This is a genomic window from Pedobacter sp. (genome assembly GCF_040513095.1).
Taxonomy (GTDB): Bacteria; Bacteroidota; Bacteroidia; order Sphingobacteriales; family Sphingobacteriaceae; genus Pedobacter.
In genome coordinates this window covers 1-57,671 of sequence record NZ_JBEVDX010000005.1, presented here as the reverse complement: position 1 = coordinate 57,671, position 57,671 = coordinate 1, and the positions used below count along the sequence as shown (strand labels likewise).

Annotated in this window: 55 protein-coding genes and 1 tRNA gene (1 of these 56 running past the window's edge); 34 read left to right on the top strand and 22 right to left on the bottom strand. The window is 42.7% G+C overall.

All coding sequences use genetic code 11. The features are described from left to right. The 4 genes from ABWY16_RS00700 to ABWY16_RS00685 form a co-directional block, all read left to right on the top strand. A protein-coding gene (locus ABWY16_RS00700; RefSeq protein ID WP_353902729.1) for a SusC/RagA family TonB-linked outer membrane protein crosses the window boundary here: on the top strand, positions 1-2,119 show its 3' portion. It extends 1,109 nt beyond the left edge of the window; 2,119 of the gene's 3,228 nt are visible here — the last part of the coding sequence; the start codon falls outside the window, past its left edge; the stop codon is at positions 2,117-2,119. A 15-nt stretch (positions 2,120-2,134) separates the two neighbouring features. Continuing rightward, positions 2,135-3,601, top strand: a complete 1,467-nt coding sequence (locus tag ABWY16_RS00695) for a SusD/RagB family nutrient-binding outer membrane lipoprotein (protein WP_353902728.1) — start codon at positions 2,135-2,137, stop codon at positions 3,599-3,601. A 181-nt stretch (positions 3,602-3,782) separates the two neighbouring features. Then, on the top strand, positions 3,783-7,034 hold the full coding sequence (locus ABWY16_RS00690) for a SusC/RagA family TonB-linked outer membrane protein (protein WP_353902727.1): 3,252 nt from the start codon (positions 3,783-3,785) through the stop codon (positions 7,032-7,034). Positions 7,035-7,057: 23 nt separating this feature from the next. After that, positions 7,058-8,380, top strand: coding sequence for a SusD/RagB family nutrient-binding outer membrane lipoprotein (locus tag ABWY16_RS00685; RefSeq protein WP_353902726.1), 1,323 nt, complete (start codon positions 7,058-7,060; stop codon positions 8,378-8,380). Positions 8,381-8,482: 102 nt separating this feature from the next. On the opposite strand, the gene ABWY16_RS00680 is transcribed toward ABWY16_RS00685, so the two are convergent. Continuing rightward, the gene (locus ABWY16_RS00680) at positions 8,483-9,385 is read right to left on the bottom strand and encodes a S66 peptidase family protein (protein WP_353902725.1); all 903 of its coding nucleotides are present in this window, start codon (positions 9,383-9,385) and stop codon (positions 8,483-8,485) included. A gap of 40 nt (positions 9,386-9,425) precedes the next feature. Here ABWY16_RS00680 and metG point away from each other — a divergent pair, with 40 nt between their 5' ends. The 4 genes from metG (at position 9,426) to ABWY16_RS00660 (ending at position 13,195) form a co-directional block, all read left to right on the top strand. Next, on the top strand, positions 9,426-11,534 hold the full coding sequence (metG, locus tag ABWY16_RS00675; protein ID WP_353902724.1) for a methionine--tRNA ligase: 2,109 nt from the start codon (positions 9,426-9,428) through the stop codon (positions 11,532-11,534). Positions 11,535-11,540: 6 nt separating this feature from the next. After that, a tRNA-Arg gene (locus ABWY16_RS00670) sits at positions 11,541-11,612 on the top strand. Between the two features lie 230 nt (positions 11,613-11,842). After that, positions 11,843-12,769, top strand: coding sequence for a hypothetical protein (locus ABWY16_RS00665; RefSeq protein ID WP_353902723.1), 927 nt, complete (start codon positions 11,843-11,845; stop codon positions 12,767-12,769). 69 nt (positions 12,770-12,838) lie between these two features. Beyond that, a complete protein-coding gene (locus tag ABWY16_RS00660) occupies positions 12,839-13,195 on the top strand; it encodes a hypothetical protein (protein WP_353902722.1) in 357 nt (118 codons plus the stop codon). An 858-nt stretch (positions 13,196-14,053) separates the two neighbouring features. On the opposite strand, the gene ABWY16_RS00655 is transcribed toward ABWY16_RS00660, so the two are convergent. After that, a complete protein-coding gene (locus ABWY16_RS00655; RefSeq protein WP_353902721.1) occupies positions 14,054-14,839 on the bottom strand; it encodes a hypothetical protein in 786 nt (261 codons plus the stop codon). Between the two features lie 486 nt (positions 14,840-15,325). Next, entirely contained in the window at positions 15,326-16,363 is a 1,038-nt protein-coding gene (locus ABWY16_RS00650; RefSeq protein WP_353902720.1) for a helix-turn-helix domain-containing protein, read from the bottom strand. Between the two features lie 103 nt (positions 16,364-16,466). Between ABWY16_RS00650 and ABWY16_RS00645 the strand changes: the two genes are divergently transcribed. From ABWY16_RS00645 to ABWY16_RS00625, 5 genes are read left to right on the top strand one after another with little or no spacing between them, the layout of a single operon-like run. Beyond that, positions 16,467-18,863, top strand: a complete 2,397-nt coding sequence (locus ABWY16_RS00645) for a TonB-dependent receptor (protein WP_353902719.1) — start codon at positions 16,467-16,469, stop codon at positions 18,861-18,863. 9 nt (positions 18,864-18,872) lie between these two features. Next, positions 18,873-20,102 (top strand): DUF4374 domain-containing protein, encoded by a 1,230-nt coding sequence (locus ABWY16_RS00640; protein WP_353902718.1) that lies wholly within the window; start codon positions 18,873-18,875, stop codon positions 20,100-20,102. Positions 20,103-20,158: 56 nt separating this feature from the next. Next, a complete protein-coding gene (locus tag ABWY16_RS00635) occupies positions 20,159-20,503 on the top strand; it encodes a hypothetical protein (protein ID WP_353902717.1) in 345 nt (114 codons plus the stop codon). Further along, positions 20,493-20,774: a hypothetical protein gene (locus ABWY16_RS00630; protein WP_353902716.1), complete on the top strand. Its 282-nt coding sequence runs from the start codon at positions 20,493-20,495 to the stop codon at positions 20,772-20,774. The genes ABWY16_RS00635 and ABWY16_RS00630 overlap by 11 nt, the downstream gene beginning before the upstream one ends. Positions 20,775-20,781: 7 nt before the next feature. Continuing rightward, the gene (locus ABWY16_RS00625; protein WP_353902715.1) at positions 20,782-22,443 is read left to right on the top strand and encodes a PepSY-associated TM helix domain-containing protein; all 1,662 of its coding nucleotides are present in this window, start codon (positions 20,782-20,784) and stop codon (positions 22,441-22,443) included. A gap of 158 nt (positions 22,444-22,601) precedes the next feature. On the opposite strand, the gene ABWY16_RS00620 is transcribed toward ABWY16_RS00625, so the two are convergent. Genes ABWY16_RS00620 through ABWY16_RS00610 form a run of 3 tightly spaced genes read right to left on the bottom strand, consistent with a single transcriptional unit; the run spans position 22,602 to position 23,755 of the window. Further along, positions 22,602-22,967, bottom strand: coding sequence for a nuclear transport factor 2 family protein (locus ABWY16_RS00620; RefSeq protein WP_353902714.1), 366 nt, complete (start codon positions 22,965-22,967; stop codon positions 22,602-22,604). A 1-nt stretch (position 22,968) separates the two neighbouring features. After that, entirely contained in the window at positions 22,969-23,229 is a 261-nt protein-coding gene (locus ABWY16_RS00615; protein WP_353902713.1) for a hypothetical protein, read from the bottom strand. Beyond that, positions 23,222-23,755 (bottom strand): RNA polymerase sigma factor, encoded by a 534-nt coding sequence (locus ABWY16_RS00610; protein WP_353902712.1) that lies wholly within the window; start codon positions 23,753-23,755, stop codon positions 23,222-23,224. The genes ABWY16_RS00615 and ABWY16_RS00610 overlap by 8 nt, the downstream gene beginning before the upstream one ends. Before the next feature lie 195 nt (positions 23,756-23,950). Here ABWY16_RS00610 and ABWY16_RS00605 point away from each other — a divergent pair, with 195 nt between their 5' ends. After that, positions 23,951-24,967 (top strand): LLM class flavin-dependent oxidoreductase, encoded by a 1,017-nt coding sequence (locus ABWY16_RS00605; protein WP_353902711.1) that lies wholly within the window; start codon positions 23,951-23,953, stop codon positions 24,965-24,967. Positions 24,968-25,157: 190 nt separating this feature from the next. Here the strand turns inward: ABWY16_RS00605 and ABWY16_RS00600 are convergent, their stop codons facing one another. Together ABWY16_RS00600 and ABWY16_RS00595 are read right to left on the bottom strand one after the other, a co-directional pair. After that, the gene (locus tag ABWY16_RS00600; RefSeq protein ID WP_353902710.1) at positions 25,158-26,021 is read right to left on the bottom strand and encodes an SDR family oxidoreductase; all 864 of its coding nucleotides are present in this window, start codon (positions 26,019-26,021) and stop codon (positions 25,158-25,160) included. A gap of 77 nt (positions 26,022-26,098) precedes the next feature. Next, positions 26,099-26,668, bottom strand: coding sequence for a Crp/Fnr family transcriptional regulator (locus ABWY16_RS00595; RefSeq protein WP_353902709.1), 570 nt, complete (start codon positions 26,666-26,668; stop codon positions 26,099-26,101). 308 nt (positions 26,669-26,976) lie between these two features. Here ABWY16_RS00595 and ABWY16_RS00590 point away from each other — a divergent pair, with 308 nt between their 5' ends. Genes ABWY16_RS00590 through ABWY16_RS00580 form a run of 3 tightly spaced genes read left to right on the top strand, consistent with a single transcriptional unit; the run spans position 26,977 to position 29,790 of the window. Then, the gene (locus ABWY16_RS00590; protein ID WP_353902708.1) at positions 26,977-27,834 is read left to right on the top strand and encodes a COG1470 family protein; all 858 of its coding nucleotides are present in this window, start codon (positions 26,977-26,979) and stop codon (positions 27,832-27,834) included. Between the two features lie 21 nt (positions 27,835-27,855). Continuing rightward, positions 27,856-28,800: an ABC transporter ATP-binding protein gene (locus ABWY16_RS00585; RefSeq protein WP_353902707.1), complete on the top strand. Its 945-nt coding sequence runs from the start codon at positions 27,856-27,858 to the stop codon at positions 28,798-28,800. A 15-nt stretch (positions 28,801-28,815) separates the two neighbouring features. Next, the gene (locus tag ABWY16_RS00580) at positions 28,816-29,790 is read left to right on the top strand and encodes an ABC transporter permease (protein ID WP_353902706.1); all 975 of its coding nucleotides are present in this window, start codon (positions 28,816-28,818) and stop codon (positions 29,788-29,790) included. A 40-nt stretch (positions 29,791-29,830) separates the two neighbouring features. Here the strand turns inward: ABWY16_RS00580 and ABWY16_RS00575 are convergent, their stop codons facing one another. The 3 genes from ABWY16_RS00575 to ABWY16_RS00565 form a co-directional block, all read right to left on the bottom strand. Further along, positions 29,831-30,397 carry a dihydrofolate reductase family protein gene (locus tag ABWY16_RS00575; RefSeq protein ID WP_353902705.1) on the bottom strand — a complete coding sequence of 189 codons (567 nt, stop codon included), beginning with the start codon at positions 30,395-30,397 and terminating at the stop codon, positions 29,831-29,833. 123 nt (positions 30,398-30,520) lie between these two features. Further along, positions 30,521-32,065 (bottom strand): cryptochrome/photolyase family protein, encoded by a 1,545-nt coding sequence (locus ABWY16_RS00570; protein WP_353902704.1) that lies wholly within the window; start codon positions 32,063-32,065, stop codon positions 30,521-30,523. A 106-nt stretch (positions 32,066-32,171) separates the two neighbouring features. Beyond that, entirely contained in the window at positions 32,172-32,843 is a 672-nt protein-coding gene (locus tag ABWY16_RS00565; protein ID WP_353902703.1) for a MarC family protein, read from the bottom strand. A 434-nt stretch (positions 32,844-33,277) separates the two neighbouring features. Between ABWY16_RS00565 and ABWY16_RS00560 the strand changes: the two genes are divergently transcribed. Beyond that, positions 33,278-33,718 (top strand): sterol desaturase family protein, encoded by a 441-nt coding sequence (locus tag ABWY16_RS00560; RefSeq protein ID WP_353902702.1) that lies wholly within the window; start codon positions 33,278-33,280, stop codon positions 33,716-33,718. A 71-nt stretch (positions 33,719-33,789) separates the two neighbouring features. Continuing rightward, positions 33,790-34,218 (top strand): EamA family transporter, encoded by a 429-nt coding sequence (locus ABWY16_RS00555; RefSeq protein WP_353902701.1) that lies wholly within the window; start codon positions 33,790-33,792, stop codon positions 34,216-34,218. A 1-nt stretch (position 34,219) separates the two neighbouring features. Here the strand turns inward: ABWY16_RS00555 and ABWY16_RS00550 are convergent, their stop codons facing one another. The 3 genes from ABWY16_RS00550 to ABWY16_RS00540 all read right to left on the bottom strand — a co-directional run bounded on the left by ABWY16_RS00550 (position 34,220) and on the right by ABWY16_RS00540 (position 36,283). Then, positions 34,220-34,948: an esterase family protein gene (locus ABWY16_RS00550; RefSeq protein WP_353902700.1), complete on the bottom strand. Its 729-nt coding sequence runs from the start codon at positions 34,946-34,948 to the stop codon at positions 34,220-34,222. A 41-nt stretch (positions 34,949-34,989) separates the two neighbouring features. Further along, positions 34,990-35,583: a GDSL-type esterase/lipase family protein gene (locus ABWY16_RS00545; RefSeq protein WP_353902699.1), complete on the bottom strand. Its 594-nt coding sequence runs from the start codon at positions 35,581-35,583 to the stop codon at positions 34,990-34,992. Between the two features lie 277 nt (positions 35,584-35,860). Continuing rightward, on the bottom strand, positions 35,861-36,283 hold the full coding sequence (locus ABWY16_RS00540; protein ID WP_353902698.1) for an acyl-CoA thioesterase: 423 nt from the start codon (positions 36,281-36,283) through the stop codon (positions 35,861-35,863). A 324-nt stretch (positions 36,284-36,607) separates the two neighbouring features. On the opposite strand from ABWY16_RS00540, the gene ABWY16_RS00535 reads away from it, so the two are divergent. From ABWY16_RS00535 to ABWY16_RS00505, 7 genes are read left to right on the top strand one after another with little or no spacing between them, the layout of a single operon-like run. Then, the gene (locus ABWY16_RS00535; protein WP_353902697.1) at positions 36,608-37,552 is read left to right on the top strand and encodes a glycoside hydrolase family 43 protein; all 945 of its coding nucleotides are present in this window, start codon (positions 36,608-36,610) and stop codon (positions 37,550-37,552) included. A 12-nt stretch (positions 37,553-37,564) separates the two neighbouring features. Then, positions 37,565-38,908, top strand: coding sequence for a BNR repeat-containing protein (locus ABWY16_RS00530; RefSeq protein ID WP_353902696.1), 1,344 nt, complete (start codon positions 37,565-37,567; stop codon positions 38,906-38,908). Continuing rightward, entirely contained in the window at positions 38,892-40,097 is a 1,206-nt protein-coding gene (locus ABWY16_RS00525; protein WP_502930979.1) for a glycoside hydrolase family 88 protein, read from the top strand. Before ABWY16_RS00530 ends, ABWY16_RS00525 begins: the two co-directional genes overlap by 17 nt. Before the next feature lie 7 nt (positions 40,098-40,104). Next, positions 40,105-41,952, top strand: coding sequence for a glycoside hydrolase family 2 protein (locus tag ABWY16_RS00520; protein WP_353902695.1), 1,848 nt, complete (start codon positions 40,105-40,107; stop codon positions 41,950-41,952). A gap of 3 nt (positions 41,953-41,955) precedes the next feature. After that, positions 41,956-43,785, top strand: a complete 1,830-nt coding sequence (locus ABWY16_RS00515) for a glycoside hydrolase family 35 protein (RefSeq protein WP_353902694.1) — start codon at positions 41,956-41,958, stop codon at positions 43,783-43,785. A 38-nt stretch (positions 43,786-43,823) separates the two neighbouring features. Next, entirely contained in the window at positions 43,824-44,390 is a 567-nt protein-coding gene (locus ABWY16_RS00510) for a thiamine pyrophosphokinase (RefSeq protein ID WP_353902693.1), read from the top strand. A gap of 15 nt (positions 44,391-44,405) precedes the next feature. Then, the gene (locus ABWY16_RS00505) at positions 44,406-44,909 is read left to right on the top strand and encodes a GNAT family N-acetyltransferase (protein ID WP_353902692.1); all 504 of its coding nucleotides are present in this window, start codon (positions 44,406-44,408) and stop codon (positions 44,907-44,909) included. Here ABWY16_RS00505 and ABWY16_RS00500 read toward each other — a convergent pair. Continuing rightward, a complete protein-coding gene (locus ABWY16_RS00500; RefSeq protein WP_353902691.1) occupies positions 44,906-46,219 on the bottom strand; it encodes a M20/M25/M40 family metallo-hydrolase in 1,314 nt (437 codons plus the stop codon). The genes ABWY16_RS00505 and ABWY16_RS00500 overlap by 4 nt on opposite strands. After that, positions 46,216-47,310 (bottom strand): DUF4407 domain-containing protein, encoded by a 1,095-nt coding sequence (locus ABWY16_RS00495; RefSeq protein WP_353902690.1) that lies wholly within the window; start codon positions 47,308-47,310, stop codon positions 46,216-46,218. The genes ABWY16_RS00500 and ABWY16_RS00495 overlap by 4 nt, the downstream gene beginning before the upstream one ends. Before the next feature lie 164 nt (positions 47,311-47,474). Here ABWY16_RS00495 and ABWY16_RS00490 point away from each other — a divergent pair, with 164 nt between their 5' ends. Further along, entirely contained in the window at positions 47,475-47,789 is a 315-nt protein-coding gene (locus ABWY16_RS00490) for a rhodanese-like domain-containing protein (protein ID WP_353902689.1), read from the top strand. A gap of 2 nt (positions 47,790-47,791) precedes the next feature. Beyond that, positions 47,792-48,019: a DUF6358 family protein gene (locus ABWY16_RS00485; RefSeq protein WP_353902688.1), complete on the top strand. Its 228-nt coding sequence runs from the start codon at positions 47,792-47,794 to the stop codon at positions 48,017-48,019. Positions 48,020-48,060: 41 nt separating this feature from the next. On the opposite strand, the gene pepT is transcribed toward ABWY16_RS00485, so the two are convergent. After that, a complete protein-coding gene (pepT, locus tag ABWY16_RS00480; protein ID WP_353902687.1) occupies positions 48,061-49,317 on the bottom strand; it encodes a peptidase T in 1,257 nt (418 codons plus the stop codon). Positions 49,318-49,375: 58 nt separating this feature from the next. Between pepT and ABWY16_RS00475 the strand changes: the two genes are divergently transcribed. From ABWY16_RS00475 to ABWY16_RS00465, 3 genes are all read left to right on the top strand, one after another. Beyond that, entirely contained in the window at positions 49,376-50,086 is a 711-nt protein-coding gene (locus ABWY16_RS00475) for a hypothetical protein (RefSeq protein ID WP_353902686.1), read from the top strand. A gap of 77 nt (positions 50,087-50,163) precedes the next feature. Beyond that, positions 50,164-51,864: a M14 family metallopeptidase gene (locus tag ABWY16_RS00470; protein ID WP_353902685.1), complete on the top strand. Its 1,701-nt coding sequence runs from the start codon at positions 50,164-50,166 to the stop codon at positions 51,862-51,864. 1 nt (position 51,865) lies between these two features. Further along, positions 51,866-52,483 carry a rhomboid family intramembrane serine protease gene (locus tag ABWY16_RS00465; protein ID WP_353902684.1) on the top strand — a complete coding sequence of 206 codons (618 nt, stop codon included), beginning with the start codon at positions 51,866-51,868 and terminating at the stop codon, positions 52,481-52,483. Positions 52,484-52,508: 25 nt separating this feature from the next. On the opposite strand, the gene ABWY16_RS00460 is transcribed toward ABWY16_RS00465, so the two are convergent. Further along, entirely contained in the window at positions 52,509-53,477 is a 969-nt protein-coding gene (locus tag ABWY16_RS00460; RefSeq protein ID WP_353902683.1) for a hypothetical protein, read from the bottom strand. Positions 53,478-53,643: 166 nt separating this feature from the next. On the opposite strand from ABWY16_RS00460, the gene ABWY16_RS00455 reads away from it, so the two are divergent. Further along, positions 53,644-54,675, top strand: a complete 1,032-nt coding sequence (locus ABWY16_RS00455; protein WP_353902682.1) for a dipeptide epimerase — start codon at positions 53,644-53,646, stop codon at positions 54,673-54,675. Positions 54,676-54,702: 27 nt separating this feature from the next. Here ABWY16_RS00455 and ABWY16_RS00450 read toward each other — a convergent pair whose 3' ends face one another. Genes ABWY16_RS00450 through ABWY16_RS00435 form a run of 4 tightly spaced genes read right to left on the bottom strand, consistent with a single transcriptional unit; the run spans position 54,703 to position 56,877 of the window. Further along, entirely contained in the window at positions 54,703-55,404 is a 702-nt protein-coding gene (locus ABWY16_RS00450) for a class I SAM-dependent methyltransferase (RefSeq protein WP_353902681.1), read from the bottom strand. Positions 55,405-55,425: 21 nt separating this feature from the next. Next, on the bottom strand, positions 55,426-56,526 hold the full coding sequence (locus tag ABWY16_RS00445) for a mechanosensitive ion channel family protein (protein ID WP_353902680.1): 1,101 nt from the start codon (positions 56,524-56,526) through the stop codon (positions 55,426-55,428). Further along, a complete protein-coding gene (locus tag ABWY16_RS00440; RefSeq protein ID WP_353902679.1) occupies positions 56,517-56,657 on the bottom strand; it encodes a hypothetical protein in 141 nt (46 codons plus the stop codon). The genes ABWY16_RS00445 and ABWY16_RS00440 overlap by 10 nt, the downstream gene beginning before the upstream one ends. 13 nt (positions 56,658-56,670) lie before the next feature. Continuing rightward, the gene (locus ABWY16_RS00435; RefSeq protein ID WP_353902678.1) at positions 56,671-56,877 is read right to left on the bottom strand and encodes a YtxH domain-containing protein; all 207 of its coding nucleotides are present in this window, start codon (positions 56,875-56,877) and stop codon (positions 56,671-56,673) included. 134 nt (positions 56,878-57,011) lie between these two features. On the opposite strand from ABWY16_RS00435, the gene ABWY16_RS00430 reads away from it, so the two are divergent. Continuing rightward, positions 57,012-57,383, top strand: coding sequence for a hypothetical protein (locus ABWY16_RS00430; protein WP_353902677.1), 372 nt, complete (start codon positions 57,012-57,014; stop codon positions 57,381-57,383). A gap of 90 nt (positions 57,384-57,473) precedes the next feature. Further along, positions 57,474-57,671, top strand: a 198-nt coding sequence (locus tag ABWY16_RS00425; protein WP_353902676.1) for an uL13 family ribosomal protein, incomplete at its 3' end; no start/stop codon positions are given.

Sequence of the window (57,671 nt, the reverse complement as noted above, 5' to 3'; positions counted from 1 at the left end):
TATCAATCCTGGAAACAAAGATGTTTACAACAAATACGGTGTTCGCTTTAACGGAACTACTGAATTTAGTAATAATTTTTATGCAGGAGTATCAGTAAACTATTCTAAAGTTAACTCTAACCTGCCCGGTGGTGGACAAGGTTCGGGATCAATCTATAATAACTTATTGCAGACGCCGCGCGATATCAATATCACCGGACTATCAGATCTTAATAATAAATACAATGGATATGGTATTACTAAAGATGATGGTGTCTTAAGTAGTCAGTATGGTTACTACGGTGCTTATACAATGAATCCTTATTGGTTAATTGACAACTATAATAACTATGATGATGTTAGCCGTATAACAGGTAACTTCAATGTTGGTTACAAACCAACTAAATGGTTAGATATTAAAGAGCGCGTAGGTATCGACAGCTACTCTGAGCGCAGAAGATTACAGACTCCTAAATATTCTTTCCTGCCTGCAGATGAAGCTGGAAACTATTCAGCGGATAACGTTCAGACCAATAACGGAGCTTACGAGATCGATCAGTTTAACGTGAATGAGTTTGTACACGACTTAATGGTTACTGCAACCCATAAATTCAACGAAGATTTCCAGGGATCATTAATGATTGGTAATAACATTCGTCAGCGTTACGTTTCTACAGTAAATACTGCAACCAACGCCAGCGGTGGTTTAGTAGTACCAGGATGGTATAACCTGGCTAACAGTAACGGTCCGGTAAACGTAATTACTGATAACATTAGCAGAAGAAGATTAGTGGGTTTGTATGCAGATTTAAACTTGTCTTACAAAAACATGTTATTTTTAGAAGCCACTGCACGTAATGACTGGTCTTCTACCCTGCCTACAGCAAACAACTCTTTCTTTTACCCAAGTGTGAGCATGTCATTCCTGTTCTCAGAATTATTGAAAGAATCGTCTGTATCTAACTGGTTGAGTTATGGTAAAGTAAGAACAAGTTATGCACAGGTAGGTAATGATACTGATCCTTATCAATTATTGAGCACCTATTCAAGAGGTGAAATTCTTGGTAGCTTTGGTAGCACGACTTTCCCATTCGGAAACGTTGCAGCCCTGATGGCAGGCAGCACGATCGGAAATGCGAATCTGAAACCAGAAAAAACCAATTCATTTGAAGTAGGTACAGAGTTAGGGTTCTTCAACAGCCGTCTGAACGTAGATTTCAGTTACTATGCAAACAGCTCTAAAAACCAAATTCTGGCAATTCCTACACCTAATTCAACCGGTTACGGATTTAGTGTTGTAAATGCTGGTGAAATTCAGAATAAAGGTGTGGAGCTTAGCTTAAGAGGTACAGTACTTAAAGCGACAGATTTCTCGATGGAACTTTACGGTACTTATACCAAAAACAACAGTAAAGTCGTTTCCCTTTTGCCAGGCATCTCGCAGGTTAGTATTGGTGGATACTCTGGTATGAGCATCGTCGCTGCTGTAGGTCGTACTTATGGAGAGTTCTATGGCGTAACCAACCGTACTGACGAACAAGGACGTACTATCGTTAGTGCAACTACTGGTTTGCCGTTGCAAACTGCTACTGCTCAATACCTGGGTAGCTACAATCCTAAATATCAGGCTTCACTGGGAACAAACATCAACTACAAAAACTGGACGCTGAACGTGTTGTTCGATACTAAACACGGCGGTGTGTTCTTCTCAAGGACAAAAGACATCATGGCTTTCAATGGTACATCAGCAGAAACTGGTGGCCAGAGATTTGGTACAGTATTCCCGAACTCAGTTACGATCGTAAACGGTGTAAGTGTTCCAAATACCAGTGTTACATATAGCAAAGAGGATTACTATCCTTCTTACGCAGATGGTAACAACATTGTTGACGCTTCTTTTGTAAAATTAAGAAACGCAGGTCTTTCTTACACTTTCAGCAAAGAACAATTGAACAGCAGCCGTATCGGTGGATTAACCATTGGTTTGTTCGGTAACAACTTGTTCTTATGGACACCTAAGGAAAATGCATATGCAGATCCTGAGGTAAACTCTGCTGGTGCTGGAAATGCTCAGGGATTTGACTTTACTGCGAATCCATCAGTTAGGAATTATGGTCTCAACCTTAAAGTTTCATTTTAATAATCTTAAACTCATATGAGAAATCAAAATATGTTTAGCGCTAAGAAACTTATGCTTCTTCTTCTTGCAGGCACAATCAGCCTGGCAGGATGTAAAAAGTACTTAGATGTTAATGATAATCCAAACAATCCGGATTCAGCGACTCCGGCATTATTACTTCCAACAGTGGAAGCATCGGTTGGTCAGCTGATAGGAAACAGTTTCCAGGTTAATGGAGGTATATGGGCACAATTTTGGACTCAGTCTCCTACTGCTTCACAATATAGGACACTTGATCAGTACAACCCGGCGAATACAACCTATGACAGGCCTTGGCTAACGATTTACAGAAGCGCTCTGATCAATGCTGAACTCATCATTAATAACCCGGTGAACAGCCCATATGCTAAAGGTATGGCATACGTTTTAAAAGCATATACTTTTCAGGTAGCTACAGATGCTTTCGGAGATATTCCCCTGGGAGAAGCTTTGAAAGGTAATCAATATACAAGCCCGAAATATGCAACACAGGAACTCGTATACGACAGCGTTTTTACCTACATTGATAAAGGTATTGCCTTGTTAAATACAGCTACTGCTCCTGCAATTGGTGCTCAGGACATGATCTTCCAGGGTAATACTACCAAATGGAAAGCTTTTGCAAATACACTGAAGCTAAAAGCATACCTGAGATTATCACAGGTAAATGCTTCAAAAGCGCAGGCAGGTATTGCAGCTATCTATGCTGCTAATCCAGCTTTTCTTGCAGAAGATGCTTCCATTAAATACACTACTACCGGTGGTAACCAAAATCCGCTTTATAATGAGATGGTTGCTTTAAGCAGAACTCAAAACCTGGTTGCAAGTGGTACTACCGTTAAAGCCTTCAAAGCTAATAACGACCCAAGAGCTTTCAAATTCTATAATTTTGTTAGCGGTGGATCAACAGATACTATTGCGTATATCAATCAGGGAACCTATGCGTCAAACTCGACAAAACGTGTTTCAACTCCCTCAGCTTTAGTTGGTGGTGTTGCAGTTGATGACGCATCTGCTGTTGCCCCTGTGAAATTGATGTCTACCTCTGAAAGTGCTTTCTTGCAAGCGGAAGCAGTAGCACGAGGATGGGCTTCAGGCTCTGTGACTGCTCTGTTCACATCAGGTGTAACTTCCAGCTTTACTTCGGTAGGTTTAACCGCAGCTCAGGCTACTGCTTATCTGGCAGCTGCCCCTGCAGCACAACTAACTACTGATCCTGCTGATCAGATCAAAAAGATCATCACACAGAAATATTTCTCTATGTGTGGATTTCAAGGCTTTGAAGCATGGACAGAATGGAGAAGAACAGGATATCCTGACTTCCTGGTTAGATCTGCTGCTTCGGTCTTAGGTGCCAACACAAGGGTTGCATTAAGAATGCTTTATCCTAACAGTGAAATTACTACAAATGCTAATTACCCGGGTACTCAACTTATTTATACACCAGTATGGTGGGATAAATAGATCCTGATATAAGATTATTTGAAAAGGCCGGCCCCATTATGGAGCCGGCCTTTTTTATTTCCTGCTTTTTCTGCTTCATTTTCCATCCCCTGTTCTGGTCAATTTTATCACCACATCTGGGGATAGTTCACGAAAATAACTTTCGATATGTTTGCCGCTTATCAACATAATCGAATTTTAAATGAAAAGAAATCTACTATTAATTTTATTTTGGGTATGTATTGCGGTAGGCGCAATGGGTCAGACCAGAACAATTTCTGGTACGGTAAAAGCAAGGTCTGACGGACAGCCAATCCCGGGAGTTTCAGTAAAAGCCGCTGGCAGCTCAGGCGCTACCGCTACAAACGGCACAGGAACTTTTACTATTACTATAAACGATGATACAAAAAGTTTAGTATTTACTTCGATCGGATATACTACTCAGACCGTTTCAATTGCAGGATTAAACGTTGTGAATGTACTTCTTGCAGATGACTCACGACAACTTGGTGAAGTGGTGGTAACAGCTTTGGGCATCAAACGTGAAACCAAAGCCCTGGGATATTCTGCCCAGGGGGTACAGGGAGGCGATCTAACCAAGGCCGATCAGGGAGACGTACTGAAATCATTATCTGGCCGTATTGCCGGTGTACAGGTAACATCTTCGTCAGGAACGCCCGGAGCAGCAAGTTATATCCAGTTAAGGGGTGCAAACTCATTGACGGGAAACAACCAGCCGCTTTTTGTAATAGATGGCAATCCCATCAATAATTCACAGAATTCCTCCGGAGACCCTGCATTAGGAGGTGATAACCTGCTGGCCGGTGCTACTAATTCTAACCGTGGATCTGACATAGACCCTAACAATATTGAAAGCATCACAGTTCTGAAAGGCCCCGCTGCTGCGGCCATCTATGGTATAGAGGCGGCAAACGGAGCGATCGTGATCACTACCAAAAGAGGCAAGGCAGGACTCACCCAGGTAGAATTCAATACAGGAATATCTTTGGATGTTGTTAACCGTATGCCTAAGCTGCAAAACCAGTGGGTAAAAGGTAGCAGCGGTGTTCTTGATCCATTTGAGTCAAGCCAAAGATTATCATGGGGACCAAATGTTAAAGATCTGTCCTGGACGGGTGTACCCAATGAATATGATTCACATGGAGATATAGTGCTTAACTCAGATCCAAAGGCAAAAATTCCTTTCGTACCTTATGATAACCTGAATAACTTTTTCAGAACAGGTTCAACGCTCACGAACTCGGTAGCACTGAGCGGAGGTAACGACAAAGCAACTTACAGAACCTCCATCAGCAACAACTATTCTAATTCAATTGTACCGCTCCAGCATTTTCAGCGTACTTCAGTTGCTTTTTCGGGCGACCTGAAGGTTTCAGAAAAGCTAAAGATCGGAAGTAATGTAAACTACATTACCAGCGATGGCAACATGCCCCAGCAGGGGAGCAATTTATCTGGTATCATGCTGGGATTAACCAGAACACCGATATCATTTGATAACTCTAACGGAGCCAAATCTGCGGATGATCCGTCAGCATTCCTCTTGTCTAATGGAGATGTGCGTAATTACAGAAACGGACCTACTTATGATAATCCTTACTGGACGATCAATAAAAATCCCTACACCACTTATTTAAGTCGCTTGCTGGCAAATCTGCAGGTGGATTATGACTTTGGTAAGGGCTTTAGTGCACTGTACAGGGCTGGTTTGGATACTTACCAGGATAACCATCACCAGTACTATGAAATCCAGTCCGGAAATGCTCCGGCCGGTCAGATTTATGACGACCGCTATACTTACAGAAGCATAAACAATGACCTGATTCTGAGTTATGCAAAACAACTTACAGAAAAACTGCGGTTTGATGCTAAAGTAGGTGGTAACGTATACAGCAGAAAGATGAACCAGCTCTATGTTCAGGGTGACGGGCTTGCTTCGCCAGGCTATGACAATATCTACAATGCCCTGAATATAAAATCGGCTAACCTGATTGTGCCCTACAGAAAAGAAGGCTTGTATTATGACCTGAACTTTTCTTACGACAATATCCTATACTTTGAAACTACCGGCAGGAACGACTGGACATCCACCTTGCCAAAGGGAAGGAACTCCTTCTTTTACCCTTCTGCCAATGTAAGTTTTGTTCTTTCTGAACTTGAAGGCCTGAAAGGAAGTAATGTACTGAGTTTTGCCAAGATCAGGGCTTCAGTAGCCCAGGTGGGTAAAGATCCATCGGCATTCCTGACCAGTTCAGCTTATATACCTACTACTTTCAGGGATGGTTATACAGATGGTATCTCGTTTCCAAGTAATGGTATTCCAAGTTATTCAAGAAACGATGTGTTAGGTAATCCTGAACTGAAACCAGAGAAAACTACAGCCTATGAGCTGGGAACACAATTACAGTTCTTTAAAAACCGCCTGGGTTTTGATATTACCGGATATTACAGCAAGGGGAAAGACCTTATCGTTCGGTCGCCAATAGCCGGATCTACCGGATACCAGTATATCACCCTCAATTCAGGTTCAATCCGCAACAAAGGGCTTGAAGTACAGATCACAGGAACGCCGGTTAAAACCAATGATTTTGAATGGACAACCTTCCTGAACTACAGTATGACCAGAAGCAAAGTTCTGAAACTGGCAGATGGCGTACAGCAGATTACTTTAAATGGATTTACAGGCGTTGTGGCTGCCCAGTTGCCGGGTAAACAAGCCGGTGCACTATATGGAACAGGTTATACCAGGGATGACCAGGGCAATATCGTAATCGATGACCGTAAAGATGCCAATGGAGGATACCCCGTTGTCGCCACTGGAGAGCAGCAAATAGGAAATCCTAATCCTAAGTTTTTAATGGGTCTGGGAAATACACTTACCTATAAAGGATTGTCACTCTATACTTTGTTGGACTGGAAGTTTAAAGGCGATATCTGGAACGGAACAAGAGGATCGCTGACGGCAATTGGTACGTCAGACCTCACCAGCAACAGGGGAAGTCAGACCGTATTCAAAGGAGTATCAGGACACTTAAATTCCAATGGTGACCTGGTGCATTACGATGGCTCAGGTGCGGAAGTACCTGGTGCCGGTGCAGCTAATACGAAAAGTGTTGCCCTTGATGAGGCCTGGTACACGGGTAATGGCGGTGGTTTTGGTAGCCTGAGCGAATCCTTTGTAGAAGACGGCTCTTACATCAAACTCAGAGAAGTTTCCCTGTCCTACGACTTCAAAAAGGTGTTTGCAAAGTTCACAAAACCCTTTATCAAAAGCATGACAGCAGGAGTTTACGCACGCAATATTATCATATGGACACCTTATCACGGTATCGATCCTGAAACGAGCTTAACAGGCTCATCAAGTGCACAGGGACTGGATTATTTCAATAACCCGGGTACCTCAAGTTATGGTTTGAATCTGAAATTTAAGTTTTAACCTCTTTTAAAAACGACATGAAATTGATAACGATAAATAGAATTAAGAAAAGTCATTTGCTGGTGTTTGCATTGATAGCTATGGCTGTCTCATCCTGTAAAAAAGGTTTTTTGAACGAAGATCTGAATAAAGATCCTGCACAACTGCAAAACCCTGTCCCATCGGGTTTACTGCCAGGAATCATTCAGAGTACCGGTTACCTGATGGGTGGCGATGCATCCAGGTTCCCGGCTATATTTATGCAGCAGGCAACAGGAGTAGGAAATCAATCTATAGTGGCTAACAATTATGGGGTTTCTGCGGGAGATGTTGATAATATGTGGTCCTCAGGATTCTACAGCATTATGGCTAATACCGATGCGATGATAAAACTGGCAAAACAGCAGAACCAACCATTTTACACGGCAGTTGGACAAATTATGCTTGCCTATAACATGGGCGTCACCACAGACATGTGGGGCGACGTTCCTTATTCTGAAGCCTTCGCAGGAAAAGCCAATATGCAGCCTAAATACGATAGCCAGCAGAGTATTTATACTGCTCTTGACCAAATACTTTCTGAGGCAATCACTAATCTGGGTACCCAGCAGTCTGAGTCCCGTAAAGATGATCTGATGTTCAATGGCAACGTAGCCTTGTGGTCAAGATTTGCACATTCACTAAAAGCCAGGTTCTACCTGCACCTTTCCAAAAAAGATCCTTCAAACTTTGTAAAGGCTCTGACCGAAGTGCCACTGGGATTTCAGCCGGGTGAAAGCGGGGCAGTAACCTTTTCCGGCACAGGTGTCCCTACGCAAAATCCATGGTTCCAGTTTAATCAGCAGCGTAAGGATATCGCTTTTACAGGGACGATTTTCGATTTCCTGAAAAATGCGAACGACCCAAGGCTGGCAGTTTATCAGGACGGGCAAGCTCTGGGCGCACTTTATGGAAGCGCAAATTCTCCGGTTTATCTGATGAGTTACGATGAGCTGAAGTTTATTGAAGCCGAAGCTGATTTTCAGGGTGATAAATCTGCAGCTGCAACAGCTTATAATGCTGCGGTAGCGGCCAATCTAACCAGAACTGTAAAGAGTGCTGCTTACGCAGGAACAGTTGCGAAGACTGCAGCGGACATTACACTGAAAGACATCATTACCCAGAAATACTTTGCATTATTCCTGAATCCTGAAGTTTGGACGGATTACAGGAGAACGGGGTTTCCCGCGCTGACAGCGCCGGCAGCAAGTTCTCTGGGGGGAGCCCTGCCACGTAGTTTCCTCTACCCTATAAGTGAACAAAGGTACAACCCGAATGCGCCCAAAAATACGAGTCTTTTAAGGCGTGTAGGATGGGATGTTCAGTAAGAGCCTGCACGAATAACAGGCGCTGAATATAAAAAGCAGAAGCCCCCGGAAGTTTTTGACTTGTGGGGGCTTCTGCTTTTTAAAGGCACCCTTCTAACTTTATTAATGTTGCTGCCGAAAGCTTACTAAGTGATGTTCAACTTTTAATATGGTGTTTTTTCCCAATACCATAGCCCTGTTGTCCTCAATGTGACCTACCGGGAAATTAAAACAAACCGGATAGCTGTAGTCGCTCACGATTTCTGCGATCACTTCTTCCGCACCCTGTCCAAAGGGAATATCTTCCAGTTCAATATGGTTAAAGGCACCAATAATAAGTCCTTTAAGTTCCGCAAGTTTCCCCCCGCGTTTCAGCATGCGCAGCATTCTGTCAATAGCATATTCATATTCGCCCACATCTTCAAGGAAGAGGATCTTGTCTTTAAAGTCCATTGCCGAAGAAGAACCTTCCAGGGCAACGAGTAAACTCAGATTTCCGCCGATAAGAATACCTTCTGCTTCCCCGGGTCGATTCGGGTATTCGCTTTCGTAACTGTAGCTGAGATCTTCTCCAAAAAGCGCTTTTCTCAGTGATTCTATGGATTCCGGAGTAGCATCATGAAATGTTCCCGGCATCTGCCCATGGATACTTTGGGTTTGTTCCATTGCAATGAGATGTGAAAGCAGAACAGTGATATCACTAAAACCGACCACCCATTTAGGATATACGTTAAAAACAGAAAAGCTTAGGGCATCAATAATCCGGATGGTACCGTATCCACCTCTTGCTGCAATGATGGCTTTGATCTCTTTATCATCCAGGTAACATTGTAGATCTTCGGCCCTCAGGGCATCGTTACCTGCAAACTGATGATGTTCAGCATAGACACTTTTACCGATCACAACTTCCAGCCCCCAGCCTTCTAATAACGCGATTGCATCACCTATAGGTTGCTTTAATTTTTTGGCTGGAGAAACAATAGCTACTTTGTCTCCCTTTTTTAGGTAGGGCGGCTGTTTAATCATTGGTAAAACACTTATCTTTGACAAATTAATAAAAATAGTTTTGGATAACAGTAAAATAAAAAGATATACCGTTACGGCGGCATTGCCTTATACAAATGGCCCTGTGCACATCGGGCATTTAGCTGGTGTTTATTTACCTGCAGATACCTATGTGCGTTATCTCCGTTCAAATAAAAGAGATGTTAAATTTATATGTGGCTCTGATGAAAACGGAGTTCCTATCACGCTAAAAGCTAAAAAGGAAGGCGTTACCCCACAAGTTGTTGTAGATAAATACCATAAGATTATTGGCGATTCATTCAAGGAATTCGGAGTATCATTTGATATTTATCACCGGACTTCATCGGCAACACATCACGAAACAGCATCAGACTTCTTTAAAACTCTTTATGATAAAGGCGTTTTTACAGAAGAGATAACCGAGCAATATTACGACGAGAAAGCGCAGTCTTTTCTTGCCGACAGATATATTACTGGTACCTGCCCTAAGTGCGGTTTTGAAAACGCTTATGGTGACCAGTGCGAAAACTGCGGCAGCACCTTAAATGCCACCGATCTGATTAATCCGAAGTCTACCCTGTCTGGCGAACCTCCTGTAAGAAGAGAAACCAAAAACTGGTTCCTGCCACTGGAGAAATATGAGGATCAGCTGAGAACATACATCGAGAGCCATAAAGAATGGAAACCAAACGTTTACGGTCAGTGCCAGAGCTGGTTAAATGCAGGTTTGCAGCCAAGAGCGATGACACGCGATCTGGACTGGGGTGTTAAAGTTCCGGTCAAAGATGCCGAAGGTAAAGTATTGTATGTATGGTTCGATGCACCAATAGGTTATATTTCCGCTACCAAGGAACTTTTTGCATATTCAGGACTGGATGTGTGGAACCCTAAAGCTGAAGAATACTACATCAGTCAGAATGTTGCAGAAGATGGCAAATGGGAAGATTACTGGAAAGATAGTACCACTAAACTGGTGCATTTCATCGGGAAAGATAACATTGTATTCCATTGTATCATCTTCCCAGCAATGTTAATGGCGCATGGCGATTATATTCTTGCGGATAACGTTCCTGCAAATGAGTTCCTTAATTTGGAAGGACAGAAAATCTCTACTTCTAAAAACTGGGCTGTATGGCTGAACGAGTATCTCGTAGAATTCAAAGATAAACAGGATGTGCTGCGGTATGTACTGACCGCCACTGCACCTGAGACTAAAGATAACGATTTTACCTGGAAAGATTTCCAGGCAAGAAATAACAATGAACTGGTTGCTGTACTGGGTAATTTCATCAATAGGGTGGTTGTACTAACCCACAAATACTTTGGTGGAAAGGTGCCAGTACTGGGCGAGCTTACTGCACAGGATCAGGAAGTTATTGATGAACTTGGTGCTTACCCTGCCAGGATCAGTGCCTCTATTGAAAACTACAGGTTCAGAGAAGCACTTACTGAAGTGATGAATGTTGCCCGCCTGGGAAATAAATACCTGGCTGAGACCGAACCATGGAAAGTGATCAAAACTGATGAAGACCGTGTACGTACGATCCTGAACATCAGTTTACAGATCGTTGCCAGTCTTGAAGTGCTGATTGAGCCCTTCCTGCCTTTTACCGCCGATAAACTGAAGAACATGCTGAACTTCGGCGGTCATTTGTGGGAAGATGCAGGTAAGATGAACTTGTTGCCTGTTGATCACGTCATCGATGAGCCGGTATTATTATTTGATAAGATCGAAGATACAGAGGTACAGGCTCAGATTGATAAGTTGAACCAGAGCAAAGTTGATAACACACTTGCAAATGCAGTTGTTGCTCCTGTTAAGGAAAATATAGATTTCGATCAGTTTAGTACTATGGATATCCGTGTAGCAACCATCATTGCTGCGGAAAAGGTAGAGAAAACTAAAAAATTACTGAAACTTACACTTGACACCGGTCTTGACCAGCGTACTGTAGTCTCAGGAATTGCAGAGTATTTTACGCCAGATGAAGTGATTGGACAACAGGTAAGTCTGCTTGTGAATCTTGCCCCGAGAGAAATTAAAGGAATTTTATCTCAGGGAATGATTTTAATGTCTGAAAATTCAGATGGAAAACTTACTTTTGTGGCACCTTTACAAATCCATGTGAATGGAAGTGTGATCAGGTAAGGTTTTGGTCCCGTAGTTCAACGGATAGAATAGAAGTTTCCTAAACTTTAGATATGAGTTCGATTCTCGTCGGGACCACAAAAGCTCGGTAGTACTTAAGTACTACCGAGCTTTTTCATTTCGGGCTTTATAACCTTAGCTACACAATTTAATTACTATCATAACTCGTCTAAAATGAATTGTGAATTAATTTTATTTCCCTATTTTTTATTTCTCCCTGAAAATTCGCATATTTGAATAACAGTACACGCCGCGCTACCTATAAGAACAGCGTACCAGGGCGTGTCTTTTGCTTTATAGGTTTTATCATGAGGACAATTGTATTACCAGAAAGAATATCAGACAATTTTGGTGACCCGATACAAAAGGTTTTGAATTTGATTAGTCAAATCACGGCTTTAGATCCAAATCAAAAAATAATACTCAATTACGAGAGTGTCAAATTTACAAATCCCTTTTTTTTGATGTCTCTGACATTAATTGTAGATCAGTTTACCCAAAGGGGGTATGATATTCAAATCTCAAATACTTTCAGAAGTCCTTATTTAAGAGAGTACATGTCACTCATTAAATTTCCAAATGGAATTAACCCTCTTACCTTCAATGGTAATTTCACTGACCTCATGAATTCTTATAATGGCAAAACATATATTCCAATAATAGCATTTCCTGCTGTCGAGAGTGAGGAGATCTCTAAAATCCGAGATGCTTTTTTAAGTGGCATAAATAGATTGTTGATAAGAATATGTAATCTCCCTCATAACATGATTACGCCTATGATGTATCTGGTAGATGAAGCTGTAAACAATGTATTACATCACTCGAAATCGGACAAAGGCTATTTATTTGCACAATATTACAAGTCAAAGGGATATGTTGATATCGTTATTGCAGATGTAGGGCAGACTTTCTTGGATACTTATGCCTCATTTGATAAACTAAAAGCAGAAGTTACCGATGATAAACTAGCTATGGAAGCAGCGGTAGCAGGGAAATCAACAAAGAGCCAGAATGTAGATAGAGGATTTGGGATAAGTTCTTCTAAAGATCTATTAACAAGAGGTTTAAATGGGAAATACTTTATTTTGTCAGGTTCTGTTTTTAATATTCATACATCAGAAATCAATGATATAGTTCAAATGCCCGAAACAATTCATTGGCAAGGAATGTATTTATGTTTGAGGATTCCGGTGATTGCACCAGCAGGATTTAGTGCCTATGATTTTATCCATTAGGGCTAGAGTTGTGTAAAAAATTATTTATATTTATTTATCTTTGCAAATTAAAAAGAAAGGAACACAACTATGATTACGTCAGAAATCAAAGTAGCTGAAATTTTGCCTTCTACATTAGACTCACGTGAAGCTGCGACAAGGTTAGTCAGCGTTATTAAAGAAGAGAGTAAGTGTAATTCAAAAATTGAAATAGATTTCACAGATACTATTTTTATGTCTAGATCTTTTGCAGATCAATTTCATAAAGATTTGCATACAGGCGAAGAAATATTAGATCTCTCGTTCAAGAACGCTTCAAATGATATACTATTAATGCTTACAGCTGTATCTACTACGCAAACCCAAAGAAAAGCAGTTAATAAAAATTATAAGGTACTGAATTTCAGTGATATTAAATCTTTAGAAGAGTTCAGCTTTTCATGGTAACTCATCCCTACTAAGGGTATTTGTTGATACGATCAAAAATATATCCTTGCTATGCAAATAGTGGGGATTTTTATTGCTCTGCCTCTAGTTATTACTGGGCTAAGAGTGTAAAATCCGTTTCACCACCATTTTAAAATCCCCTTTCACGGCCCAGAACTTCAATAACCATTTGCAAATAATCCACAAAATAGTTTGAAATTGGAATCTTCGCGGCCACAAAAGTTCGGTAGTACCCAAAACTACCGAACTTATTAATTTAAATTCTCATGTGAGAATGCTCTTCATCAATTAAGGAAAGATTGGCTTTCCCTAAATTTGACTACAGTTCTGACATGACGCATTCTACAAAAGTCTTCCTTGGCCGTGGCGCCGCGACTGTTTTACAGCAAGAAGCTATCGCATTCTTAATTTCCTGTTCTGTACTGCCTTTTTGTTTTTTGATTTTCTTTACCAGATAGTCTACTTCCCGAGGCTCTTCACATGAAAAATTTATCATCAGCTCAAACACAACAATCAGCTAATAAAATTTAGGGATATTCATAGCTACCACCTGCATAGTTAATGATCTTCCTCTGGTTACCCTAAATAAAAAACATTTTCAAAGAATTGATGGGTTAGAGTTTTTGAAATAGATATCTAACGACCCTATAAAAATGCTTGTATCATAATGAAGGATTGAATGAGGAGTTAAAAAGACCAAAAAGTTTGAAATCCGTATCACCACCATTTCAAAATCCCCCTTGACGCCCCAAAACCTAAATAATCATCTGCAGATCATCCACAAATCTTAAAAAGAGAGAGGCCAGATTCTTATAATCCAGCCTCTGCTGAGTAAAACGTTAAATTTAAGAGGATAATCTAAGGGAATTTTTTCATTTCTTTCCAGACGATTTCATCCCCAGCCTGGTAGTCACCTTCTGTGAGGAAGGTTTTACAGATACATCCTGGATTGAAGCTTTTGCTGTTAATTGGTTTAAACCCTTTTCCTCCTGCTGTTTCGTAAACCAGGAATAAACTGACTATACAAAGGCAGCCGTTTGGAACCGAAAATTTAAACTCATGAGCATCGGTCTTTTCCATGTTCTTGTTGCACACCATGGTCTGCGTGTTTGCATCTGCCTTGTAAAGCCCGTCCCTTAAACGGAACAGCGATACGCTCACATTGACTTTGCACTGAAAACCATTGTAAGGGAATTTCAGTTGCGAAGGGATATAAAGCTGGGGCAGCTGAACCGTAATCTTGTTTTCAGTTAATACTACCACCGGCGGTCTGCCCAACAGTTTGGCCACCGTTGATCTTGCATCAAATTCAAAATGATCTAAACCTGTAAAACTATCTCTGTCAAAATGATACCGCATTGATTTGGTAACTCTGCAACTTCCCAGGATCTGCGCCAGTCGCCCGCTGAGCCTGTTTTTAATACCGGGGTTTGATAACCCCAGCAATTGCTCTTTCAACGTGCCTCTGATTTTTGACCCGAGAGACGATCCCATCCCAAAAGTCTTTGCTGCCCTCTTAGTCTCTACCGTTTGCTTCATTGTCCCCGGTGCAGATTTTAGCTTAATATACTGCACCCCATTGATTACTCTGAATACCAGCGGACCTAGTACGCCTGATATTAAATCTCCATTTTTTCTTGCCATAAGTTCTATGTTTAAATTTTAAACAAATGTACGACAGGGAGTTGAAAAAATTAGCGGTAGAGCCTGGCCCCTTCCTCTTACTTCCTGCATCTTCCGGCCATTACCTGAATTTTCTGCATAAAAGGGTGTTTTTTGACCAGTGGTAAGAACGTGTCCGCAGGGTTTCAACGGGTTTTCCGGCGGGCTTGGTTTGGGTAACTCCACAGAAGCAGCACTTTAATAGAACTTTTACACCGCTAGAAACTCTAGAGTTTTTAGCGGTGTAAGAAAAGAAGTATTGTACAGTTTCTGTGGAGTTACCCAAACCAAGGTACGGCTGAAAGGTAGGCGAAGGTGGGGCGAGATTATCCATCCCTACTATTTTAGGTCAATATTGAGCTAACCTTAGATTGGGCGTAATTGAGGTTAGCTCAATTTTGTCGACGTGTTTAAGGTCAAAAACTAAGCTGACCTTAAAAAATGGATTTTTGAGGCCAGCTTAGTCATTCAAAACTCCATAAAAAACAAACCGTAAAACATCACTTTAGTGATGTCTAATATATTCATCGATTTTTTTGGAGAAAACCCATGAAATCCTTTGAAAGCAGCAGAAAAGTGCGAAACATCTTTGTAACCACATTCATACGCAACATCGCTCACTGTAGCCATTTTCGATTTCAATAATTTTCTCGCATGGTTCATCCTTAATTTGATGATATAACCTCTCACAGTATCCCCAAAACAGGATTTAAAACCTTTCTTCAGCTTAAATTCGTTCAGGGAGATTTTTCGTGATAACTCCATCAGTGAGGGAGGGTGTACAAATCCGGTATCCAGTATAGCTTTAGCCTCATGAAGTTTTTCCAGTTCGGAAGGGTTCAAATCAGCGGTAGCAGCAATCGAACTGCTCGCGTGCATCTCCAGTTGTAACAATAGCAGTTCCCTGATCTTCGTTTCCAGAAATATCCGCTTAAATATACCTTCGCGCTGGCAATTTCTGATTTCCTGAAGGATCCATTGTATACCTGGACTAAAGGGAAGATATTTGGGGAATAAATAGCCGGATTTCGACTGTTCTATGTTTATGGAGAACTCAGGATGCAGATCTATAGCAGTGCTGAAAAGCTGCCTGTAAAACTCTTTAGACATGATAACAACCATGTAACATACCTTTTCAAAGGGTGGCATATCATAGTTGCCACTAAAATTTGAAGCGTACCAAATATTATGTGTATTGATGTGAGTATAACCGGGATTTCCAAGATCTTCAATTTCCACCGTAACATTGTTATTGTGCATAAAGTCCATCACAATGCATTCGCCGTCAATCGTAAAATGATCTGTTTCCCGACTGGTAAACAGCATTTCTGTATCCAGTACCAGCAAGCCTGTGGTGCTCCATTGTTTGCTTTTCGCCATCTCAAGGCACTGACCCTTAACAATTACTGTCTCTTCGTTAATCAGGCTGTAATCATCATACCCATCTTTAATGTTCTGTTTCACCAGGCATTTCCCGTTCACCAATAAGTTCGATTCAATTCTCACAATAATCCGCTTTTACAAAATATTAATCCCTTTTTCAATAATCGAATAAGTGATTAGACCCTACTTTCGCGGTAAATTTATTTATATTCAATCTAATTAAGAAATGCCTATCAAAAAATCTTTACTCCTTCCCATATTTTTACTGCTTACAATTTTCGGTTTTGCTCAGCAAAATCAGACTGTTCTGTTGTCCGGAGAAATCAGGGAAAAATCCGGAGAAGCAGTTATACATGCTTCTGTACGACTGGAAAACAGTGGTTTAACCACCCTTACAGATGAAAAAGGTAAGTATCAGTTCAGGAATGTAAGACCTGGAAAATATACCCTGAGTATTTCAGTGGTTGGTTTCAAAAGTTTTAAAAAACATATAGAAATTAAAGGTGATAAAGACCTGGTTATCCCTTTGACTCTTGAAGAATCGGTCAATGAGCTCAATAATGTCTCGGTAATTGGTCGCACGGAAAATCAAAAAATAAACAAACAGGCCTACAACGTTACTTCACTTGATGCGAAAAAACTGCACAATACCACGCTGGACCTTTCCCATGCACTCGATCGTGTTTCAGGAGTGCGTGTACGCGAATCAGGAGGCGTCGGTTCACGTGCAGATCTTTCACTTAACGGTTTCACCGGTAACCAGGTCAAATTCTTTCTGGATGGCGTACCAATGGATAACTTCGGATCTTCTTTTCAGATCAACAATATCCCGGTTAACCTTGCAGAGCGTGTTGAAGTATACAAAGGGGTAGTGCCTATCTGGCTGGGTGGTGATGCTCTGGGTGGTGCTGTAAACATAGTAACTAACAACAGCCCACGTACTTATGTAGATGCTTCCTATTCCTTTGGCTCCTTTAATACCCACCGCAGTACACTCAATGCAGGATACGTTGGTAAAGATGGGTTTACCGTTCAGCTGAATGCTTTTCAGAACTATTCCGATAATAATTACTGGGTAAACGTAGAAACAGCCGACCTGGTTTCCGGAAAATACTATCCTGAAGCACGGTTGAGAAGATTTCATGACCATTATCGCAACGAAACGGTGATTTTAAACGTAGGGGTAACAGGTAAAAAGTGGGCAGATAAATTATTATTTGGCTTTACCGGTGGAGAAAATGCGGCTGATATCCAGACTGGTGCCCGTATGGTGAGTGTTTTTGGTGAGATGCGCCGAAAGGGCAATATCATGATGCCAACACTGAAATACCAGAAGAATGACCTGTTCTTCAAGGGACTGAACGTGAGTGTTACAGGGAACTTTAACCTTGGTGAGGAACAAAATATCGATACTGCAAGCCGAATTTATAACTGGCTTGGACAATACAGACAGCTTACCGGTCCCCGCGGAGAGCGCAGCCGCTCCCTTCGCAAGTTCAAAAACAACAACGGTCTGGGTACAGCTAACGTAAGTTATGCCTTAAATGAAAACCATTCGTTCCTTTTAAATAATACCTACAATACCTTTGATCGTAAGGAATCGGATGAATTACAACCCAATTCAGAAACATACCGCCAGCCTAAGAAAACACAAAAGAACATTTTGGGTCTGGGATATAAGTTTGATTACGGACAGAAATGGAGCACTTCCCTTTTTGTTAAACAGTATGATCTCAAAACCACCTATGGCAGAAGTTATAATCCAACAGGGATATATGGGGATATTGCCTATGAAAATTACGTAGACAAAAGATCTAAAACTGGTTACGGCGCTGCCAGCAGCTATTTCCTGATGACTAACTTACAGGTAAAGGCTTCATACGAAAAAAGCTACAGGCTGCCTTCTCCGGAAGAGATCTTCGGTAATGTAAATGATAACCTGCAAGGTAATACCGCCCTCAGACCAGAGAGCAGTGACAATATCAATTTAGGGTTCAGCTATCAGACCAACTTCAGCAAAATCCATGCGCTAACCTTTGATGTAAATCTGCTTTACAGAAACGCAGTTGACTTCATCAGACCAGAGCTGAATCTAAATCAGACCATGACAACCAATACCAACCAGGGTAGTGTGCGTAACAAGGGTGTTGATGCTGAAATCAGGTATTCCTATAAGCGTCGTTTCACTGCCGGAGTAAATGTCACTTATCAGAATCTGCGTAACTATACTATGTATGAGCCCAACCAGAATTATGTATCCTACTACTACAAAGACAGAATTCCTAACATGCCATATTTCTTTGGAAATGCAGACGCTTCCTATTTCTTTACCGATGTGGTAAAAAAAGGGAATAACCTGTCATTAGGCTACAATCTGCTATTTGTAGATACCTATTACCTTTCCTGGCCAAGCATGGGAACTTCAAGCGGTAAGCTCACTATTCCGAGACAGTTTAACCACGAAGCCAATGCTACATACACTATGGCTGATGGTAAATACAACATAGCATTTGAATGTAAAAACCTCCTGGATAACAGGCTATATGACAATTTTTCGTTGCAAAAGCCAAGCAGGGGTTTCTATGTCAAAGTCCGTTACTTCTTTAATAAATCAAATAAATAATCCAATATCATGAATCTACATTACAAAAAAACATTTATAGCGGCAATATTCGCTCTGGCACTGGGATCGTGCAGCAAAAGTTCCGACACACCGGATGGCGAAGCAAGTACAGACACCCGCAGTACCAAATATATCATCACCGCTACCACTGGTGCTGCCGGCATTGCTGATTATCTGCTGACTACTGATAACCTGACTACCGGAAGTATTACTACACTCGGTAACGGACTGGAGCAGGATGGTTCATACCGTTATTACTTAACCAACCAGAATAAGTTCTTCAGTCTGTTATACGGACAGGGCAATCCCGGTGCAGTAACTACCTATGCACTAAATACCTCAGGTACTTTGGTTAAAACGTCAAACTTCCAGGCAGAGACCGTACAGGTATTTGCACCGGTAAATACAGACATCGTAACTGTTAAAGTTCCAAGAAGCGGGGCTTCAATTGCTTCTATGTACCGTATCGATGCTACACAATCTATCATTGTTGGCGAAGCCACACAAGACACCAAACAATTGACTACCAATGGCGAACGTGCACATTACACCTGGGCAGCACAGGTTGGTACAAAAGTTTTCATGCCTTATATGAGTATCAAAGGCGATGGTGTAGATAATTTCGGTACGCTTTATCCGGACAGTTCATGGGTTGCTGTTTACAGCTATCCGGCACTTAAACTGGAAAGAATCATCAGAGACGGACGCACAAGTTACCTTGGTGCATATTTTACACCTGGACTGTTCCAGGATGAAAAAGGTGATGCCTATGGTTTCTCTGGTGCAATAGCAACCAGTAACACCGTACTTACATCTACTAAACCTTCTGCAATCGTAAGGATCAATAAAGATGCTACAGTATTTGATCAGTCTTACTTCTTCAATGTAGAGCAGAAATCAGGTGGATACAAAATTTCATCAAGTGCTTATATAGGAAATGGAAAAGCGCTGGTACAGATGTATGGCACTATTGGAAAAGCAAGTGGTGCTCCAAGACTGGCCATTGCCGACGTTTACAATCAAACATTTACATGGGTTACAGGTTTGCCTGCAATCATAACTTCTACTACAACCAACAGATACAATGTAACCACAGATGATCTTTCTGCTATTTACCTGGGTATCAATTCTCCGGATGGAAACTGGATTTATACCATAAATGGTACTTCAGCCGTAGCTACCCGTGGAATTAAAGTTGAAGGTGGCAGCATTACTGCAGTTCAAAAACTAAAATACTAATTATCTACTCTCCGGGCCATAAACTTCATTGGGGTTTATGGCCCTTTATCTTATTTATGTATAGCACTGTTACTTTACTTGTGTTTTTTGCTTTCCTGTTGCTGTTCAATCTTTCAAAAAAAACTGACTGGAACAATAAACCCCGCTGGGCAAAGAAAATTGAAAACAATAAGTCACTGTCCCGGGGATTGAGTTTTGCCATCATGTGTTTTTCCGTACTGGCGCTCATTCTTGCTGCGGGTACAGGTGCAGGAATCTTTAATTTTCTGCTCATCCTGATGACCGTGGGAAGCCTGGTTGTACTCATCACACCTTTCCGCTATCTGGCGGCCAAACATGTTGTCGGGCTCTATGTCCTTTGCCTGATTTTCGAACTCCTGATATTCACTTATGCCAGCTAACAAAAAATACCTTACCAAATCCCCTTTTGAGCGCTTTCTTAAAATCACTGCGGGTTTCATAGGAGGTTACTGTGTAATGATTTCCTTCCACCATTTATTCGGATACTTTTTCGCAGCCAGATATGTGGTAATCACTGCTGAAATTACCGGTTACTTACTCTGGGCAACACTCCTGCTGGTAGCCTTCCTTGTAGATAAAGCATGGAAAGTCTGGTTAATCTATATCCTGTTAACTGTCCTCTTCTCCTCTCCAATCATATTAAACCTATAACCATCTGATGAATCTCAGGAGATATAATATCTATTTTCATACACATACCATAAGTGGTATTTTTATCTGTGCCATTCTCTTCGTAATCTTCTTTGCAGGTTCTTATTCCTTCTTTAAGAAAGATATCACTGCCTGGCAGTCCGGCACTACTTCCAAAGGCAAAGAAAATGTAAAGGTGAACTATCGTAAGCTGATAGATTCCCTTGATCAAAAATATAACATGCAGGGGAGAGACCTGTCTATTTATTTTCAGGAGCAGAGCCTAAATACTTATGTGGATATGTCTGTCACCAAAGACAGCACCCTTGCACCAAAGAAAAAAAAGCATCAGCTAAAGAATAAGGAAAGAGGTGGTGGTCGCGGTCGCCGCAGAGAAGGGGATGCGCAGTATTTCAAGTACAATGTAATCAAAGGTGCTGATACCTCCTCCTACGATAAATCGTACGATATGGGTGAATTCCTATACCGTCTGCATTTTCTTGCACAATTAAATGCCGTACCTATACATTTAGGTGCGCCATTTGGTTATCTCCTGGCAGGCCTGGTAGCATTCGTATTCCTTTTTGCCCTGATTACCGGTCTCCTGTTACACTGGGACAAAATAGTCTCCAATTTCTTTGTGTTCAGGCCCTGGTCTAAAGCTAAAACTGTGTGGACAGATTCCCATACTGCGCTGGGAATAATAGGATTTCCCTATCAGTTCATTTATGCACTCACGGGAATTATACTGATCTTCAATACGGCTATCATCGCGCCTTTTAACTATCTCTATTATAAGGGAAAACCTGGGGCAATTTATAAAGACCTTGACTATACAGACTCCAGGGAATATAATTATGGATACAGTAAAATAAATAAGAAGGTAGATATCACTGCCTATGTAGAACATACCCGGAACTTATGGCATAACGGTTTTATCCAGCGTGTAATGATCAAAAACTACGGAGATACTGCAATGCACATCGTGGTAGAAGGTAGTGCAAATAAAAAGGATAACTTCTCAGGAACCGGAAGGATTATCTATAATATACAGCATAACAAGGTAGTTTATCATAAGTCACCACTAACTGATGTTACCTATATCGATCGTATCAGAAGTTTAATCTACAGACTCCATTTTGGCAATTATGGCGGATACGGTTTAAAGATTTTGTATTTTATTCTCGGTATGATGGGCTGTGTAGTTATCATTTCCGGTATCCTGATCTGGTTAGTGGGCAGAGAAAAGAATACGATTCCTGTACATAAACGCAAGTTCAACTTTTGGCTGGCAAATATCTTCATTGCCGGGTGTATGACTATGTTTCCTGTTACATCTCTTACCTTTATTGCCGTGAAGATCCATGGAGCAACCACCAGAGAGTTTACTTTTCATTTTTACTTTTATGGCTGGTTGCTGCTCAGTATCTTTTATATCATCCGTAAAAACCTAAGGACCACAACCCGGGAAACGATATTGCTGGGCAGTGTCCTCAGCCTGTTGATACCTGTTGCGAATGGGATATGTTCCGGTAACTGGATATGGAAAACCTATGCTTCAGGAGCTACAGACATTTTGATTTTTGATCTCTTCAGTATCACTATAGCCGCCGTAGGCTTATATAGTTTTTACAAAATACAGCAAAGGGATAAGCAGAAAATCGCCCTTCATGCTCTCAAAACCCGATAACCATCTGCATATCCTCCAAAAATATTTGGACGGGAACATTCGCGGCCACAAAAGCCCGGTAGTACCCAAAACTGCCGGGCTTTTCGTGTCTTATCATTTTTAATACTACAGCATATTAAACGACAATCTTGGTTATGTTGTGAAAAAACTGCGACTTATCAGCTAACCTCAATGTCCATGTGGTTTAGTAATTCGTTCTTAATTACATATATATGCTTCACTGGTCCGTCAAACAGGATGTTTCCTGCTAAGTCTTTCACCAGCTGATGCACCTGAACTTCAACTTTTCCGTCAGGGCGACTGACAATTGAAACAGGATTAACTATCGGATTAATCTCAGTCCACTGTCTTCTCCAATAACTTCGAACAGCTTCGTGACCAATCACGTAACCACCTTCAAATGCTTTGGGCCAATGGATATCCGGGTGCATAACAGACAGGACAATATCAACTTCCCTGTTATTGAAGCCCTCATAGGCTTTCTTGATTAAAGCCTCATTTTTGAACATTTGGATCTTATCCATATTAATGATTTTTAAACAAGTTGGTAATGCGCTGCATAAATCCTTTATGTTTCTGTGCTTTTTTTAAATTTTCCTGTACTGCAATTATCTCAGCTTTTATTTTTTGGCGGCCATATTTCCGGACAATTGCATAAGTTATTTGCTGAAGTTGTACATCATCTGAAAATTCATTATCTAAAAGCATATCAACTTCAAATAATAAAGTGTCTTCAGGAGCCATCTGGCCCATTAAATATTCTTCTATCTCTTTGATCTTATTCAATGAAGTCCGCATAGTATAATGAGTTGCGTTTAACAGTATCCCTTACTTTTTCCATGCATTTATATTTCGCTACTGTTGCTGAATGCAAACCCGAGTAACCGAACTCTTTAACAACATCCTCTGTAGGTAAGCGATCGTAATAATAAGCTTTTAACAGTTCCATACATTTCTTACCTGCAGTCCCGAGGTAATGCAGAATTTTCTCAGACGCTGGTAGTTCATCTGGTAAAACTACTGTGTCGAAATCACTTAATGCCTGGTTTCTACTATTTGCTTTGTAATGCCGGAACCATAGTTTTTGCGCTATGCCGAGTAAATAAACCTGCTCGTTTATAATGTTGCTGGTTTGCTGAGCAGCAATCTTTTCATAATAAATTATAAGTGTATCCTGAAAAATATCCTGTGCTTCAGTTTGAGTGCCACCCATCCGAGCAATATAACGGGCAACCGTAGGGAACGTCTTTTTGTAAAGCGCCGTAAAAAAAGCTTCGCGCAGTTCAACTGTTGATAATCTGGTATTATTCATTGCTATCGCTGATGTTTAGTACAATGTGCAAGACAGGCAGTAAATATCACCCATAATTAGTAAAGAATCGAAAAAGAAATTTAGTTGAAACTGGAATTCGCCGGGTATGGTTGCATCAAATTTGCACAAGTGAAAATAGATTATCTTTCCTATCTTGGAGTTGATAGCATATCAGGAAGTATATAATAAGATATTATGGAAATAGGAATAGATAGTTTCGCATCGGCAATGTACGGCAGCAATGAGTTAAGCAGCGTTGATGCGATGGAACAGTTGCTTGAAAGGATCGTCGTCGCTGACGAGGCCGGTCTTGATGTTTTTGGTATTGGTGAACACCATAAGAAAGAGTTTCTGGATTCTGCTCCGGCAGTGATCTTAGCCGCCGCCGCGGCCAGAACCAAACGTATCCGGTTAGCCAGTGCAGTTGCTGTTTTGAGTACCTCTGATCCGGTACGTGTGTATCAAAACTTCGCGACGTTAGACCTGATTTCCAAAGGCCGGGCAGAAGTGGTGGTTGGCCGGGGCTCTGCTATAGAGTCCTATCCGCTCTTTGGATTTGATCTCGAAGATTATGATGCGCTGTTCAAAGAAAAACTGGATTTATTGCTCCAAATACGTGACCAGGAGTTTGTCACCTGGTCGGGAAAATTCAGGCCGGCAATGCAAAATCAGCCAGTATATCCAAGGGCATTACAAAGTAAACTCCCGATCTGGCTTGGTGTAGGTGGCACGCCGGAATCCTTTGCCCGCGCGGGATCATTGGGTTTGCCCTTGATGGTTGCTATCATTGGTGGCGAAACAGAACGTTTTAGACCTTTAGTTGACCTTTACAGACAAGCTGGCCGCAAAGCAGGGTTCAGCCCGGAGCAATTAAAAGTTGGCCTGCATTCACCAGGTTACGTTGCTGCCAATATGGAACAAGCCGTTGCAGAGTATTATCCCGGCTATGCAGAACTTTGGACAAGGCTGGGCAGAGAACGTGGCTGGCCACCGGTAACCGAGGCGAAGTTTAAGAATCTGATCGGCCCGAGAGGTGTTCTGGTTCTTGGCGGACCAGAGCAGGTCGCAGAAAAATTAATAAGGCACAGCGAAGCCCTGGGTGGTGTGGACCGTTTTACCTTCCAAATGGACAATGCAGGGCTTAACCATCAGCAGTTGCTGCAATCAATTGAATTGATTGGCAAAAAGGTTATTCCTTTGTTAAACCAATAGAGCGTTTACTCATGAAAGGGTGTTACTTAAGTGGAGCTGGCCTATGACTCCGACATGCTTGCGGGATCCTAGTGGTATTAGTCCGATTATGGGGTGCTTTTTGTCGGAGTAATAACGTTAGCATTCCAGACGCATGTCGGACGCATAGGCCAGCTCCACTTAACTTCCAGGCCAAGTTGAATAACTGAAGTTAAACCAGGAGATCCTGCATACCAAAAGCTTTTAAAACATTTGCATATTCATTTTTAACAGCCTCATTGGCTCTTTTGGTGATTTCGCCTGTGGAAGGATCAACAACTGTTCTTAACGGTCTCTGACCTTTTGGTAAATTGATCAGGTTTACTACCTCATCTGCTATATCCTGCGGATCAGGTTTTACAGTTTCAAACATTTGACCAATGGCGGCAAACAATTTATTGGGAACACCTGCGATCACTTCATAACCTTCAGCAACTGATGTATCCGAGCCAGTCTGGATTTTTTGCGACATTTCAGTAGGGAAAGCGCCTGGTTGGATAATTGCTATATCTACACCCAAAGGCCTTAGTTCATAATGCAAACCTTCGCTTAAACCTTCCAAAGCAAACTTCGAAGCGCCATATACTACTGTAAAAGGAGCGGCAAACCTGCCCCATCCGCTTGAAACATTGATGATCAGACCTTCCGATTGTTTACGCATAAAAGGCAGGGCCAGTTTCATCAATCTCCAGGGGGCGATAACATTGACATCGAACATACGCTGGACATCAGCCGGCGTAGCGCTTTCGGCCACACCAAACATTGAAACACCTGCATTATTAACTAAAATATCAATGGTTCCTTCTGCAGCAATTATCGTATCCATTGCATTTTTTACGCTTGCCTCGTCAGTTAAGGACACATCAAGAACAGTGATGTTTTCCACCTGTGCAAGGGCGTTTGCCTGATCAGCATTTTTTCCCTGGATATCTCTCATAGTAGCATAAACCTTATGCCCCAAAGCGGCAACTGTATTGGCGGTAAGCCATCCAAAGCCACTATTTGTTCCGGTAATTAAAACAACTTTTTTGCTCATTTTCTTATGATTAAAGGTAATGAGGCAAAGGTTGTGATCTGAAAAACTAAACCATTTACCATTTGGTAAAAAGCAGTTTATCGAATGTTTTTTCTTATTCTGCTCAATGACTGTTGAGTAATCCCAAGGTACGAAGCGATATAAGAAAGAGGGATACGGTTGACAAGCGTGGGAAAATGTTCAAAGAAAGTCAGATAACGGGTTGTGGCATCTTCTGAAACCAGGGGGCTCCGTCTTTCTATCGTTTTTAACAGGCAATTTTTTAAGATAAGGCCTGTTATCTTGTCCCAGTCAACGATTATATTTGCGATATCATCCCAATCTTTCTTTGAAAAAACCAGCAATTTGCAGTCAGTTACTGCTTGTATGTATTCGGAAGCTACTACCTGGGCCTCAAACTTTTGCTGGTCCGAAACAAAATTATTTTCGTCAATGAAGTGATGGGTTATCTCTTCGCCTTTGTTATTGTAATAGCAGAAACGTACGACACCTTCAAGAATAAATCCAACCTGCCTGGGGATCTTGCCGGCTTCTGAAAAATATTCGTCTTTATGAAGTTCCAGCATTTTTGCTTTGCTCATGATCAGGTCCGTCTGCTGCTTGTTCAGATTTCCAAACTGTAATATGTAATCAATAAACACTTTCATCGGTAAAAGGTAGGATTTATTCTGAAGAGGCTATTTACCATTTGGTAAAAAGTATACTTAACCTGGGCAGGTGTCCATTGTCAACCTCAAAATGTATGCCCTGAGCATATAAGTGACCAAAGTAAATGCTGTTTAAGAATAAGCTGAACCCCAGAACCTTTAGTACCTGCTTTAGTAGCAAACAACCTGAATGTGTTAAAAAATGTTAAATTTTTTTGAAAAAAAAGTTTTCTTGATTTGATTTGTCTCCTCATTATAACCAGATAGAAATTACATTTTTTGGAACTATTTATTCTAGTTGTTGGATCATGTTAAGAAAACTACCAAACACACGCTTTCGCGCAATGCGCAACATTACATTCCTTTTCCTGTGTCTGCTGTCAACTACACAGCTGGTCAAAGCCCAAACTTCAGCTACAGGCATAGATGGGAAATCCACTTTTACAGCAAAGCTGATAAACATCGAGGCTGCAACAAATGAAGTCTTTCGTTACAACACCACATTACACAATGGTGATGCTAAATCAAAGGTGGTTGAACTGAAAGCTGATCTGCCAATTGGCTGGATGATCAGTTATAAAGTAGATGGCAGTCAGGTAACTTCCGTAGCAATGGATGCCGGAAAAACGCAGGATATTTCCATCGAAATCAATGCCTCAGCAACAGCGGATCCAAACAAGTACAAAATACCGGTAAAAGCCATATCAGCTTCTGATACCCTTAAATTGAATCTTGAAGCTGTGGTCAAAGGCTCTTATGGGCTCACGCTGACTACACCTACCGGCCGCTTGAGCGAAGAGCTTACCTCAGGTAGCCATTTAGATATTCAATTGGTGGTAAAAAATACGGGTACACTCCCGTTAAACGATATTGACCTGACCTCTCAGCTGCCAACCGGCTGGGAAACTTCATTTGAGCCAGCAAAAATTTCAAGATTGGAACCGGGCAAAAGCCAGGAGCTGAAGGCCAGGCTAAAAGTACCGGATAAGACCATTGCTGGTGATTATGCCGCAACCTTTACTGCAAATAATCCCAACAGTAATTCGCCGGCAGTTTTTAGAATGATCGTTAAAACTTCACTGCTTTCCGGCTGGATTGGGATCCTGGTCATCTTATTGTCGATTGGTCTGGTATATTATCTCATTCGCAAGTACGGCAGGAGATAGGCTAAAGTTATTTTTCTACAGATGAAGGATCCTATAATTCAAATAAGGGACTTAAGTAAATGCTATGGTTCTTTCAGGGCGGTCGACGGGCTGAACCTTGATGTACATAAAGGAGAAATCTTTGGGCTGCTGGGGCCAAACGGGGCGGGGAAGACTACAACAATACTGATGATGCTTGGGCTTACTGAACCCAGCGGCGGTTCAGTACATGTTTGCGGGTATCCCTCAACAAATAACCCTATTGCTGTGAAAAGAAAAGTAGGGTATATGCCGGACAGCCTCGGCTTCTATGACCAGATGACGGCTCTGGATAACCTGATGTATATCGCAAGGCTGAATGGCTTTACTGAAGATGAAGGAATGAAGCGCGCCCTGCAGATGATGGAAATTGTAGGCCTGACCGCGGATAAAGACAAAAAAACAGGAACATATTCCCGCGGAATGAAGCAACGGCTGGGCCTGGCAGAAGTGCTCATTAAAGAACCTGAAGTGATCATACTGGATGAGCCTACCCTGGGAATTGATCCCAGCGGAGTGAAGGATTTTTTAAGCCTGATCAGGTCTTTAAGCAGAGAGCAGGGGATTACTGTCTTGCTATCCTCCCACCATTTACATCACGTTCAGCAGATATGCGACAGGGTCGGTATTTTTGTGAAGGGTAAATTATTGGCCGAGGGAAATATAGAGAGCTTATCAAAAGCGCTTTTTGGCCATGAAGGATATGTGACGTCTATAAAGGTAGCACAGGATATCCCGAAACCATGGCCGTTCGAAGAAGGTTTAATGCAATGGAAGGGACTCAATAAAATCAGCATTCAGGGAGATGAACTAGAATTTACCTGCAGCGAAGATCTTACAGCTGCACTGGTGCGATTTTTTGTGAAAGAGGGTTACGACGTTCTGAGCGTACATCAGAAGGATTATGGACTTGATGAAATCTATCAGAAATATTTTGAAGCACAATAACGATTTAAACAGCAAATGAAAAATTTAGGTAAATCTTCAACGCCGGGTCCGTTTAGTGTGATGATGAGAAAGGAAATGTCAGACCATATCCGCAGCTGGCGCTTTATCATCCTTATTGCACTGATATTGCTGACATTTGTAGCTTCAATGTACGTGTCATTGTCCAATATTAAATCTGCAACCGGGAATGCCAGTGATCCAGATCATGTATTTTTATACCTGAAGCTGTTGACTACCACAGATAATTCTATCCCGCCATTTCATGTTTTCCTGAGTTTTCTGGCACCCCTGTTAGGCATCAGCCTGGGATTTGATGCTATAAATGCCGAGCAGAATAGTGGAACGCTTACCCGACTGTTGGCTCAACCTGTCTACAGGGATAATGTGCTGCTTGCCAAGTTTGCAAGTGCTCTGGTTTTGGTGGGGGTGCTTTTTCTTGCCCTGGCCTTGTTGATGATTGGTGGCGGTCTGTTACTGACAGGCGTACGTATGGAACCGCAGGAGTTGCTCAGAATCCTGGGTTTTGTGGGGCTTACTATTTTTTATGTCGCTTTTTGGCTGAGCCTTTCGATAGTGCTCTCTATAAAGTTCAGGGGAGCCGCTACGTCTGCGCTGAGTGCAATAGGGATATGGTTGTTTTTTACGGTTTTTTACCAGATCGTACTGAACCTGATTATCAGATCCTTTTTGCCGGATCCGGCAGGTCTTTCTCAGGACCAGATTTTAAGTTACAATGAGATCATACTGGCCCTCTCACGTATCGCGCCGAATCAATTGTATATGGATGCCACAACAACTATGCTGATGCCTTCTGTAAGAAGCCTCGGACCGATGACAATGGAGCAGATGGCAGGTGCGATTCCTGCACCTCTGCCTTTCACAGAAAGCGTAATGGTAGTGTGGCCACAAGTGAGTGGACTGATAGGGGCAACTGTAGCGTGTTTTGCGCTTTCATATTTTCTTTTCATGCGCAGGGAAATAAGGAGTTAAAGCTGGCCCAATCTGTATTCAGATGACACCCATGATATGCTTAAACCGGCAGGTATTTATTAAGTACTTTCCCGTTTTTATAGGTAATAGTACTTTCTAATTTCAGCAGCTTTTTCTCCTTAAATATTGTAAGCCCCTTTCCGATAGCCGCGGGATTTGTTATAATAAAATATTCATCAATCAGATCCAGGCTGATCAGCGAACTTACAAAGTTGGCACCGCCATAAACCATGATGTCTTTGCCGGCTTCCTTTTTAAGCCCCTCAATTACAGCCGCCAGCTCCCCGTTTTCCACTTCCAGGTTCCTGCCATTTATAGCGCTTTGTGTACGGCTGAAAACAATCTTGCGCATATTTACCATTCGTTTTGCCAGAGGCTGTTCCTGGCTGTCAGGTTGATTATCTACAACATCTTCCCAGTAATCAATGAAACCCCGGGTCATCTTACGCCCCAGTAAAATGGTATCGCAGCTGTCGGCCAGTTCAATCACTTTCTGAAAAGAGGATTCATCGCGTTCAGTGTTTGCCCACATCCAGTCTAATTCTCCATTTGGTCCGGCTACAAAGCCATCAACAGTCATTTGTACCTGTAATTTTAATTTTCGCATAGCAATAATTTAAAAATGAGTCTATTACAAATATCAAAAGATAGTTTATCATACCGCAGGTGTAATCATGACAAAATAGGGGGTGATTTGCGTAACACAAGAAAGCCTTGTCAAGTCTGCAAACTATAACTCTTCCAGGTTTTCCAGGCAAAAGTTTGCCCGCAGTAAGATAGCCTCGCGGTCAACCCTGGTCAATTTATCCCATAATCGGTAAACCATAGACAGCCTGATGTTTTTACTCAGTTTATCCCTGTGCCGGTCATGGAAATCCCAGTACAGGCTATTGAAGGGGCATGAGTTCTCTCCGGTTCTTGCTGTGCGGTCATAATGACAATTGTCGCAGTAGTTGCTCTGTTTATGGATATAATTGGCACTCGCTGTATAAGGTTTTGAGCCGATAAGCCCTCCGTCAGCGTACTGGCTCATCCCTCTGGTGTTGGTAATTTCTACCCATTGGATGGCATCAATGTAAATGCCCAGGTACCAGAAATCCACTTCATCCGGTTTTATACCCGCCAGCAATGCAAAATTGCCTGTGATCATGAGCCGCTGGATGTGGTGTGCATAAGCATGGTTCAGTGATTGCCCAATGCTATGCTGCAGACAGTTCATTTTAGTCTTTCCTGTCCAGTACCAGTCGGGCAGCTTTCTATGATGTTCAAAGTAATTCAGCGTTTCAAAGCCCGGCATTTTTAGCCAGTAAATCCCCCGCATATATTCACGCCAGCCTAAAATCTGCCTCACAAATCCTTCCAGCTGGTTGATTGCAATGGCCTTTCTGTTTTGTTCCCAGGCACCGATAGCAGCTTCAATCACTTCCTTTGGTGAAAGCATCTTAGTGTTCATGCTGAAAGAAAGACGGGAATGATAAACAGACCATTCATCTGTATGCATGGCATCCTGAAAAGTACCAAAGAGCGGCAGGCAATTTTCAGTGAAATAGCTTAAAAGCTTTAATGCTTGTTCCCTGTTAACAGGCCAGTACAGGTGCTGCGGATCTATGGTTCCAATAGTTTCAATACCGGCATTTCTGATACGGTCATATTGTGCTTGTACGCTATTGTCAAATAGCAATGGTGGATAGGGATGATGGTTTTTAGGAAGTTTTTTCCGGTTATCCTCATCAAAATTCCATTGCCCTCCCGTTGGCTCCTTACCATCCATAAGCACATTATGTTTTTTACGCATCTCGCGGTAAAAGTTCTCCATCAGCAGGCCTTTTTTGCCGGAAAAAAATGTACCCAATTCATCACGGGTAGTATAAAAATGTTCCGTATCATAAACCTGAGCATGCATCTTCAGGGTGCCACAATATCCTTTCAATTCTTCATCAAGCCTGTACTCATCAGGCAACTGGTACTCAAAACTTTCTATGCCATACTTTTCAATCAGCGCATCGCAATTGGCAGAAAAGCTTTGCAGGTTTGCAGGATCATCCAGCGTAAGGTAAAGTGCATCATGACCGTTGTCATTTAACATCTTGGCAAAGCCTTCCATTGCAGCAAAGAAGGCACAGGCTTTCTGGATATGGTGCCAGACATAATCGGTCTCCGTGCGTATTTCCATCAGCACATACAGCACCGATTGATCTTTACGGCTAAACCATGAATGCTGGATATTGAGCTGATCGCCCAGAAGTAACCTTAGTTTTTTGTACCTGCTTTTCATCTGTTGTAAGCTCTTTTGATCGCGGCAAACCTGAAACAAATTGATATGCAGCTTTATTGTTGGAGATGAAACAACATTCGATACAGGTATTTAGTTCGGACAATCCTTAAATATGGAAAAGCGATTTTATACCTGTGACCCCGATCTGCAGGCCAACGCAAAATATTAAGAATGCAGAGATCCTGTTTACAATATTTTCGCCGGTTGATCCCAGATAATGGATCATATTTTTGGTGTTAAGATAAAAGAAAAAGATCATCAGGCAGATTACCAGGATAGACAAAAGTATTGCACCTGTATTCAGAAAATAAGCCTGGCTTCCAAATGCTGCTCCATGGGCACTCAAAGTGAACAGCACCGAAATGGTCCCGGCACCTGTGGTAGCGGGAAAGGTAATCGGATAAAATAGTTTGTTAACGATATGTTTATAGGCGGAAACATTCAAGTCTTCAGCAATATCATCTGAAGTTGTTTTTTTCTGATCGGAAGATATAAATTCCCAGCCCATCTTACTGATCATGATACCACCGGCAAGTTGTACAATTGGAATAGAAATACCGAAAAGTCTTAATATCCACTGACCGGCAAACAGCGAAACCATACATACAAGAAAGGCATAGATAGTTATCGTGGTAACGGCTGCTCTTTTCTCTGCATTGTTCAGGTTTTCAAAGTAGGGGCTAACCATAAAAGCAGATCCGATAGGGTTAACTACAGGAAACAGGGCAATAATACCTATGAAGGTGAGATGAACAAAAGATTCATAAAATTCGGACATAGGCTTTATAAAAGTTGATTTTGCTAAGATAGCAATAGTTGAATATCACAGGTGCTTAAAAGTACAAATCAGCCTTGCATGTCAATGCTTCTAACTTTTCTTCTGTCACCATTATATCAATTTTTAAATTGATCCCACCGATGAGTGCAGCAGGATAACCAATCTTTTCCCTTTGCATCGTAATTTTGCCGTAGTTTAAGCAACGCTTTCTTGTTGCGGTAAATTTAAATAGTAAGCATATAATTATGGGAAGTAGCAAAAAGAAATTTGTATCAAACTCTCAGGATTCAGTCCGGATGTTTAAGAGCGATTTTTTGGAAGCATTTTCAAAAGTTCACTACACAGTACCATTGTACATTTTTATACCAGTGATTGGCTATTGCATTTACAGATCAGTCCATACTGATTTACAGCTTTGGCAATACCCGCTTACAATGCTGGCAGGGATTTTCATCTGGACACTCGTAGAGTACGTAATGCACAGGTATGTATTCCACTTCGAACTGCCGGGCAAATGGGGCGCCCGACTGCACTTTGTAATACATGGAGTACATCATGATTATCCAAGTGACAGGATGCGACTTGTTATGCCTCCGTCCTTAAGTATCCCGCTGGCCTTTGCCTTCTTTTTCCTTTTTAAATGGCTGATCCCGGACATGTACCTCTGGATGTTCTTTGCTACTTTTCTGGTAGGTTATCTGTTTTATGATATTGGCCATTACGCTATGCATCATTTTAACTTCAAAAGTGGCTTTTTCAAGAGATTGAAGCAGCATCATATGCTCCACCATTATCAGGAGCCAAACAAAGGTTTTGGAGTGAGCTCGCCGTTATGGGATCTGATTATTGGCTCTGTTTTCAGCAAAAAGGGATAAGGCTTTTAAGAATATTTCCATTTTTACAATCTATTTGTGATTTCCTGTGTTAGCTATAAAAAAAGGAAATTATGTGGGCTTTATGGGCTATTCTCGCTGCGGTATCTGCAGCCTTGGTGATTGTATTAACTAAAGCTGGCTTAAAGAATGTAGACTCAAGTCTGGCATTCGCTATTCAGGCAGTGCTGATCCTTGCGATCACCTGGTCGGTGGTGCTTTATCAGGGAAACTATGCCGACTGGAAGCAGATCGAAAGTAAAGCATGGATATTGCTCCTTCTTGCGGGCGTTTTCACTTCCCTCTCTACATTGTTTTCGTACAAAGCCCTTTCAATGGGGCCGGCATCCTACGTTGCTACCATAGAAAGATCATCGCTGGTAATAGCAATCGTATTATCTATTATTTTCCTGAAGGAAAAAGTAACCTGGCAGATTGTTGTGGGAGGAGCGGTAATGATTGCCGGCGCTGTCCTGATCGCTTTTTCGGGATCAGGAGAATAAATTATACATACATGGGAACCATCCTCCTCCAGTAATGAGGGCGGTGCGCATTGCTTGTCCATATATATAGCTGGTTTGGAATATCCTTATTCCACAGCAGCTGGCTAAGGTCTTTATTGCTGTACAAAAACGGATCGGTTTCACCAATGGCAAGCACGATTTCCACCTTGCGGATCTCAGCCAAAAGCGATTTATCATTCAGGTTAGCCAGGTACTGTACCGGCATATTGAAATAAACAGATTCATCCCGGAAACCATCCATCAGGTCTTTAAAGTCCCCCGGGTTCTCCGTCAGGTCATATCGTCCGCTGATGCCTACCGCTTTTCTGAAAAGCGAAGGGTATTTCAATGCGAGGTTGATCGCGTGGTACGCTCCCATGCTACAACCCGCAGTTTCCAGGTAATTCCCTTCGTTTTTTGACTTCATCATTGGAATAACCTCGGTCAGCAGGTACTGTTCATATTGCAGGTGCCTGGAGATACGGTCATGCGGGTGGATATGGCCGTTGTAAAAGCTTTCGGCATCGATGCTGTCCACGCAAAACAGCTGCACTTCGCCATTGCTGATCTGCTCGCGCATGGCCCCGATAATCCCCCAGTTTTCGTAATCAAAGAACCTTGCCGTACGTGTCGGGAAAAAAAGAACTGCCCGGCCGCTGTGGCCGAAAATTAAAAGTTCCATATCCCGCTGCAGCGCAGGGCTAAACCACTTGTGATATTCTCTGTTCATTTCGAAAGCTTTATTGTAAGGGGAAATATCACTTTTACATATTACGCCGGAATTAAAAAGGGGTTAACAATTTCCTTCCACAAAGCATAACCTTTTTCACTCAGATGTAGTCCGTCCTCCATATAAAGCTCCGGTAAGGGCTGCCCGGATTTATCCAGCATTTTTTTAAACACATCTATAAACGTCCAGTTGTGGTTCTTTTTGATAATCTCGCTTTCTATCAGGTTATTGGCGTACTTAAACTGTTCGGCCATATGCCAGCGGGCAAGACTTGGCTTCAGGGAAATAAAATAACAGGGCAGATCGCCAAAACGAGTTGTTACCTCTACTGCCAGCTGCTGAAAAAATATCAGTACTTCTTCAGGATGCCTGCCGTCACCAAGATCATTATCCCCGGCATACACAAAAATAGCCTCCGGCTGATAATCAACCATCAGCCTGCTGAAAAACCAAACGCATGCCGCAAGCGTAGAACCTCCAAAACCAAGATTTGCAATCTCTGCCTGAGGAAAATCAGTAGGCAGGCTGTCCCACATCCTTATGGTGGAACTGCCGTAAAAAATTATTTCCGGATCGTATCCTCTTTTCACGCGCTCTTTTTCAAGCCGTTTTATATCATCTTCGTACCAGTACATTCAATATCCGTATAAAGTAAAGGTAATAAGAAATATTTTCCTATTCTTGCTATAGGTTAGCTTAGGGTCAATAAATTATTAAATAATCCTTAGCTTCCCGCTATTCCTTGACCTACGCCGAACTGGAACTTATGCTGCAGAAATACAAAGCTATCCTTTCCAGTTACGAAAACGGCAAGTTCATCCGCCGTCAGGTTACTGTGGTAATTAGGTGAAAAGGTCGACAGTAAAAGTTTCGTAGCCAGATCCTGCATGATCACATGCCATCAGCAACCCGCTAAACTTCAACATCCAGCTGCGGTGCATCCTCAAACTTTTCCTGCAGGTTGGCTGGCAGAAAGGGACGGCCACCAGCAGCAGGAATGCATGTTCCGGTAAAGATGGCTTTGGTCATTACTTTTCCGTTAAGCACGATTGACTGTTTGAAATGCAGTCGTGGCAAATTGTCTTTATCGGTATAAACTGCGCAGGTAACGGAGAATACATCGTCCTTTTTCAGGGACCTCAGGAAGTTGATTTTATATTGCGACAAAACCATATACACGCCCTTTTCGGCCTGTTCTTCGAAATCGAAACCAAGCACTTCCCTGATATAATCGTGCCTGCAGTATTCCATATAAAAAGGATAGTATAAACCATCCATAATGCCCTGTACGTCGATGTGTTCTTCTTTTACTGTATAAACTTTTGAATATTCCATTGTTGATTTTGATATGTCTGATTAAAATACTGTGGTGTTAATCGCTGTGTCTTTGCGTGAATGCTAGTTTTTTCATTTAAAAGTATTAATGTCTATTTTAAATAGCCTGAATGTTGACGTTGAGAATAATTAAAACATCTAATTTCAGTTTAAACGATACAAGTGTGTATTTATTTCATAAAATATTGCCAAAAGAGAGAATATCCGCAAAATAAAGACTCGAAAATGATAAAGAACTATTGAAGCCTTAAGCTCTCACATTCTGTTTTGTTGCTACAGAAAATATACTTATACTTACAATTTAAGCTGCTACCAAATAAAATCATGATGAAGAAGTTAACGGTAATCACCTGTGTTTTACTTTTATTAAGTATAGCCGGCACACGCGCCCAATCCAAAAATAGTCCTTGTCTGTTTGCCTATTTCAAAGGCAATGGTGAAGACGGGCTTCATTATGCCTGGAGCAGCGATGGTTATAAATGGGCAGCCTTAAAAAATGACCATTCCTTTCTTACTCCAACAGTGAGCAAGGACAAGTTGATGCGTGACCCATGTATCATTAAGGGCAGCAATGGTATCTACCATATGGTCTGGACGGTGAGCTGGAATGACAAAGGAATCGGTTATGCCTCTTCAAAAGACCTCATCCATTGGTCGGGCCAGGAGTTTATCCCGGTGATGGCCAATGAAAAGGAAGCACGTAACTGCTGGGCGCCCGAGATCACATATGATGAGCAATCCAGAACTTATATGATTTACTGGGCAACAACCATCAGGGGGAAATTCCCTGAAACAGCCAGCAAAGCCGATGACGGATACAATCACCGTTTGTACTATACCACAACCAAGGATTTCAAAACCTATACAGCAACCAAATTGCTCTATGATCCCGGGTTTAATTCCATTGATGCAACAATCGTAAAAGACGCAGGCCGTTTTATCATGTTCCTGAAAGACGAAACACGTGAGCCTGCGCAGAAGAATCTCAAAATCGCCTACAGCAAAACACTGACAGGGCCATATACTGCAGCCTCTGCACCTATAACCGGAAAATACTGGGCGGAAGGACCCACAAGCCTCAAAATAGGAAATACCTGGTTATTATATTTTGATAAGTATACGGAGCATAAATATGGGGCGATCTCTTCTACAGATCTTAAAACCTGGCAGGATATATCTGCGCAGATCAGCTTGCCGGAAGGGCTCAGGCATGGCACAATTTTAAAGATATCAGCAAAGGAACTGGCCTTGTTGAAAGCGGTACAGTAAGTATACTTAGTGATGAATAGGATTACCAGATATATGCTCTTCAGTCTTGTTCTCAGCAATCTGTTAATTGCTTTTGGAGGCAGCAATGGACATGCCCAGACAATAACCACTGTCGCTGATGGCTGGGCCGGAAATTCTGTTAATGCAGTTATCTTTCGTAGAAACTCAATTGCAAGCTGGAAAGGTTACCAGTTTATTGCCTTTTATGACCAGGAGAAAAACGTAGTTCTCGGAAAGAGAAAACTTGGATCAGCATCCTGGATTACAAAGAAAACTCAATACCAGGGAGATGCATCAGATGCACACCGCTCGATCAGCCTGATTGTTGACGGAGCCGGATACCTGCACATTTCCTGGAACCATCATGGCAATGCACTGAACTATGTGAAATCTCTGGCTCCGGCTTCACTCGCCCTTGGCGAAAAATTGGCCATGACAGGCAAAAAAGAAGATAACGTAACCTATCCAGAGTTTTACACCCTGAATGGAGGTAACCTGCTGTTCCTCTACCGCGATGGTTCTTCGGGCAATGGAAACCTGATGATTAACCGGTACGATCTGAAAACAGGGAAATGGACACAGGTACAGGACGGGCTGATTGACGGGGAAGGAAAAAGAAATGCCTATTGGCAGATGGCGGTAGATGCCAAAGGAATTATCCATCTGAGCTGGGTATGGCGCGAAAGCCCTGATGTAGCCAGTAACCATGATATGTGTTATGCACGTTCGGCTGACGGAGGCAAAACCTGGGAGAAGTCTGACGGAGAAAAATACCAGCTGCCAATTACACTGACCTCTGCTGAATATGCCTGCCGCATCCCTCAGCAAAGCGAACTCATCAACCAGACTTCCATGTTTGCTGATGCTGAAGGACATCCTTTTATTGCTACGTACTGGCGTGAAGCGGGACAAACCATACCACAGTATCATGTGATATATAACGATGCAGGATGGAAGACTATCAATCTGGGCTTTCGTAAAACACCCTTTAGCCTCAGCGGAGCAGGCACTAAAAGCATTCCCATCAGCAGGCCACAGATCCTGGCCTGGAAACACCGGGGCAAACAGGCAATCGCACTGCTCTTCAGAGATCAGGACCGTGGCAATAAGGCTTCTGTTGCGATTAATGCAGACCTCGGGCAGCAACATTGGGAATTGAAAGAGCTCAGCGATGAATCTCTGGGTTCATGGGAGCCCAGTTACGATACGGAACTCTGGAAAAATAAAGGGATACTGAACCTTTATATTCAGAAGGTTATACAGCTGGATGCAGAAGGAAAAGCAAACGTAAATCCAAGCCCGGTGAGGGTCCTTGAATATCAATTAACCAAATATAAAAATGATGTCAAAAATTAAAGTACTCCCAGTTATTGCCCTGCTGCTGCTGAGCATTGCTGTAAGCGGACAAGCATTTAAACTTAATGCGCAGCTGCTAAAAACCATTGATGCCAATTATCTGAAGGGAAGGGCACAGTATAAACTGATGATGAAATCCCTTGAACCAGGCCGTTTTCCTAAAACGTTTGAGGTAAAAAGCAATAAACTGGTAACCAGTGATTCCGGTTGGTGGTGCAGTGGTTTTTATCCCGGAACCCTGCTTGAACTTTATGCGCAAACAAAAGATCCTGCATTGCTTGCAGAAGCGAACAGGATGCTTGGGTTGCTGGAAAAAGAGCAGTATAACAAAGGCACGCACGACCTCGGTTTTATGATGTATTGCAGTTTCGGCACTGCTTTAAAGATGGATCCCAAACCAGCATACAGGGAAATCCTGATCAACAGCGCCAAATCTTTGTCGACACGCTTTGATCCAAAAGTAGGATGTATCAAATCCTGGAACGGTAAGCCACAGGATTTCCTGGTGATTATCGATAATATGATGAACCTGGAGTTGTTGTTTTGGGCCACACGGGTAACGGGCGATTCGACTTACTACAAAATCGCGGTTACACATGCCAACACCACAATGAAAAATCATTTCAGAGCAGATTACAGCTCTTACCACGTGATCAACTACAATCCCGAAACCGGTGCAGTGCAAAAAAAGCAAACTGCGCAGGGCTATGCAGATGAATCGGCCTGGGCGAGGGGGCAGGCATGGGGGCTTTACGGTTACACCGTGATGTACCGGGAAACGCATGACAAGAAGTACCTGGATCAGGCAAATCATATTGCATCGTTTGTCCTGAACCATCCGAATATGCCCAAGGACAAAATCCCTTACTGGGATTTCAATGCGCCAAATATTCCTGATGCTTTGCGCGATGCTTCTGCCGGGGCAGTGATGTCATCTGCCTTTCTTGAACTTTCGCACTATGCCTCGCCAAAAGAAGCGAAAGTATACTTTAATACTGCAGAAACAATGCTCAAGAGCCTTTGTAAGGCGCCTTATCAGTCCCTGCCAGGAACTAATGCCGGTTTCCTCCTGCAGCACAGTGTAGGGCATCTTCCGCAAAAATCTGAAGTAGACGTGCCATTGACTTATGCAGATTATTATTATGCAGAAGCCATGAAGAGATATGAAACTTACAATTCATTTAAATAAACCTGAGATGAAGAAGATCCTGACCGTGCTGCTGCTATTGGTATGCAGCACTATGACCTTTGCACAAGACAATTTAGTCAGTAATACAGCTGCAAGAACATCGCTGAGCCTGAATGGAAAGTGGCAGTATATTGTAGATCCCTATGAAACCGGTTTCTACGACTACAGATATAAGGAACTGAAGGAAACCAATAAGGATGCGTATTGGAATACAGATGTGCAGGCCAACAGAACGGAAAAAAAGGAACATGGCTATGTAGACAAATACAGCCTTGAGGTGCCAGGCGACTGGAACCATCAGCAGCCGGAATTCCTGTATTATGAAGGGACGGTATGGTACAAAAAATCCTTTGATATCCTGAAAGGGAATGCTGATCAGCGCTACTTCCTTTATTTCGGTGCCGTAAATTACCGGGCGGATGTATACCTGAACGGAAAAAAACTGGGCATGCATAAGGGCGGCTTCACACCCTTTAACTTCGAGGTACCACAGGAACTGCTAAAAGAAAAGGATAACTTCCTGGTGGTGAAAGTGGATAATAAGCGCCACGCTGATGAGGTTCCTACACTGAATACCGACTGGTGGAACTACGGTGGCATCACAAGAGAGGTGAAACTTATTACTGTACCCGGCACTTTTATCCAGGACTTTGTAGTGCAGCTAAAGAAAAACTCAACAGGTAAAGCTCCTGATAAAGAAGTGCAGGGCTGGGTAAAACTCAACCAGGCACCTGCTGCGGGTGAAACCGTTACCATTGAAATACCTGCGCTGAAATTCAAAAAAGAAATCCCCGCAACAGGCCAAACCACAGTGCTGAACTTTAAACTTCCAAAAGTGCAGCTGTGGTCAACCGGGAACCCAAAGCTGTATCAGGTAATAGTCCGTACAAAGCATGACCAGACAACGGACCGTATCGGCTTCAGAACCATTGAAGCACATGGCACTCAGGTGCTCCTGAATGGTAAACCTGTATTTATGCGGGGCATCAGTATCCATGGGGAGATCCCGCAGGAGATGCGCCGAGCTTATTCTGAAGAGGATGCCGCACAGCTGTTACATCAGAGTATTGAACTGGGCTGTAATATGGTGCGACTGGCACATTATCCCCATGATGAAAAGATCACCAGACTGGCTGATTCACTGGGGATACTGGTATGGTCAGAAATCCCGGTATACTGGACGATAGATTTCGGCAATGCCGAAGTACTGGAAAAAGCAAAAGCACAGCTGACAGAAATGATCACGCGCGACCATAACCGGGCAAGTGTTATCATCTGGTCGGTAGGTAACGAGACACCCATCAGCCCTGAAAGGACTGCATTTATGCATAACCTGCTGATCAAAGCCAGGGAACTCGACAATACACGGATGGTGTCAGCTGCGCTGGAAGTAAATTACAGTGCGCTGAATGATAAAAATATTATTGATGATCCGCTGGGAGAATTTGTAGATCTTGTAGCCTTTAATGAATACCTTGGCTGGTACGGTGGCCTGCCTGATAAATGCAGGACTACCAGCTGGGATACCCCCTATGAAAAACCGCTGTTTATCAGTGAAACCGGTGGAGATGCCAAGGGAGGCTTCCATGCCGACTCACTGACCCGCTTCAGTGAAGAATACCAGGAGTGGTATTACAAAGAACAGATTGCAATGATCAAACGCATGCCGGCAAAATTTGTGGGCATCTCCCCATGGGTGCTCTCAGATTTCAGATCGCCTAAAAGGAACAATCCCCTCTATCAGGATGGATGGAACCGCAAAGGCTTCTATGATGATAAAGGCAATAAAAAGAAGTCCTTTTTCCTGATGAGGGCATACTACGATGAAATGAAAAAGAAATACGATAAAAAATAAGTTATGAAGCTCAAGCCTTACCTGTTATCCGTCCTTTTATGTCTGCTCTTTAGCACTGCTTTTGCGCAAAAAGGGAAACATACTTTTGCCCTGAGCGATTCTTCATTTGTGCTCGATGGGAAGCCATTTGTTATTATTTCCGGGGAGATGCATTATCCGCGTGTTCCACGTGAAGCATGGCGGCAGCGGATGAAGATGGCGAAGGCAATGGGACTGAATACCATAGGTACTTATGTATTCTGGAACCTTCACGAACCCCAAAAAGGCAAGTTTGATTTCAGCGGGAACAATGATGTGGCCGAATTTGTAAAGATTGCAAAAGAAGAAGGCCTGTGGGTGATCCTGAGACCAAGCCCGTATGTATGTGCCGAGTGGGAGTTTGGTGGATATCCCTACTGGCTTCAGAATGAGAAGGGGCTGGTGGTGAGGAGCAAGGAAAGCCAGTACCTGAAGGAATATCAGGGTTATATAAAAGAGGTGGGCAAACAGCTGGCACCATTGCAGGTGAATCATGGCGGAAATGTACTGATGGTACAGATTGAGAATGAATATGGCTCTTTCGCGAGCGATAAAGAATACCTGGGCATCAACCAGAAGTTTTTTAAAGAAGCAGGATTTGACGGATTGCTGTATACCTGTGATCCTGCAGCAGATGTAGAAAAGGGCCATCTGCCCGGCCTGTTGCCTGCGGTAAACGGACTGGATGATCCGGCGAAGATAAAGCCGCTTGTCAAAGGCCTTCACGAAGGTAAAGGGCCGTTCTTTATTGCAGAATGGTACCCCGCATGGTTTGACTGGTGGGGAACGCCGCATCACACGGTGCCGGCAGCAAAATATACAGGCAAGCTGGATACGGTTTTGAGTGCCGGGATTTCTATCAATATGTATATGTTCCATGGAGGTACTACCCGGGGATTTATGAATGGTGCAAACTACAAGGATAGTACACCATATGAGCCACAAACCAGCAGTTATGATTATGATGCGCCACTGGATGAAGCCGGCAATGCCACTGACAAGTTTATGCAGTTCAGGACGGTCATCCAGAAACACCTGCCAAAAGGAACAGTGCTGCCGGCGGTGCCTGCAGCAAAACCTACCATTGCTATTCCGTCCATAGAATTTAAAATGGGTATCCGGATTGCCGATATCCTCCCTGCTGCGGTAAAAAATGCAAGTCCTTTAACCTTCGAAGATCTTCAGCAGGATTATGGATTTGTATGGTACCGGACGGTACTTGAGGGCGGAAAAACTGGTGTGTTAAAATTAAAGGACCTGAGGGATTACGCTGTCATCATGATTAACGGGCAGCCTGCCGGGGTGTTAGACCGCCGGCTTGGTCAGGACAGCCTCAGTATCAGCCTGCCTGCCGGAAAAGTTAAACTGGATATTCTGGTAGAGAACCTGGGCAGGATCAATTTTGGCAAATACCTGCTTGAAAATAAAAAGGGGATTACAGAAAAAGTTCTTTTTGCGGGTTCTGAAGTAAAGAACTGGGAGATGTACGGACTGCCGATGAACACTGTTGCTGCTATTCCGTTTAAATCAGCTTTTAAGGCAGACCATACGCCGGCACTTAAAAAGGCTGTATTCACTTTGGATAGGGTAGGCGATACCTACCTTGATATGAGCAAATGGGGCAAAGGTACAGTCTGGCTGAACGGGCATAACCTTGGCCGTTATTGGGAGGTAGGGCCGCAACAGACATTGTATATCCCTGCCGAATGGCTGAAAAAAGGGCTCAATGAACTGGTAGTTGCGGAATTGCTGAAGCCCGAAGAAAACACCCTGCAGAGTTTGCAAAGGCCTGTGCTGAGTGTGGTTAAAAAATAATCGTTCAGCTTTCCGCTAATCATTAATATCTTAGCAGTATGTCATCGCACCATATAGTAAAAGAGAAACAGGAACCCGCCTTGTATATTCACAACCTGGGTAATTTTGATGAGGAATATCTGGGGCAGATCCTGGAATGGAGCCCTACGCTCGTAGTAAACGGCGCAATCTATGAAAAAGTGATCAGCCTTGGCTTAAAGATAGATGTGATCTTAAACGGTCCTGACGGACTGGCAAGACAGGAAAACACCAAGTCTATCATCGGGCCGGGGGATGAGTACAATACCGTCCTCAACTACCTGATCTCAGAAAAATATCCTGCAGTAAATATCATTGATGAAGGAAAGAAGCTGTCAGAACTGGATTATTACCTTCCAAAGATCAATATCGTACTTTTTAGTTCGGCTGAGAAATCCTACGCCATTAAAACAGGATTTAAGGTCTGGAAACCCGCAGGGAGTATTTTCCTGATCGACGTGGTTTCGTACTTTGAAGCTACAAACCTGATGCAGAAAGGTGAGCGTGAGTTTGAAGTGGTAAAAGACGGTTTTGTAGAGTTTACTTTTACCACAACGGAGTACGTTTTTTTGAGCGAACAGTTATAAATAAATTATGCTTTTATGATCAGTTTAAGAAAAGCAAAAGAGGCCGACCTGCACATTATCCAGTCCATAGGCACAATTACCTACAGGCCAACCTATGAGGTAACATTGGGACAGCAACAGGTGGATTACATGCTCGGTAAATTCTATTCCATCGCCGCATTGAGACAGCAACTGATAGAAGGACATATTTTTATCATTGCCAGCGAAGGGGCCAAGGATCTTGCTTTTGCTTCCTACTCTGCACTTAATGAAAAAGACCATCTTGCAGTTAAACTGCATAAGCTTTATGTATTGCCCGAGGCCCATGGAAAGGGTTTAGGCAAGCTGCTGATCAACGAGGTAAGAGATAAAGCAATTGACATGGGTGCCAGAGGACTGGTGCTCAATGTAAACCGTTACAATAAAGCCCTGAACTTTTATGAAAAAGCCGGCTTTAAAATCAAAGAAACCGTTGACATAGCAATTGGCAACGGTTTCTTTATGAATGATTATATCATGGAATTACCGCTTCAGGGTTAATTTGCCAGTTTCGGAATCCTCACCGGTGTATCGGTTCCTTTAATGATAGTTCTTGCACTTAAGGCAACCGCCCTGATAGTGGATAAAATATTTTCTGTATCCAGGGAACTGTATTCATCTTTTACGCTGTGGTATAACTTATCAATATCAATCTCGTCTGTACTGATGGTATGTGCCGGCACCCCCAATGCAGCAAGGGTAGCATTGTCACTTCTGTAAAACAGGTTTTGATCAGGATAGGGATCCGGATGAAAAGTGAAAGCCGTTCCCTGCAGGTTTTTTTGCAGGATCTTGCCAAAGTCGGATTTTTCGTAGCCGGTAATCCAGGCCGTGTTTTTTCCGAACTTACTGGCTTTTCCAATCATTTCAATGTTAAACATCGCTACCACTTCATCAGGGTTCAGCTGCTGTGAGAAATACTTTGCACCATATCCGCCGATTTCCTCAGCTGTAAAAGCAACAAAGATGAGTGTGCGCTCATTGTTATTTAGTTTTTTATAATATTTAGCTAAAGAGATCATCGCTGTTGTACCAGAAGCATCATCATCAGCACCGTTGGCAATGCTGTCCTGTCCTACCGCCTTAATGATCCCAAGGTGGTCATAATGACCTGAGAAAATAACGTATTCCTTACTTTTAGATTTACCAGGGATCATCCCGGCTACATTAAACAGGGGCAGTTTTACAACGTTGTATTTTAGCGATACTTTAAAGTCTTTGATGGCCTCGTTTGGTGCCAGCACCAGAATAGATGCCGATGGATTTGTCTGTTTCAGGTCTTTCTCATCCAGGGCTGCGCCTTTGGCAAAGTAAGATTTCATCAGGTTAAAATCGGCTGCAAATTTCTGGTCTACCAGCACGAGCTGACGCTTTTTACTGTTCAGTATAGCGCGGAGTTGCGCTTTGAACAGTTTTCCGGTGTCCATTTTAATCCAGCCATCGCTATTGGCCTGGTTGAATGTGATACTTTCTGAAGTATTGCCAAGGATCATCACGTTTGCCGGATCAACAGTTTTTCCGTCAATTGAGATATCAGTGCTTTTTGGGCTGAGCTGGTATTTGTAAAAAGTCTGCCTGTATCCTGTGGCGCCTGTTAATGGCTGCAGCCCTATTTTCTTGAATTCTGCTGATATAAAAGTTGCTGCTTTATCTATTCCGGGTGTAAATGTTCCCCTGCCCTGCATGTCGTCACTGCTCAGGGTTTGGATCAGGTTGTCTACATAATCTTTGGTGATAATCTTATCAATGTTCTGGGCTTTCGCCGTTCCTGCTATCAAAAGCAGGATCAATGGATAATAAAAGAATTTCATTCGTTAGTATTTAAAGTTAGTTGTCTTTTTTGCCTTTCGGTCTCTGTAGAGACACGGGTATCATGCACGCCATCGGTTACTGCTATTTCATAATCGCGGTCTTTCTCCGAGGTATGGATCTGGCTGTCTTCCAGGTTTTCTACCGATCTGTCGTACGGCCCTCTTGAGCTCATCATCTTCACAAATACCGGCAGGCATTCAAAGAAAATAAATAACAGCCCTATAAAGGTAACTGCAAGGGCAGTTGTATTGTCCCGTGTGCCATTTGTATTAAAGCTCAGCTGGCCCAGGGCCCAGTTTCTGTCGGCAAAACCTGCAATATTCGCCAGGCTGTCCAGTTCTTTACCGGTGTAAAGTTTTTCGGAAAGCAATCCGTCAAACTGCTTTCTGCCTGCTACGAAGTTTTCCATTCGCCTCACATCTGCATTCACCGAATCCAGGTTCTGCTCCCGCTGTTTGAGCTCTTCCTCTTTGCGTTTCGCATAGGGGCCATAGCCCATTACCCCTGATGTTTCTTCTGTTTTGGTACCGAATACTTCAAAATTCAGCTTCTGGCGGTCGGATTTGATCCCGCTGGCAAGAGAGTCGCGCTCCGCTTTGGATTCGTTCAGCTTATCGAGTTCTATCGTATATTTATTGGTAAATGCTTTATTGAGCGTATCAATCTTTGACCGCTGGTTGTTCAGGTAGCTTACTTTAAGGCGTTCCCTGATTTCTTTATCAAATATTTTGAGCTCGAGCGGACGGGAGATGACCATGCCGATCATGATGGCCAGTAAGATCCGCGGCGTTGCCTGCGCAATCTGTTTAGCGGAGGAGGAGTTTTTGTTGATACTTGCAACGATATACCTGTCCATATTGAATATGGCAAGTCCCCATAAAAGGCCAAAAAAAATGGAAAATAAAACTGCGGCGGTATCGCCTTTGAAAACGAAATACATAGCATAGCCGCCAGACAGCGCGGCAAACAGGCCTGTGAAAAATATGGTGGCTCCGATACCCACATATTTATTGTGCTCAGTAGGGTGCTTTTGAAGGGTAGACTGATGTACGCCAGAACAAAACCAGAAAAAGCGGGTAAGTGCATCCATAATAAACAAAGTTAAGAAAGAATACTATTAAACGCCCGGTATGGCAAGTTGTTACAGGAGGCGCCGGCAACAATAAATTTTGACTTGTGCTTGGCATTTAAGTTATTCATAAACTTTATATTTGACCCGGGCATGGGATACACAAACCCATTAAAGCTACGAATATGAAAGAAGTTACCGTACAAGAACTGAAAGAAAAAATTGACAACAAGGAAGATTTTCAACTGATTGATGTAAGAGAAACTTTCGAATATGAAACTTCTAACCTTGAAGGGGAGAATATTCCTTTGGGCGGACTGCTGATCGAGATCGATAAAATCTCAAAAGATAAGCCTGTGATTATGCAATGCAGAAGCGGACAGCGCAGCGCAGCTGCGGTAATGCAGTTGGAGCAGCGCGGCTTTGATAACGTTTATAATTTAAAAGGCGGTATCCTTGCCTGGAGACAGGAATTTGATCCAGGCATGCCGGTTTACTAAAAATGAAGAAGAACATTGCATTAAATGTATTCTATACGCTGGGTATCGTTGTATCTGTCGTAGGTATTAAATGGGCCTACCAGGCACATAATATCCCTGTGGTAGGGGTACTGATCGCTACAGCGTTATTTTTCCTTTACCTGAAGATCAACATTGTTAAAGATGTGAGATCATCCATTAAGGATAAAGAGAGCAGCATCAACGCGGCCGCTAAGGACGAAACAATTTAACCGGAAGACCTTTCAGACCCAGACCTGAAAGGTCTTTTGGTTTATATGCTCTTCTCTTCCCAGATCAGCGCGATATTAATAATCGTTTCCACGGCCTTTTCCATATCCTGTACCGAAGCCCATTCCTGTTTGCCATGAAAAGCATGTTCGCCGGCAAATATATTCGGGCAGGGCAAACCCATCAGGGATAACCTTGATCCGTCTGTTCCGCCCCTGATACTTTGTTTTTTCACCGGAATGCCCGCCCTTTCTATCGCCAGCATTCCATATTCCAATACCTGCGGATACTGATCCAGTACTTTCTTCATATTCCGGTACTGCTCTTTTATCCGGAGTTCATAAGTAGCATTAGGATAGTTGTCCATCACCTTTTTTACCAGTGCTTCAAGCGTACGGCCATGCTCTGCCAGCAGCTCATCATCAAAATCGCGGATGATAAAATGCGCTTCTGCCTGCTCTACATTGCCCTGAACAGATACCGGGTGAAGGAAACCTTCTTTTTGTTCGGTAGCTTCTGGTGTTAGTCTGTCTTTAGGTAAGGCACTTAGGATATCTCCCAGGATCTTAATGGCACTTTCCATTTTTCCCTTCGCAAAACCTGGGTGTGAACTGACGCCGTTAATGATCAGTGTTGCTCCGTCAGCGGAGAAAGTCTCATCCTCGATAGAACCACGGGTTTCGCCATCAACAGTATAGGCAAAATCGGCCCCCAGTTTTTTTAGGTCGGCTTTATCTACGCCTCTTCCAATCTCTTCGTCAGGCGTAAATAAAATCTTTATCGTTCCGTGTTTCAGGTCGGGATTGGCTACCAGAAAAGCCGCAGCCTCCATGATCTCTGCCAGTCCTGCTTTATTGTCGGCGCCCAGCAGGGTTGTTCCGCTGGCGGTAATGATATCGTTTCCGATCTGATCCCTGAGATCCGGATGTTCGGTCATTTTTAAGATGACCGATGGATCATCGGGCAGCACCAGATCCTGCCCCTGGTAATTGTGATGAATTATAGGTTTGACTTCATAACCGCTGCAATCCGGTGAGGTGTCCATATGCGAACAGAAGCAGATCACCGGCACTTCCCTGTCAGAATTTGACGGGATTGTAGCATATACATATCCATACTCATCCAGATGTGCATCAGCAATACCGATTTCCAGTAACTGCGAAACCAGCACTTTGGCCAGGTTCTTCTGCTTTTCAGTAGAGGGAACGCTTGCCGATGCCGGATCAGACTGTGTGTCTATTTTTACGTATTCAGTAAATCTATTTTGCAATGAATTACTGCTGTTCAGATATTTTAGCATATTTTTAAAAAAGTAAAGGTAATAAAGATCAAACTTTACAATTAAAAATCACCATAACTTGAAAAGGATAATTATATCGACTTTATTCCTGGCTTTTACACTTTCGTCATTTGCTCAGTCGAATTTTTACAAAATAGCTGTCGGCGCCGGTTTTGGAGCCACACAATCTTTTACCGAAGTACAGAAACACAGCTTTGGCTTATCCGGGTACGGAACTCTTGATTACCTGCTTACACCATTTGCAAGCCTCGGGCTGGAGCTTCAGAAAGGTGAGGTTAATGGGGGCGACTTCAAAAATGATCCCCTCAACCGCGAGTTCGTAAACTCTTACCTTTCATTTGCAGTAAATGCAAAAGTATCACTGGGCCAGATCCTTAACGACCGGTACAACGGCTCCTCAGACTTGCTGAAAGGGATATACATGGGTACAGGGGTAGGAGTTATCAAGAACAGCACGTTGTTTTCCACCGGGCTCGATCCGCAGGATAACAATTTTGCAGTAGTAGATAATCTCGATTCAAAAGATATCTTTTTTCCGCTCAATTTGGGGATCAATGTACATTTCGCCGACCGCGAGGGTTTTTACAGATATGTGCTCAATTTCAATTACCAGGCTAACTTTACGCTTGGTGAAGGACTTGATGGTTATGACGACTCCAAAGTCACATTTCAAAGTGGTACGGTAGATATTTTCACCTTCTTTTCTGTTGGCTTAAAATATAACTTCGGAACAATGGGATTGTCAAGAAAGACCTTCAGAAAATATTAAATTTGTACCTGTAGTATACTGCCAATAAGTTATAGCCGATGAAATCCTTTCTCCTGTTTTTAATTATTTTTTTCTCCATGAATACTTTTGCACAGCAGACGCCATATGAGTTTGGCAATAAAAACCAGACTGCCACCTATGATGAAGCCATTGCTTTTTATCAGAAGCTGGCGAAATCATCTCCGCAGGCAAAACTCCTGACTTACGGCAGCACCGATTTCGGAAAGCCCCTTCATTTGCTGGTGTTGTCAAAAAATAAAGTTTTTGACCCGGCTGCAATCAGGAAAAGCAATCACAGGATCTTACTGATCAATAACGGGATCCACCCGGGTGAGCCTGAAGGGATAGACGCCTCGATGATGCTGGCCCGTGATTTATTAAAAGACAACCAGCTGCCTGATGATGTAGTGATCTGTATCATCCCGGTTTATAATATCGATGGTTCCTTTAACCGGAGCAATACCTCCAGGGCCAACCAGAATGGGCCGGAAGCATATGGTTTCAGGGGAAACAGCAAAAACTACGACCTCAACAGGGATTTTATCAAAACCGACTCCAAAAACTCCGCGGCCTTCCAGGAGATCTTTAACACCTGGCAGCCGGAAATATTTGTAGATACCCATACCAGCAATGGTGCCGATTATCAATATACGATGACGCTGATCCCTACACAAAAGGATAAGCTGAATCCTGTACTTGCAGGTTACCTGACAAAAACTATGGTGCCGGCACTCTATGATAAAATGCAGCAAAAGGGATTTGAACTCATTCCCTACATCAACTCTGTAGAGGAAACTCCTGATGCCGGGATTACGGGTTTCCTGGAATCGCCACGGTACTCTACAGGATATGCTGCACTGCACAATACCATCGGCTTTATGCCCGAAACTCACATGCTGAAAGCCTATGACAAAAGGGTTGAATCTACTTATCTGCTGCTAAAAACTTATGTTGAAATCGTGGAGCGTGATGCAAAACTGATCGGCGAAAATAAGCGAAAGGCCGACGAGGAGATTGCTAAGCAAAAGGATTTTCCGCTGAGCTGGAAACTAAATGAAAAAGTATGGGATACTATTTCTTTTAAGGGATTTGCAGCTAAATATAAGCCTAGTACTGTAAGCGGGGCCGACAGGTTGTATTATGACCGTAATGACCCCTATACCAAAGAAATTAAATACTGGAATAAATTTGAGCCTCAGGTTACCGTAGAAAAACCATTGGCATATGTGATTCCTAAAGCCTGGGACAAAGTGATTGCGCTGCTGAAACTAAATGGGGTTAAACTTCAGCAACTGACGGCTGATACACAGCTTTCGGTAGATTCGTACTATATCACTGATTTGAAGACAGCATCCAGACCGTATGAAGGACATTATTTACACAGCAACGTACAGCTAATCACAAAACAGCAGCAGCTGCAATATTATGCCGGTGATTTCGTGGTGTACGTTAACCAGGTTCAGAACCGGTATATCATGGAGACCCTTGAGCCTCAGGCTACAGATTCTTTTTTTACCTGGAACTTCTTTGATTCCATTCTGGATCAGAAGGAACATTTTTCGGCCTATGTGTTTGAAGATACGGCTACGGGAATCTTAAAAGACGACCCGGCACTGAGCAGATTGCTTGAGCAGGAAAAAGCAAAAGATCCTGCATTTTCTAAAAATCCGGCCGCACAGCTGGACTTTGTTTACAAGCATTCAAATTACCACGAAAACACACATATGCGCTATCCAATCGCTAGATTGCAGCGCGATACCAAAATCAACCTGAAATAACATGATCGGATACCTTCTGAATACCCCTGTTGCCTCTATCATATTTATATTTACACTGGTAACCAGTATCTATGCATTGAATGACGCCGGTCTTTACGGTAAATTTATGCTGCATCCCTACAGTGTATACCGTAAACAGAATGTTTATACCCTGATCACCAGCGGGCTGGTCCATGGCAGCTGGATGCATTTGATCTTTAACATGTTTACCTTCTATGCTTTTGCCTTTACGCTGGAATCAACTATTGGAAGTTTACGTTTCGGTGTTCTTTACTTTGCAGGACTTATATTGAGTGATATTCCATCAGTAATCAAACATAAAAATGATTACGGCTATCATAGCCTCGGTGCTTCCGGAGCAATTTCTGCCGTACTATTTAGCTATATCTTATTTTATCCCTTAAATACGCTGATGATTTTCCCGCTGCCAATCCCGATCTGGGCAGCGCTCTTTGGCATATTATACCTGATATACAGTTATTACATGTCCAAAAGTTCCAGGGATAATATCAACCATGATGCGCACCTGTTTGGTGCCATTACAGGTATCATCATTACAGTACTGCTTGTTCCGGGTATCGTTCCGCATTTTATTGCATCAATTACCGGGCAGGGGTAGCCTAAGTACAGAAGCAAGGGTGAATTTAATCTGTTTCTGGTAAGGAAGGCGGATTGAAGTAACTGGTAGGGTTGTTCGGATCTTTCCTGATCTCCATCAGCAGGTTTCCCCAGGGCTTCCAGAAGTTTTCCAGCACCTGTGCATAGGTTTTGTGCTGCCAGACATCAAACAAGGGTTTGTTCATTGTGCCTCTTAAGGGCATAGCATCAATATAAATAGAACCTTCGACTGGCATAATGGTATATTCCGGTAAACGGTTAAACAGGTAAGCCGAATAAAAGAACCTTGCGCTCAGTTCTTCAAACTGCTGCTCTGTTAAAGGCTGTGAACTGATCTGGTCCAGTATTTCCTGGTGGTATTTTTTGTTGGTTCCATTGTCCTGCAGACAGGCAATGATCCCGAAGTTTTTAAGTTTAAGGGAGAAAGTCAGGGTATTGATTTCATCGCGAAAGCTAAATGACACTTCTTCTTTTTCCATCGGTACAATAACGATCGACCAGGGAGTAAATTCTTCAAATTCTACATTCAGGTATATCCCCTGGATCATAGTTTGCAGATTCCCGAATTTGTGCATCAGACCCTGCGACATATTTAAGCCATCGCTGCTCAGCTGCTGCTGACCAACCGCGGCATGCATTTCAATGTAGATCAGACTGTACAAAAACTTACCAATCCACCTGAACAGATCGGCTTCATCAAGTTGAGATACTGCCTCGTAGCCTATAGCAAAAGCCGCTGCTATTTTTTGTTCCAGTGGTTCAATGAAGTGGGTTTGTACTTCTTCGTTTACCGGCACTTTCAGTGAATTATATGACCTGATGGTTTCATCGAGCAACTGTATCTGTTCGTCACCACTGAAATTAGCCATTTCCAGCAGCCATGCAGGCAACACATTGGTCTGTATAATGGGTGTATTAAAAGTATTTCCGCTTAAAAAGCAGTTTTCGTACTTAAAATCAAAGTTTTTGAACGGTTGATAGATTGAGCTGACCATATAGTGCGCAATATTAGGAATATTATTTCTAATGCGCTTTAACGGGGGGCACAGGTGACAGAAAAGGGACAATAAACGATAAGTTTTTGAGCATATTTTCCTGGGAAGATGATTATCTCTGCTCCCGATGGTTTAACTTTGAGTTGAAGTAAAAGCAAATCAAATTATGCAGGCAGTCCATATCGCATTTAATCTCGAACTCAAACACCCTTTCGCCATTTCCCGTTTCTCCAGAACAAGTACACCGCTGCTGTTGCTGAAACTTACTTATGAAAAGACGGAGGGGTACGGAGAAGCTTCAATGGTTCCTTACCTTGGAGAAAGTTATGCTACTGCTGAAGGCTTCCTGCAAAAAGTGGACTGGAACCGCTTTTCCTATCCTTTCAATTTTCAGGAGATCATTGATTATCTTGACAGCCTTGAAAAGGGACATCCTGCGATCAAGGCAGCGATAGAGATTGCATTGAATGATATCAATGGGAAGATCCTGGGGAAACCATGTTATGAGCTATATGGTGCTGATCCAGCAAAAATGCCCATCACTTCTTACACGATAGGGATCGATAAACCTGAAGTAATCAGAGAAAAAGTTGCGGATGCCAAAGGTTTCAAAGTACTAAAGATTAAACTGGGTTCGGATGATGACAGGGGGCTGATTCAAACTATCAGAAGCGTAAGCGATCTGCCTTTATATGTTGATGCAAATCAGGGATGGACAGACCGTAAAAAGGCGATTGAACTGATCTACTGGCTGCATGACCAGGGTGTATTGTTGATTGAACAGCCTATGGACAAACATGACCTTGAAGGAAATGCCTGGCTGACCGGGCGCAGTCCTATTCCTATCCTCGCAGATGAAGCTGCACAGCGACTTGCAGATATAGATGGCCTGAGAGGAGCTTACCATGGAATCAATGTAAAACTGATGAAAAGCGGCGGCATGTATGAAGCACATCAGATGATCCTGAAAGCACGTTCCTATGGAATGAAAGTTCTGATTGGCTGCATGAGTGAAACGTCAGTCGGTACACAGGCAGGAATCGCACTGGCACCCTTGTGCGACTGGGCAGATCTTGACGGGCCATACCTCACAAAAAACAATCCTTTTGAAACACCAAAAATGGAGAATGGCAGGTATATTTTAGAAGAACTTCCAGGTCTGGGTCTGAAAGGTCTGCCGGTTGATTTGTTTGAATAAAAAAAATAATGTGTTCCCTAAAGAATTTTAACCTCGCGAAGCAGTTGCTACCCGCATTTCTGCAAGATACTGATCCTGTCCATCGTCAAATAAGAGGTGGCATTCCCATCCGGATTCACGGGCAATCTTCTTTAGCAGCTGCGGATCAATATACAGCCAGTTGAACCATTCGCCTTTTTCTCCTTTGTATTCATACTGATAGGAAACCTCGCCATAATATTTATCAGCAGGCATTTCAGTATCATCATATAAGTAGGTGATATCAGAACTATCAAACAATAACTGTCCACCCTCGTTCAACAGGTTTTTTGCATGATCCAGGAAATTCCTGAACCCTTCAACTGTTCCTGTCAGGCCTATGCCGTTCATCAGGAACAATAACGTATCAAATTTTTCTCCGGTGTAGCTGAAAATGTCTCCTTCAATGGCATTGGTAAGTCCCCGTTTTAGCATGATCCCTACAGCAGCAGCAGAAATATCAATAGCTGTTATTTCGAAACCTCTTTCCTGCAGTATCATGGCATGGCTTCCGGCACCACCGCCAACATCCAGTACCCGTCCTTCGCACATGTCCATTGCTTCAAGCTCAATATCAGGCATTTCCTCTTCCGTACGGAAGAATATATCTACCGGCATCTCTTCGGGCTCATCATAAGAATTGTGCAGCCAGAGGGTCTCAGCGGTATTGTTATCAAACTGGTCCTGTAAAGCTTTTCCAAAAACATCCATAGGGTAAAGGTATTGAAAATATTATTCAGGGATATAAGGGGGACTGTCCTTTTTGCCGCTTTCAGCATTAAACTCCAGTCTGGTTTTGGGCAGACTTTCCGGATAGTTTGTCCTGATGAAGCCGATCATTTGTTCACGGACATCACAGCGCAGGTCAAAAGCCTGCGAAGAATTACGGGCGCTCATCAGGAAACGGATTTCTATAGTACGTTCTTTATTGTCTGTTACCTGCACCACATTTACCCTTTTGTCCCACAATGGATGTGCTGTCAGCAATCTGGTCAGTTCTTCCCGTAAAGGCGGGACCGGTATAGTATAATCCAGGTAAAGGAACACTGTTCCCAGTAACTGGGCAGATACTCTTGTCCAGTTCTGGAAAGGCTTTTCAATAAAATAGGTAATCGGGAGGATCAGCCGGCGCTGGTCCCAAATATTGACCACTACATACGTAAGGGTGATTTCTTCTACTCGGCCCCATTCACCTTCAACAATTACCACATCATCAATGCGGATAGGCTGTGTAAACGCAATCTGAAAACCAGCCAGAAGGTTCCCCAGCGATTTCTGGGCGGCAAAACCGATGATAATACCACCTACACCTACCCCTGTAAGCAGACCCGTACCGATTTTACGCATACTTTCGAAGCTCAGTAAAACCAGGGCTATAGTAATCAGTATAATCAGGGATACAACAAATTTGCGGATAAACTGCAGCTGGGTCCTTATTTTTCTTTCTTTGAGGTTGTCTTCTTTGCTGAGGTCGTATTTGTGGTAAAAATGATCTTCGAGTACTTTGATAATACGGATCAGGATCAGCGAAAAACAGATGGTCAGCGATATTTCCAGTATCCTGCTCAGTTGGGCGCGCAGTGTTTTGTCAAGCACCATAAATCCCAGGGACATATTGAGCAGCAGTAAGGGGATAAATATCCCTGCAGGATGGTTGAGGTGACGGATGATTGACCGGATCTGGAAAGAGGCCCAGTAGCGGGAAAAAAACTTAAAGGCTTTGAGGATAATAAATTTTAGTATTGCTCCTATGGCGATGGCAGAGCCTGCCAGGATAAAGTTCTGAATCCACTGAGGTATCGGGTGTCCAAAAAAATCGTCTATTAACTCCATGCGGGCGCTTTGTTATAATCATATTCCCGGTTATACTCAGGAACGGCAACGTGTTTAAATCCATGGTCTTTGATGCGTTGCGCAAAGTTCTGCTGGGGGAAGCGGAATTTGGTAATGCCGGAATGCGGCATTACCTATAATGAATTACGCTCTTGCTTTCGAAATTTTATCCTTAACAGAATCAGCTACATCAGCTAATTTGTCTTTTGAAGAATCCAGCAGATCTGCGAACCAGTCTGACAGTTTATCTTTTACATCATCACCTTTATCAGTAGATAAGATTAACGCTACTGCGGCACCAAGAGCTGCTCCTGCAAGTATACCTGCAACAATTTTCGTTTCTTTTTTCATAACACCTGTTTAATAGAATAATAAATGAATAACAATACCAGCCTGAAATAGTTCTTTAATATTTGAATTTATTGAGATTTGGCCGGTTTATGATCATCTTTGAAAAAGTAAACCTAAGGGGGTTTACCTGCCATATGCTGAGAACCTTATCTTACCTGAACCTTATAGGCACGGTGTGCTACTTTCTGGCTTATCTTCAAAATGGCAACAGTATTGTCATTACAGGCTTGCTGGGGGTAATTGTGTACCAATGGCTGAGCCTTCGGAACCAGGAACGGGGGCAAAGCAGCTGGACGGTAATTCAGCTGATTTTTGCTTTTTTGACATTGGTTTTTGCCCTTTATCTGGGATACGGTGGCTTTTCCCTGCTGCTCAGTCTGATGGAATATCAGTACTATCCGCTGAGCAGCCTGACGCTGGTGGGCTATGGTTTACTGCTGATGTTTAGCCTTCTTTTTCATCTTTTTTTTAGCTGGAGGGCAAATTCAGTAAAAAAAGTTGAGTAACCATTTGATAGTTACACATTTTAATCTATCTTTGCAGTCCCTAAATCACAGGGAGAATAAATAATTGTTTAACAAATTAAATACAAGCAAGTGAATACGTTAAGTTACAAAACTGTCTCTGCCAATGCTAAAACTGTTAACAAACAGTGGGTTGTTGTTGATGCACAAGGCGAGATTTTGGGGCGCTTGTCATCGAAGATCGCAATGATCATCCGTGGTAAAAACAAGCCTGAGTACACCCCACACGTAGACTGCGGCGATAATGTAATCGTTATCAATGCAGACAAG

Bases quoted from the DNA above. Each gene is read 5' to 3' on its own strand.
- ABWY16_RS00435 (WP_353902678.1), bottom strand. From the start codon at position 56,877: ATGAAAAAAGAAACGAAAATTGTTGCAGGTATACTTGCAGGAGCAGCT.
- ABWY16_RS00655 (WP_353902721.1), bottom strand. From the start codon at position 14,839: ATGGCAAGAAAAAATGGAGATTTAATATCAGGCGTACTAGGTCCGCTG.
- ABWY16_RS00460 (WP_353902683.1), bottom strand. From the start codon at position 53,477: ATGGTCAGCTCAATCTATCAACCGTTCAAAAACTTTGATTTTAAGTAC.
- ABWY16_RS00455 (WP_353902682.1), top strand. From the start codon at position 53,644: ATGCAGGCAGTCCATATCGCATTTAATCTCGAACTCAAACACCCTTTC.
- ABWY16_RS00465 (WP_353902684.1), top strand. From the start codon at position 51,866: ATGATCGGATACCTTCTGAATACCCCTGTTGCCTCTATCATATTTATA.
- ABWY16_RS00525 (WP_502930979.1), top strand. From the start codon at position 38,892: ATGATGTCAAAAATTAAAGTACTCCCAGTTATTGCCCTGCTGCTGCTG.
- ABWY16_RS00580 (WP_353902706.1), top strand. From the start codon at position 28,816: ATGAAAAATTTAGGTAAATCTTCAACGCCGGGTCCGTTTAGTGTGATG.
- ABWY16_RS00510 (WP_353902693.1), top strand. From the start codon at position 43,824: ATGTCATCGCACCATATAGTAAAAGAGAAACAGGAACCCGCCTTGTAT.
- ABWY16_RS00485 (WP_353902688.1), top strand. From the start codon at position 47,792: ATGAAGAAGAACATTGCATTAAATGTATTCTATACGCTGGGTATCGTT.
- ABWY16_RS00690 (WP_353902727.1), top strand. From the start codon at position 3,783: ATGAAAAGAAATCTACTATTAATTTTATTTTGGGTATGTATTGCGGTA.
- ABWY16_RS00500 (WP_353902691.1), bottom strand. From the start codon at position 46,219: ATGAAATTCTTTTATTATCCATTGATCCTGCTTTTGATAGCAGGAACG.
- ABWY16_RS00565 (WP_353902703.1), bottom strand. From the start codon at position 32,843: ATGTCCGAATTTTATGAATCTTTTGTTCATCTCACCTTCATAGGTATT.
- ABWY16_RS00640 (WP_353902718.1), top strand. From the start codon at position 18,873: ATGAATCTACATTACAAAAAAACATTTATAGCGGCAATATTCGCTCTG.
- ABWY16_RS00605 (WP_353902711.1), top strand. From the start codon at position 23,951: ATGGAAATAGGAATAGATAGTTTCGCATCGGCAATGTACGGCAGCAAT.
- ABWY16_RS00520 (WP_353902695.1), top strand. From the start codon at position 40,105: ATGAAGAAGATCCTGACCGTGCTGCTGCTATTGGTATGCAGCACTATG.
- ABWY16_RS00550 (WP_353902700.1), bottom strand. From the start codon at position 34,948: ATGAACAGAGAATATCACAAGTGGTTTAGCCCTGCGCTGCAGCGGGAT.
- ABWY16_RS00440 (WP_353902679.1), bottom strand. From the start codon at position 56,657: ATGCCGCATTCCGGCATTACCAAATTCCGCTTCCCCCAGCAGAACTTT.
- ABWY16_RS00680 (WP_353902725.1), bottom strand. From the start codon at position 9,385: ATGATTAAACAGCCGCCCTACCTAAAAAAGGGAGACAAAGTAGCTATT.
- ABWY16_RS00555 (WP_353902701.1), top strand. From the start codon at position 33,790: ATGTGGGCTTTATGGGCTATTCTCGCTGCGGTATCTGCAGCCTTGGTG.
- ABWY16_RS00530 (WP_353902696.1), top strand. From the start codon at position 37,565: ATGAATAGGATTACCAGATATATGCTCTTCAGTCTTGTTCTCAGCAAT.
- ABWY16_RS00590 (WP_353902708.1), top strand. From the start codon at position 26,977: ATGTTAAGAAAACTACCAAACACACGCTTTCGCGCAATGCGCAACATT.
- ABWY16_RS00595 (WP_353902709.1), bottom strand. From the start codon at position 26,668: ATGAAAGTGTTTATTGATTACATATTACAGTTTGGAAATCTGAACAAG.
- ABWY16_RS00610 (WP_353902712.1), bottom strand. From the start codon at position 23,755: ATGAATAATACCAGATTATCAACAGTTGAACTGCGCGAAGCTTTTTTT.
- ABWY16_RS00600 (WP_353902710.1), bottom strand. From the start codon at position 26,021: ATGAGCAAAAAAGTTGTTTTAATTACCGGAACAAATAGTGGCTTTGGA.
- ABWY16_RS00695 (WP_353902728.1), top strand. From the start codon at position 2,135: ATGAGAAATCAAAATATGTTTAGCGCTAAGAAACTTATGCTTCTTCTT.
- ABWY16_RS00445 (WP_353902680.1), bottom strand. From the start codon at position 56,526: ATGGAGTTAATAGACGATTTTTTTGGACACCCGATACCTCAGTGGATT.
- ABWY16_RS00645 (WP_353902719.1), top strand. From the start codon at position 16,467: ATGCCTATCAAAAAATCTTTACTCCTTCCCATATTTTTACTGCTTACA.
- ABWY16_RS00430 (WP_353902677.1), top strand. From the start codon at position 57,012: ATGCTGAGAACCTTATCTTACCTGAACCTTATAGGCACGGTGTGCTAC.
- ABWY16_RS00490 (WP_353902689.1), top strand. From the start codon at position 47,475: ATGAAAGAAGTTACCGTACAAGAACTGAAAGAAAAAATTGACAACAAG.
- ABWY16_RS00545 (WP_353902699.1), bottom strand. From the start codon at position 35,583: ATGTACTGGTACGAAGATGATATAAAACGGCTTGAAAAAGAGCGCGTG.
- ABWY16_RS00585 (WP_353902707.1), top strand. From the start codon at position 27,856: ATGAAGGATCCTATAATTCAAATAAGGGACTTAAGTAAATGCTATGGT.
- ABWY16_RS00570 (WP_353902704.1), bottom strand. From the start codon at position 32,065: ATGAAAAGCAGGTACAAAAAACTAAGGTTACTTCTGGGCGATCAGCTC.
- ABWY16_RS00660 (WP_353902722.1), top strand. From the start codon at position 12,839: ATGATTACGTCAGAAATCAAAGTAGCTGAAATTTTGCCTTCTACATTA.
- ABWY16_RS00620 (WP_353902714.1), bottom strand. From the start codon at position 22,967: ATGGATAAGATCCAAATGTTCAAAAATGAGGCTTTAATCAAGAAAGCC.
- ABWY16_RS00630 (WP_353902716.1), top strand. From the start codon at position 20,493: ATGCCAGCTAACAAAAAATACCTTACCAAATCCCCTTTTGAGCGCTTT.
- ABWY16_RS00575 (WP_353902705.1), bottom strand. From the start codon at position 30,397: ATGCGAAAATTAAAATTACAGGTACAAATGACTGTTGATGGCTTTGTA.
- ABWY16_RS00515 (WP_353902694.1), top strand. From the start codon at position 41,956: ATGAAGCTCAAGCCTTACCTGTTATCCGTCCTTTTATGTCTGCTCTTT.
- ABWY16_RS00495 (WP_353902690.1), bottom strand. From the start codon at position 47,310: ATGGATGCACTTACCCGCTTTTTCTGGTTTTGTTCTGGCGTACATCAG.
- ABWY16_RS00470 (WP_353902685.1), top strand. From the start codon at position 50,164: ATGAATACTTTTGCACAGCAGACGCCATATGAGTTTGGCAATAAAAAC.
- ABWY16_RS00635 (WP_353902717.1), top strand. From the start codon at position 20,159: ATGTATAGCACTGTTACTTTACTTGTGTTTTTTGCTTTCCTGTTGCTG.
- pepT (WP_353902687.1), bottom strand. From the start codon at position 49,317: ATGCTAAAATATCTGAACAGCAGTAATTCATTGCAAAATAGATTTACT.
- ABWY16_RS00560 (WP_353902702.1), top strand. From the start codon at position 33,278: ATGCTGGCAGGGATTTTCATCTGGACACTCGTAGAGTACGTAATGCAC.
- ABWY16_RS00665 (WP_353902723.1), top strand. From the start codon at position 11,843: ATGAGGACAATTGTATTACCAGAAAGAATATCAGACAATTTTGGTGAC.
- ABWY16_RS00535 (WP_353902697.1), top strand. From the start codon at position 36,608: ATGATGAAGAAGTTAACGGTAATCACCTGTGTTTTACTTTTATTAAGT.
- ABWY16_RS00505 (WP_353902692.1), top strand. From the start codon at position 44,406: ATGATCAGTTTAAGAAAAGCAAAAGAGGCCGACCTGCACATTATCCAG.
- ABWY16_RS00450 (WP_353902681.1), bottom strand. From the start codon at position 55,404: ATGGATGTTTTTGGAAAAGCTTTACAGGACCAGTTTGATAACAATACC.
- ABWY16_RS00540 (WP_353902698.1), bottom strand. From the start codon at position 36,283: ATGGAATATTCAAAAGTTTATACAGTAAAAGAAGAACACATCGACGTA.
- ABWY16_RS00625 (WP_353902715.1), top strand. From the start codon at position 20,782: ATGAATCTCAGGAGATATAATATCTATTTTCATACACATACCATAAGT.